This is a genomic window from Streptomyces sp. NPDC048496, assembly GCF_043200055.1.
Classification (GTDB): domain Bacteria; phylum Actinomycetota; class Actinomycetes; order Streptomycetales; family Streptomycetaceae; genus Streptomyces.
In genome coordinates this window covers 1-55854 of record NZ_JBICXB010000017.1, presented here as the reverse complement: position 1 = coordinate 55854, position 55854 = coordinate 1, and the positions used below count along the sequence as shown (strand labels likewise).

The 55854-nt window shown below is 71.2% G+C and carries 55 protein-coding genes and 2 pseudogenes (1 of these 57 only partly in view); 36 read left to right on the top strand and 21 right to left on the bottom strand.

Translation table 11 applies throughout. The features are described 5' to 3' along the window. The 10 genes from hisD to ACGFSA_RS17925 form a co-directional block, all read left to right on the top strand. Positions 1-1158, top strand: partial view of a histidinol dehydrogenase gene (hisD, locus tag ACGFSA_RS17970; protein WP_393305228.1) — the 3' portion only. Its footprint begins 219 nt before the window's first position; the window shows 1158 of its 1377 coding nt (coding positions 220-1377); its start codon lies off the left edge, out of view; its stop codon occupies positions 1156-1158. After that, positions 1155-2276 carry a histidinol-phosphate transaminase gene (locus tag ACGFSA_RS17965; RefSeq protein ID WP_393305226.1) on the top strand — a complete coding sequence of 374 codons (1122 nt, stop codon included), beginning with the start codon at positions 1155-1157 and terminating at the stop codon, positions 2274-2276. Before hisD ends, ACGFSA_RS17965 begins: the two co-directional genes overlap by 4 nt. Next, positions 2273-2869, top strand: coding sequence for an imidazoleglycerol-phosphate dehydratase HisB (gene hisB / locus ACGFSA_RS17960; RefSeq protein ID WP_277325685.1), 597 nt, complete (start codon positions 2273-2275; stop codon positions 2867-2869). Before ACGFSA_RS17965 ends, hisB begins: the two co-directional genes overlap by 4 nt. Next, the gene (locus tag ACGFSA_RS17955; RefSeq protein ID WP_358857998.1) at positions 2866-3033 is read left to right on the top strand and encodes a hypothetical protein; all 168 of its coding nucleotides are present in this window, start codon (positions 2866-2868) and stop codon (positions 3031-3033) included. The genes hisB and ACGFSA_RS17955 overlap by 4 nt, the downstream gene beginning before the upstream one ends. A gap of 11 nt (positions 3034-3044) precedes the next feature. Then, a complete protein-coding gene (gene hisH / locus ACGFSA_RS17950; RefSeq protein ID WP_393305223.1) occupies positions 3045-3686 on the top strand; it encodes an imidazole glycerol phosphate synthase subunit HisH in 642 nt (213 codons plus the stop codon). Further along, positions 3686-4414: a bifunctional 1-(5-phosphoribosyl)-5-((5-phosphoribosylamino)methylideneamino)imidazole-4-carboxamide isomerase/phosphoribosylanthranilate isomerase PriA gene (gene priA, locus ACGFSA_RS17945; protein ID WP_266986723.1), complete on the top strand. Its 729-nt coding sequence runs from the start codon at positions 3686-3688 to the stop codon at positions 4412-4414. Before hisH ends, priA begins: the two co-directional genes overlap by 1 nt. Then, a complete protein-coding gene (locus tag ACGFSA_RS17940) occupies positions 4411-4809 on the top strand; it encodes a RidA family protein (RefSeq protein ID WP_366690768.1) in 399 nt (132 codons plus the stop codon). Before priA ends, ACGFSA_RS17940 begins: the two co-directional genes overlap by 4 nt. Next, entirely contained in the window at positions 4806-5561 is a 756-nt protein-coding gene (gene hisF, locus ACGFSA_RS17935; protein ID WP_393305220.1) for an imidazole glycerol phosphate synthase subunit HisF, read from the top strand. The genes ACGFSA_RS17940 and hisF overlap by 4 nt, the downstream gene beginning before the upstream one ends. A 167-nt stretch (positions 5562-5728) precedes the next feature. Then, positions 5729-6316 (top strand): ArsR/SmtB family transcription factor, encoded by a 588-nt coding sequence (locus ACGFSA_RS17930; protein WP_393305218.1) that lies wholly within the window; start codon positions 5729-5731, stop codon positions 6314-6316. A gap of 26 nt (positions 6317-6342) precedes the next feature. Then, positions 6343-7587: an MFS transporter gene (locus ACGFSA_RS17925; RefSeq protein WP_393305216.1), complete on the top strand. Its 1245-nt coding sequence runs from the start codon at positions 6343-6345 to the stop codon at positions 7585-7587. Between the two features lie 52 nt (positions 7588-7639). Here the strand turns inward: ACGFSA_RS17925 and ACGFSA_RS17920 are convergent, their stop codons facing one another. Beyond that, entirely contained in the window at positions 7640-8272 is a 633-nt protein-coding gene (locus tag ACGFSA_RS17920) for a TIGR03085 family metal-binding protein (RefSeq protein ID WP_393305214.1), read from the bottom strand. 85 nt (positions 8273-8357) lie between these two features. Between ACGFSA_RS17920 and hisI the strand changes: the two genes are divergently transcribed. From hisI to lgt, 11 genes are all read left to right on the top strand, one after another. After that, entirely contained in the window at positions 8358-8738 is a 381-nt protein-coding gene (gene hisI / locus ACGFSA_RS17915) for a phosphoribosyl-AMP cyclohydrolase (protein ID WP_266986735.1), read from the top strand. An 11-nt stretch (positions 8739-8749) separates the two neighbouring features. Beyond that, positions 8750-10237: an anthranilate synthase component I gene (locus ACGFSA_RS17910; protein WP_393305211.1), complete on the top strand. Its 1488-nt coding sequence runs from the start codon at positions 8750-8752 to the stop codon at positions 10235-10237. A 208-nt stretch (positions 10238-10445) separates the two neighbouring features. Continuing rightward, positions 10446-11099: a TIGR02234 family membrane protein gene (locus ACGFSA_RS17905; protein WP_393305209.1), complete on the top strand. Its 654-nt coding sequence runs from the start codon at positions 10446-10448 to the stop codon at positions 11097-11099. Between the two features lie 180 nt (positions 11100-11279). Further along, positions 11280-11531, top strand: a complete 252-nt coding sequence (locus ACGFSA_RS17900; RefSeq protein ID WP_393305207.1) for an HGxxPAAW family protein — start codon at positions 11280-11282, stop codon at positions 11529-11531. A gap of 75 nt (positions 11532-11606) precedes the next feature. Then, on the top strand, positions 11607-12122 hold the full coding sequence (locus ACGFSA_RS17895) for a DUF2752 domain-containing protein (protein WP_393305205.1): 516 nt from the start codon (positions 11607-11609) through the stop codon (positions 12120-12122). A gap of 115 nt (positions 12123-12237) precedes the next feature. After that, complete coding sequence (gene trpC / locus ACGFSA_RS17890) at positions 12238-13047, top strand: indole-3-glycerol phosphate synthase TrpC (RefSeq protein WP_393305203.1); 810 nt, start codon at positions 12238-12240, stop codon at positions 13045-13047. An 8-nt stretch (positions 13048-13055) separates the two neighbouring features. After that, on the top strand, positions 13056-13274 hold the full coding sequence (trpM, locus tag ACGFSA_RS17885; RefSeq protein WP_266986747.1) for a tryptophan biosynthesis modulator TrpM: 219 nt from the start codon (positions 13056-13058) through the stop codon (positions 13272-13274). A 135-nt stretch (positions 13275-13409) separates the two neighbouring features. Further along, on the top strand, positions 13410-14696 hold the full coding sequence (gene trpB, locus ACGFSA_RS17880) for a tryptophan synthase subunit beta (RefSeq protein WP_393305200.1): 1287 nt from the start codon (positions 13410-13412) through the stop codon (positions 14694-14696). Further along, positions 14693-15505, top strand: coding sequence for a tryptophan synthase subunit alpha (trpA, locus tag ACGFSA_RS17875; protein WP_393305198.1), 813 nt, complete (start codon positions 14693-14695; stop codon positions 15503-15505). The genes trpB and trpA overlap by 4 nt, the downstream gene beginning before the upstream one ends. Positions 15506-15581: 76 nt before the next feature. Continuing rightward, positions 15582-16409, top strand: a complete 828-nt coding sequence (locus ACGFSA_RS17870; protein ID WP_393305196.1) for a thioredoxin domain-containing protein — start codon at positions 15582-15584, stop codon at positions 16407-16409. 120 nt (positions 16410-16529) lie between these two features. After that, on the top strand, positions 16530-17540 hold the full coding sequence (gene lgt / locus ACGFSA_RS17865) for a prolipoprotein diacylglyceryl transferase (RefSeq protein WP_393305194.1): 1011 nt from the start codon (positions 16530-16532) through the stop codon (positions 17538-17540). 123 nt (positions 17541-17663) lie between these two features. Here lgt and ACGFSA_RS17860 read toward each other — a convergent pair whose 3' ends face one another. From ACGFSA_RS17860 to ACGFSA_RS17830, 7 genes are read right to left on the bottom strand one after another with little or no spacing between them, the layout of a single operon-like run. After that, positions 17664-18479, bottom strand: a complete 816-nt coding sequence (locus ACGFSA_RS17860) for an HpcH/HpaI aldolase/citrate lyase family protein (RefSeq protein ID WP_393305318.1) — start codon at positions 18477-18479, stop codon at positions 17664-17666. A 2-nt stretch (positions 18480-18481) separates the two neighbouring features. Next, positions 18482-19681: a CaiB/BaiF CoA transferase family protein gene (locus tag ACGFSA_RS17855; RefSeq protein WP_393305192.1), complete on the bottom strand. Its 1200-nt coding sequence runs from the start codon at positions 19679-19681 to the stop codon at positions 18482-18484. Beyond that, positions 19678-20097 carry a PfkB family carbohydrate kinase gene (locus ACGFSA_RS17850; protein WP_393305190.1) on the bottom strand — a complete coding sequence of 140 codons (420 nt, stop codon included), beginning with the start codon at positions 20095-20097 and terminating at the stop codon, positions 19678-19680. Before ACGFSA_RS17850 ends, ACGFSA_RS17855 begins: the two co-directional genes overlap by 4 nt. Beyond that, entirely contained in the window at positions 20094-21470 is a 1377-nt protein-coding gene (locus ACGFSA_RS17845) for an ADP-ribosylglycohydrolase family protein (RefSeq protein ID WP_393305188.1), read from the bottom strand. The genes ACGFSA_RS17850 and ACGFSA_RS17845 overlap by 4 nt, the downstream gene beginning before the upstream one ends. Beyond that, positions 21467-22660 (bottom strand): ADP-ribosylglycohydrolase family protein, encoded by a 1194-nt coding sequence (locus ACGFSA_RS17840; RefSeq protein WP_393305186.1) that lies wholly within the window; start codon positions 22658-22660, stop codon positions 21467-21469. The genes ACGFSA_RS17845 and ACGFSA_RS17840 overlap by 4 nt, the downstream gene beginning before the upstream one ends. Next, on the bottom strand, positions 22596-23861 hold the full coding sequence (locus ACGFSA_RS17835) for an ADP-ribosylglycohydrolase family protein (protein WP_393305184.1): 1266 nt from the start codon (positions 23859-23861) through the stop codon (positions 22596-22598). The genes ACGFSA_RS17840 and ACGFSA_RS17835 overlap by 65 nt, the downstream gene beginning before the upstream one ends. Continuing rightward, complete coding sequence (locus tag ACGFSA_RS17830) at positions 23858-25099, bottom strand: ADP-ribosylglycohydrolase family protein (protein WP_393305316.1); 1242 nt, start codon at positions 25097-25099, stop codon at positions 23858-23860. Before ACGFSA_RS17830 ends, ACGFSA_RS17835 begins: the two co-directional genes overlap by 4 nt. A gap of 261 nt (positions 25100-25360) precedes the next feature. Here ACGFSA_RS17830 and ACGFSA_RS17825 point away from each other — a divergent pair, with 261 nt between their 5' ends. The 3 genes from ACGFSA_RS17825 (at position 25361) to ACGFSA_RS17815 (ending at position 32979) form a co-directional block, all read left to right on the top strand. Continuing rightward, complete coding sequence (locus tag ACGFSA_RS17825) at positions 25361-26095, top strand: VIT1/CCC1 transporter family protein (protein WP_393305182.1); 735 nt, start codon at positions 25361-25363, stop codon at positions 26093-26095. Between the two features lie 820 nt (positions 26096-26915). Continuing rightward, entirely contained in the window at positions 26916-31526 is a 4611-nt protein-coding gene (gltB, locus tag ACGFSA_RS17820) for a glutamate synthase large subunit (protein ID WP_393305180.1), read from the top strand. Then, positions 31519-32979: a glutamate synthase subunit beta gene (locus ACGFSA_RS17815; protein WP_393305178.1), complete on the top strand. Its 1461-nt coding sequence runs from the start codon at positions 31519-31521 to the stop codon at positions 32977-32979. Before gltB ends, ACGFSA_RS17815 begins: the two co-directional genes overlap by 8 nt. A gap of 154 nt (positions 32980-33133) precedes the next feature. Here ACGFSA_RS17815 and ACGFSA_RS17810 read toward each other — a convergent pair whose 3' ends face one another. Then, a complete protein-coding gene (locus tag ACGFSA_RS17810; RefSeq protein WP_393305176.1) occupies positions 33134-34069 on the bottom strand; it encodes a rhomboid family intramembrane serine protease in 936 nt (311 codons plus the stop codon). A gap of 233 nt (positions 34070-34302) precedes the next feature. Between ACGFSA_RS17810 and ACGFSA_RS17805 the strand changes: the two are divergent. Further along, a pseudogene (locus ACGFSA_RS17805) lies at positions 34303-34623 on the top strand (VWA domain-containing protein); the annotation flags it as partial. After that, a complete protein-coding gene (locus ACGFSA_RS17800; RefSeq protein ID WP_393305174.1) occupies positions 34620-35183 on the top strand; it encodes a HutD family protein in 564 nt (187 codons plus the stop codon). The pseudogene ACGFSA_RS17805 and the gene ACGFSA_RS17800, both read left to right, overlap by 4 nt. A gap of 6 nt (positions 35184-35189) precedes the next feature. Here ACGFSA_RS17800 and ACGFSA_RS17795 read toward each other — a convergent pair whose 3' ends face one another. Then, the gene (locus ACGFSA_RS17795; RefSeq protein ID WP_393305172.1) at positions 35190-35477 is read right to left on the bottom strand and encodes a hypothetical protein; all 288 of its coding nucleotides are present in this window, start codon (positions 35475-35477) and stop codon (positions 35190-35192) included. 162 nt (positions 35478-35639) lie between these two features. Between ACGFSA_RS17795 and ACGFSA_RS17790 the strand changes: the two genes are divergently transcribed. Beyond that, positions 35640-36143: a pyridoxamine 5'-phosphate oxidase family protein gene (locus ACGFSA_RS17790; protein WP_393305170.1), complete on the top strand. Its 504-nt coding sequence runs from the start codon at positions 35640-35642 to the stop codon at positions 36141-36143. Between the two features lie 89 nt (positions 36144-36232). Here ACGFSA_RS17790 and ACGFSA_RS17785 read toward each other — a convergent pair. Further along, positions 36233-37167, bottom strand: a pseudogene (locus ACGFSA_RS17785) (acyl-CoA dehydrogenase family protein). After that, a complete protein-coding gene (locus ACGFSA_RS17780) occupies positions 37167-38348 on the bottom strand; it encodes an acyl-CoA dehydrogenase family protein (RefSeq protein WP_393305168.1) in 1182 nt (393 codons plus the stop codon). The pseudogene ACGFSA_RS17785 and the gene ACGFSA_RS17780 overlap by 1 nt, the downstream one beginning before the upstream one ends. Before the next feature lie 114 nt (positions 38349-38462). Between ACGFSA_RS17780 and ACGFSA_RS17775 the strand changes: the two genes are divergently transcribed. The 5 genes from ACGFSA_RS17775 (at position 38463) to ACGFSA_RS17755 (ending at position 43429) form a co-directional block, all read left to right on the top strand. Then, the gene (locus ACGFSA_RS17775; protein WP_393305166.1) at positions 38463-39245 is read left to right on the top strand and encodes an SDR family oxidoreductase; all 783 of its coding nucleotides are present in this window, start codon (positions 38463-38465) and stop codon (positions 39243-39245) included. Positions 39246-39300: 55 nt separating this feature from the next. Then, a complete protein-coding gene (locus ACGFSA_RS17770; RefSeq protein WP_393305164.1) occupies positions 39301-39912 on the top strand; it encodes a TetR/AcrR family transcriptional regulator in 612 nt (203 codons plus the stop codon). Positions 39913-39946: 34 nt separating this feature from the next. Then, positions 39947-41104, top strand: coding sequence for an acetyl-CoA C-acetyltransferase (locus ACGFSA_RS17765; protein WP_393305162.1), 1158 nt, complete (start codon positions 39947-39949; stop codon positions 41102-41104). Between the two features lie 249 nt (positions 41105-41353). Beyond that, positions 41354-41557 carry a cold-shock protein gene (locus ACGFSA_RS17760; RefSeq protein ID WP_003969786.1) on the top strand — a complete coding sequence of 68 codons (204 nt, stop codon included), beginning with the start codon at positions 41354-41356 and terminating at the stop codon, positions 41555-41557. Positions 41558-41782: 225 nt separating this feature from the next. After that, positions 41783-43429: a DEAD/DEAH box helicase gene (locus ACGFSA_RS17755; RefSeq protein WP_393305160.1), complete on the top strand. Its 1647-nt coding sequence runs from the start codon at positions 41783-41785 to the stop codon at positions 43427-43429. A gap of 164 nt (positions 43430-43593) precedes the next feature. Here the strand turns inward: ACGFSA_RS17755 and ACGFSA_RS17750 are convergent, their stop codons facing one another. The 5 genes from ACGFSA_RS17750 to ACGFSA_RS17730 are packed head-to-tail and all read right to left on the bottom strand — an operon-like array spanning position 43594 to position 47444. After that, entirely contained in the window at positions 43594-44640 is a 1047-nt protein-coding gene (locus ACGFSA_RS17750) for an NAD(P)H-dependent flavin oxidoreductase (RefSeq protein WP_393305314.1), read from the bottom strand. Positions 44641-44657: 17 nt separating this feature from the next. Further along, positions 44658-45410 (bottom strand): CoA-transferase subunit beta, encoded by a 753-nt coding sequence (locus ACGFSA_RS17745; protein WP_393305158.1) that lies wholly within the window; start codon positions 45408-45410, stop codon positions 44658-44660. Then, positions 45407-46276: a CoA transferase subunit A gene (locus ACGFSA_RS17740; RefSeq protein ID WP_393305156.1), complete on the bottom strand. Its 870-nt coding sequence runs from the start codon at positions 46274-46276 to the stop codon at positions 45407-45409. The genes ACGFSA_RS17745 and ACGFSA_RS17740 overlap by 4 nt, the downstream gene beginning before the upstream one ends. Continuing rightward, complete coding sequence (locus tag ACGFSA_RS17735) at positions 46273-46644, bottom strand: CoA-transferase (RefSeq protein WP_393305312.1); 372 nt, start codon at positions 46642-46644, stop codon at positions 46273-46275. The genes ACGFSA_RS17740 and ACGFSA_RS17735 overlap by 4 nt, the downstream gene beginning before the upstream one ends. A 50-nt stretch (positions 46645-46694) precedes the next feature. Then, positions 46695-47444 (bottom strand): enoyl-CoA hydratase family protein, encoded by a 750-nt coding sequence (locus ACGFSA_RS17730; protein ID WP_393305154.1) that lies wholly within the window; start codon positions 47442-47444, stop codon positions 46695-46697. Between the two features lie 84 nt (positions 47445-47528). Here ACGFSA_RS17730 and ACGFSA_RS17725 point away from each other — a divergent pair, with 84 nt between their 5' ends. Next, positions 47529-48470 (top strand): SDR family oxidoreductase, encoded by a 942-nt coding sequence (locus tag ACGFSA_RS17725; protein ID WP_393305152.1) that lies wholly within the window; start codon positions 47529-47531, stop codon positions 48468-48470. Between the two features lie 242 nt (positions 48471-48712). Here ACGFSA_RS17725 and ACGFSA_RS17720 read toward each other — a convergent pair whose 3' ends face one another. Both ACGFSA_RS17720 and ACGFSA_RS17715 read right to left on the bottom strand, forming a co-directional pair. Further along, positions 48713-50215 carry an ankyrin repeat domain-containing protein gene (locus tag ACGFSA_RS17720; protein WP_393305150.1) on the bottom strand — a complete coding sequence of 501 codons (1503 nt, stop codon included), beginning with the start codon at positions 50213-50215 and terminating at the stop codon, positions 48713-48715. A 48-nt stretch (positions 50216-50263) separates the two neighbouring features. Continuing rightward, positions 50264-51184, bottom strand: a complete 921-nt coding sequence (locus ACGFSA_RS17715) for a hypothetical protein (RefSeq protein ID WP_393305148.1) — start codon at positions 51182-51184, stop codon at positions 50264-50266. On the opposite strand from ACGFSA_RS17715, the gene ACGFSA_RS17710 reads away from it, so the two are divergent. Continuing rightward, positions 51119-51562 carry a trypsin-like serine protease gene (locus ACGFSA_RS17710; RefSeq protein WP_393305146.1) on the top strand — a complete coding sequence of 148 codons (444 nt, stop codon included), beginning with the start codon at positions 51119-51121 and terminating at the stop codon, positions 51560-51562. The two genes, ACGFSA_RS17715 and ACGFSA_RS17710, sit on opposite strands and share 66 nt — an antisense overlap. On the opposite strand, the gene ACGFSA_RS17705 is transcribed toward ACGFSA_RS17710, so the two are convergent. Next, a complete protein-coding gene (locus tag ACGFSA_RS17705) occupies positions 51456-53270 on the bottom strand; it encodes a beta-galactosidase family protein (RefSeq protein ID WP_393305144.1) in 1815 nt (604 codons plus the stop codon). The two genes, ACGFSA_RS17710 and ACGFSA_RS17705, sit on opposite strands and share 107 nt — an antisense overlap. Before the next feature lie 253 nt (positions 53271-53523). Between ACGFSA_RS17705 and ACGFSA_RS17700 the strand changes: the two genes are divergently transcribed. Both ACGFSA_RS17700 and ACGFSA_RS17695 read left to right on the top strand, forming a co-directional pair. Next, positions 53524-54423 carry a helix-turn-helix domain-containing protein gene (locus ACGFSA_RS17700; RefSeq protein WP_393305142.1) on the top strand — a complete coding sequence of 300 codons (900 nt, stop codon included), beginning with the start codon at positions 53524-53526 and terminating at the stop codon, positions 54421-54423. Between the two features lie 62 nt (positions 54424-54485). Beyond that, positions 54486-54821 (top strand): chorismate mutase, encoded by a 336-nt coding sequence (locus ACGFSA_RS17695; RefSeq protein WP_376664642.1) that lies wholly within the window; start codon positions 54486-54488, stop codon positions 54819-54821. Positions 54822-54895: 74 nt separating this feature from the next. On the opposite strand, the gene ACGFSA_RS17690 is transcribed toward ACGFSA_RS17695, so the two are convergent. After that, positions 54896-55615 (bottom strand): hypothetical protein, encoded by a 720-nt coding sequence (locus ACGFSA_RS17690; protein ID WP_393305140.1) that lies wholly within the window; start codon positions 55613-55615, stop codon positions 54896-54898. Positions 55616-55854: the final 239 nt, after the last annotated feature.

Here is a 55854-nt window from a genome sequence, read left to right as displayed (position 1 = left end):
TCCGAGGCGCTGGACCGGCTCGACCCCGCCGTACGGGCCGCCCTGGAGGAGTCGGTCCGCCGCGCCCGTCTCGTTCACCACGAGCAGCGCCGCACCACGCACACCACGCAGGTCGTCCCCGGCGGCACCGTCACCGAGAAGTGGGTGCCCGTCGAGCGCGTCGGGCTGTATGTGCCGGGCGGGCGCTCCGTCTACCCGTCCTCCGTGGTCATGAACGTCGTACCGGCGCAGGAGGCGGGTGTTGAGGGCATCGCCGTCGCCTCCCCGCCGCAGAAGGGGTTCGGCGGCCTGCCGCACCCCACCATCCTCGCCGCCTGTGCCCTGCTCGGCGTCGACGAGGTGTACGCCGCCGGTGGCGCCCAGGCCGTCGCGATGTTTGCGTACGGAACGGCCGAATGTCTCCCGGCGAACCTCGTCACCGGTCCCGGCAACATCTATGTCGCCGCCGCCAAGCGCCTCCTCAAGGGCCGCATCGGCATCGACTCCGAGGCCGGACCGACCGAGATCGCGATCCTCGCCGACTCCACCGCCGACCCGGTGCACGTCGCCGCCGACCTGATCAGCCAGGCCGAGCACGACCCGATGGCCGCCGCCGTCCTCGTCACCGACTCCGAGGAGCTGGCCGCCGCCACCGAGGCCGAGCTGAAGCCGCAGATCGCCGCGACCAAGCACATCACCGACCGGATCGAGCCCGCACTGGCCGGCCGTCAGTCCGCAATCGTCCTGGTCGACGATCTGGAGGACGGCCTCAGGGTCGTCGACGCGTACGCCGCCGAGCACCTGGAGATCCAGACCGCCGACGCCGCCGCCGTCGCCGACCGGGTCCGCAACGCCGGAGCGATCTTCGTCGGCCCGTGGGCCCCGGTCTCGCTCGGCGACTACTGCGCCGGCTCCAACCACGTCCTGCCCACCGGCGGCTGCGCCTGCCACTCCTCGGGCCTGTCCGTGCAGTCCTTCCTGCGCGGTATCCACATCGTCGACTACACGCGCGACGCGCTCGCCGAGGTCGCACACCACGTGGTGACCCTCGCCGAGGCGGAGGACCTCCCTGCCCACGGCGCAGCGGTCAAGGCCCGTTTTGCCGGAGGCGAACTGGACGAGCACAGTGCCGGAGGCGAACTGGACGAGCACAGTGGCTGGAAGGTTCCGCAGCAGTGACGAACAGCAACACCACCCGTATCGACGACCTGCCGATCCGGGACGAGCTCCGTGGTCAGTCCCCGTACGGTGCGCCCCAGCTCGACGTCGCCGTACGGCTGAACACCAACGAGAACCCGTACCCGCTCCCCGATGCGCTCGTCGACCGCATCGCCGAGCGCGTCCGCGAGGCCGCCCGAGACCTCAACCGCTACCCCGACCGGGACGCCGTCGAACTCCGTACCGAACTGGCCCGCTACCTCACCCGCACCGCCGGGCACGAGGTCGGTCTCGCCAATGTCTGGGCGGCCAACGGCTCCAACGAGGTGCTGCAGCAGCTGCTGCAGACCTTCGGCGGACCCGGACGCACCGCGATCGGCTTCGAGCCCTCGTACTCGATGCACGCCCTCATCGCGCGCGGCACCGGCACCGGCTGGATCTCCGGGCCGCGCAAGGACGACTTCACGATCGATGTCGACGCGGCCTGCGAGGCCATCGCCGAGCAGCGGCCGGACGTCGTCTTCATCACCTCGCCCAACAACCCCACGGGCACCGCCGTCGACGCCGGCACCGTCCTCGCGCTGTATGACGCCGCCCAGGCCGCCAGGCCCTCGATGGTCGTCGTCGACGAGGCGTACGGCGAATTCAGCCACCACCCCTCGCTGCTCCCGCTGATCGAGGGCCGGCCCAACCTGGTGCTCTCGCGCACCATGTCGAAGGCGTTCGGCGCCGCCGGTCTGCGGCTCGGCTACCTCGCCGCCGACCCGGCAGTCGTGGACGCCGTCCAGCTGGTGCGGCTGCCGTACCACCTGTCCTCCGTCACCCAGGCCACGGCGCTCGCCGCCCTGGAGCACACCGACACGCTCCTCGGATACGTCGCGCAGCTCAAGGGCGAGCGCGACCGGATCGTCACCGAACTGCGCGCCCTCGGCTTCGACGTGACGGACTCGGACGCCAACTTCGTCCAGTTCGGCCGCTTCGCCGACAGCCACACCGCCTGGCAGCAGATCCTCGACCGGGGCGTCCTGGTCCGGGACAACGGCGTACCGGGATGGCTGCGGGTCTCCGCAGGAACCCCGGCAGAGAACGACGCGTTCCTCGATGCGGTGCGCGAACTCAAGAAGGAGCACGACGGATGAGCCCCCGCGTAGGCCGCGTGGAACGCACCACCAAGGAAACGTCCGTGCTCGTCGAGGTCAACCTCGACGGCACCGGAAAGGTCGACGTGTCGACCGGGGTCGGCTTCTACGACCACATGCTCGACCAGCTCGGCCGCCACGGCCTCTTCGACCTCACGGTCAAGACCGACGGCGACCTGCACATCGACACGCACCACACGATCGAGGACACCGCCCTCGCCCTCGGTGCCGCCTTCAAGCAGGCGCTCGGCGACAAGGTCGGCATCTACCGCTTCGGCAACTGCACCGTCCCGCTGGACGAGTCGCTCGCCCAGGTCACCGTCGACCTCTCCGGCCGCCCCTACCTGGTGCACACCGAGCCGGAGAACATCGCGCCGATGATCGGCTCGTACGACACCACGATGACCCGGCACATCCTGGAGTCGTTCGTCGCCCAGGCGCAGATCGCCCTGCACGTCCACGTCCCGTACGGCCGCAACGCCCATCACATCGTGGAGTGCCAGTTCAAGGCGCTCGCCCGCGCCCTGCGGTACGCCTGCGAGCACGACCCGCGTGCCGCCGGAATTCTTCCCTCCACGAAGGGTGCGCTGTGACCGGCCTCAACACCATTCTGATCGTCCTCGGCCTCTTCCTGGCCGGTGGCGTCTACTCCTTCTCGAAGCAGAAGATGCCCAAGGGCGTCATCGTGCTGCTCGGGATCGCATCCGTGATGAGCCTGGCCGCAGGTGTCATGCGGATCCAGGGACTCTGGGACTGAGGGAGCGACCTGTGAGCGAGAAGAAGAAGGTCGTCGTCTTCGACTACGGCTTCGGCAACGTCCGTTCCGCCGAGCGCGCCCTCGCCCGCGTCGGCGCGGACGTCGAGATCACCCGTGACTTCGACCGGGCGATGAACGCCGACGGGCTGCTGGTGCCCGGCGTCGGCGCGTTCTCCGCCTGCATGGACGGGCTGAAGAAGGCCCGCGGCGAATGGATCATCGGCCGCAGGCTCTCCGGCGGCCGCCCCGTGATGGGCATCTGTGTCGGCATGCAGATCCTCTTCGAGCGCGGCATCGAGCACGGCGTGGAGACGGAGGGCCTCGACGAGTGGCCCGGCACCGTCGCCCCGCTGAAGGCCCCGGTCGTCCCGCACATGGGCTGGAACACCGTGCGCTCCCCCGAGGACTCCGAGCTCTTCGCCGGTCTCGACCCCGAGGCGCGGTTCTACTTCGTGCACTCGTACGCGGTGCACGACTGGAGCCTCGAAGTCACGAACGCCCGGATCCGCGCCCCCCGGGTCACCTGGGCCACCCACGGTGAGCCGTTCGTCGCCGCGGTGGAGAACGGCGCTCTGTGGGCCACCCAGTTCCACCCCGAGAAGTCCGGCGATGCCGGCGCCCAGCTGCTGACCAACTGGATCGGAACACTCTGATGTCCACCACGCTTGAGCTTCTCCCCGCCGTCGACGTCCGCGACGGCCAGGCCGTCCGTCTCGTGCACGGCGAGTCCGGCTCCGAGACCTCGTACGGAGACCCCCTGCAGGCCGCCCTCGCCTGGCAGAAGGCGGGCGCCGAGTGGCTGCATCTCGTCGACCTGGACGCCGCGTTCGGCACCGGTGACAACCGGGCGCAGATCGCCGAGGTCGCCCGCTCCATGGACATCAAGGTCGAGCTGTCCGGCGGCATCCGTGACGACGCCTCGCTCGCCGCCGCCCTTGCCACCGGCTGCACCCGGGTCAACCTCGGCACCGCCGCGCTGGAGACCCCCGAGTGGGTCGCCAAGGTCATCGCCGAGCACGGCGACAAGATCGCCGTCGGCCTCGACGTCCGCGGTACGACGCTCCGCGGCCGCGGCTGGACCCGCGACGGCGGCGACCTCTACGAGACGCTCGCCCGCCTCGACTCCGAGGGCTGTGCCCGCTATGTCGTCACCGACATCGCCAAGGACGGCACGCTCCAGGGCCCCAACCTGGAGCTCCTGAAGAACGTCTGCGCCGCCACCGACAAGCCCGTCGTCGCCTCCGGCGGCGTGTCCTCGCTGGACGACCTGCGGGCGATCGCCTCGCTCGTGCCGGACGGTGTCGAGGGCGCGATCGTCGGCAAGGCGCTGTACGCGAAGGCGTTCACCCTCGAAGAGGCGCTGCAGGTGGTCTCCGGATGACCGACTCCGTCAACCGCATCTCCTCCGGCGCCCCCTGGGAGGACAAGTTCGGCTACTCCCGCGCGGTGCAGCTGCCGAACGGGCTGGTCCTGGTCGCCGGCTGCACGTCGATCGTCAACGGACAGATCTCCGCGGGCGGCCCGTACGAGCAGGCCGTCGCCTCCTTCAAGGTCGCCTTCGACGCGCTGAAGCAGGTGGGGCTGGGCCGCGAGGACGTCGTCCGTACCCGGATGTACATCACGCACGCCCGGGACGTGGACGAGGTCGGCCGCGCCCACAAGGAGCTGTTCGATGACGTCCGCCCCGCCGCTTCCATGATCATCGTCTCCGGTTTCGTCGATCCCAGCCTGGTCGTCGAAGTCGAGATCGAGGCCTACCGGGAAGGTGCGCAATGAGTCTCGCGGTACGTGTCATCCCGTGCCTGGACGTCGACAACGGCCGGGTCGTCAAGGGTGTCAACTTCCAGAACCTGCGCGACGCGGGTGACCCCGTCGAGATGGCCAAGCTGTACGACGCCGAGGGCGCCGACGAGCTGACCTTCCTCGACATCACCGCGTCCAGCGGCGACCGGGAGACGACCTACGACGTGGTGCGCCGCACCGCGGAGCAGGTCTTCATCCCGCTCACGGTCGGCGGCGGTGTCCGTACCGCCGACGACGTCGACAAACTGCTGCGGGCCGGCGCCGACAAGGTCGGCGTCAACACCGCGGCGATCGCCCGCCCGGACCTCATCCGGGAGATCGCCGAGCGGTTCGGCCGGCAGGTCCTCGTGCTGTCCGTCGACGCCCGGCGTACCCCGGCGGGCACCTTCGAGGTCACCACGCACGGCGGCCGCAAGGGCACCGGCATCGACGCCGTCGAGTGGGCGCACCGGGCCGCCGAGCTGGGCGCGGGCGAGATCCTGCTCAACTCGATGGACGCCGACGGCACGAAGGACGGCTACGACACCGAGATGATCGCGGCGGTCCGCACACACGTCACCGTCCCCGTCATCGCCTCCGGCGGCGCGGGGCGGCTCGCGGACTTCGCGCCGGCCATCGCGGCGGGCGCCGACGCGGTGCTCGCCGCGTCCGTCTTCCACTTCGGCGATCTGCGGATCTCCGAGGTCAAGGAGGCGCTGCGGGAGGCCGGGCACCCGGTCCGCTGACCGCAGCACTCATCGATCGCCGGACGAGCCGATTGTGGCTCGTCCGGCGATCGGCGTTTTGAGGGCCGTCTCGCCCCCCTTCGCGGCAACAGGGCCGCCCGAGATCCCGCAACTTCTATTGCGCAATAAAGATTGCGCAAGTTTCATTTCCTATCTACGGTGAAGGCATGGCAAGCAATGAACCGCGCCGGATCTCGGATCTGGAGACCCTGAAGGCGTTCGCGCACCCCCTGCGGATGAAGCTCTACCGGGCGCTCTACATCTCCCGTCAGGCCACCGCCTCCCAGCTCGCCGAGCAGGTCGACGAGGCGGTCTCGCTGGTCAGCTACCACCTGCGCAAGCTCGCCGACCACGGTCTGATCGAGGAGGCCGAGCAGCAGGGCAGGGACGGTCGCGAGCGCTGGTGGCAGCCCGCCTCGAAGGGACTGAACTTCCACGACGAGGACTTCAGCGACGCGCCCGAGAAGGTCGCCACGCACGCCGCCGTCGGCCGGCTCTCGTTCGACCAGCACATCGAGCTGTACCGCCGCTACCTCGACTCGGCCCAGAGCTGGTCGCTGGAGTGGCGCAGCGCCGCCTCCAGCTCCGAGTACCTGGCCCGGCTCACCGTCGAGGAGCTCTCCGCGCTCAGCCGCGAGGTGCACGAGCTGATCGACCGGTACGAGGAACTCGGCCGCACCCGCGATGAGGCCGGGGACACGGAAGGGCGCGAGAACGTCGCCATGCACCTGTACGCATTCCCGTTCCGCACCTGAGCAGCCGCCCCGGGAGGACGACCCTCATGACCGTCACCGTCACAGCCAAGAAAGCTCCGGAACGCCCCGCCCACCGCGACGGAAACGTCCTGCGCTGGCTGGGCGCGTACGCGGCCTCGATGATCGGCGACAGCGTCTACTACATGGCACTCGCCTGGGCCGCCGCCCGTGCCGGCAGCGCCACTCAGACCGGACTCGTCCTCGCCGTCGGCTCCATACCCAGGGCCCTGCTGATGCTCGGCGGGGGAGTGCTCGCCGACCGGATCGGACCGCGCCGCGTCGTCATCGGTAGCGACGCCGCCCGCTGCCTGGTCGTCCTGGGTCTGGCGGGTGCGCTGCTGGTCACCTCGCCCGCCGTGTGGATGCTGATCGCCATCGCGCTCGTCTTCGGCGTGGTCGACGCCCTCTTCCTGCCCGCCGTGGGCGCCCTGCCGCCCCGGATCACCGCCGCCGGACAGCTGGCCCGCGTCCAGGGGCTGCGCGGACTCGCCTCGCGCGGCGCCAATGTCGTCGGAGCGCCGCTCGGTGGCGTCGCGGTGGCCGTAGGCGGGCCGAGGCTCGCGTTCGCCGCGGCCGGGGTGCTCTTCGCCGTATCGCTGCCGCTGCTCCTGTCCCTGCGGATCAGCCCACTGCCCGCCAGGGAATCCGCCGAACCGTCCGGCACCGCCTGGCACGACCTGGCCGACGGGCTGCGCCACATCCGCCGTCATCCGGTGCTCGGACCGCTGATGCTCACCGTCGCCCTCAGCGAACTGGGCTTCGCGGGGCCGGCCAACCTCGGGCTGATCCTGCTCGCCCGCGAGCGCGGCTGGGGCGCGTCCGGCATGGGCTGGATCGTCGCCGCGTTCGGCATCGGAGCCGGTGCGTCGGCCCTGCTGCTCGCCGTGCGCGGCCGGGTGCCACGGGCCGGGCTGATGATGTGCCTGACCGTGATCGTGGGTGCGGTCGCCATAGCGGCCCTGGCCTACGCCCCCTCGGTGGGCTTCGCCGCCGCCGTCGCCGTCTGCGTCGGGCTCTTCGGGGGCCTCGGGGGTGCGCTGTGCGGCGCCCTGACCCAGACCGCCGCCGACCCCGCCTACCTCGGCCGGGTCACCTCGGTCTCGACGCTCTTCACCCACGCGATCGCGCCGCTCAGCTACCCGGTCACGGGAGTCGCCGTCGCCGCCTGGGGGACGGGCCCGGTCTTCGTCACCAGCGCCGCCGTCAGCGCGGCGGGAGCGACAGCCGGTCTGGTCTTCACCCGGCTGCGCCGCGCGGAACTCCCCCGCTGACCCGGACCCGTACGTCTTGGGGTCTGTCCGACCCTGATCCGCCGGACAGGCCCTACATCCCCAGCTCCGCCGTCCGCAGCCGGGCCACCGCCTCCTTGTCACCCTCGACCTCCACCCGGGCCGCGTCCTGCCGCCCGGACGCGAACAGCAGCAGTTCGCCCGGCTCGCCGGTGACCGTCACCACCGGAGTGCCCTTGTGCGCCACCGCGGTCTGCCCGTCCGGGCGGCGCAGCACAAGACCCACCGGCGCCTTGCGTCCGAACAGCCGCGCCGCCTTCTCCATACGCGACCAGAGCGCATCGGCGAAGACCGGGTCCAGCTCCCGCTGCGACCAGTCGGGCTGCGCCCGGCGCACATCCTCGGCGTGGATGTAGAACTCCACCGTGTTGGCCGCCTCGTCCAGCTGCTTCAGCCCGAACGGCGACATCCGGGGCGGCCCCGTACGGATCAGCTGGATGAGTTCCTCGTACGGCTTCTCGGCGAACTCGGCCTGTACCCGTTCGAGCCGGTTCTTCAGCGGGCCCAGCAGCACCCCGGCCGCCGCGTCCGGTCGGCGCTCGCGCACCACGACATGGGCCGCCAGGTCCCGGGCCGTCCAGCCGTGGCACAGGGTGGCGGCTTCGGGGCCCGCCGCCTCCAACAGGTCGGCAAGCAGAAGTCGTTCGCGCTTCGCATGAGTCGACATGACCGCCAGCGTACGACCGGGTCCCGCGGTCCGCCCAGTGGACGCCTCACGGAACCGCCCTCGCGACCACGGCAGAATGGGGTCCATGACCAGCATGCCCGCGCCCAGCACCCCGCCCGCCAGCAGCCTGGACCCCGCCATCGCCGCCCGCCTCAAGCGCGGCGCCGACGGACTGGTCCCGGCCATCGCCCAGCAGTACGACACCGGCGAGGTGCTCATGCTCGGCTGGATGGACGACGAGGCCCTGCACCGCACCCTCACCACCGGCCGCTGCACCTACTGGTCCCGCAGCCGCCAGGAGTACTGGGTCAAGGGCGACACCTCGGGCCACATCCAGGTGGTCAAGTCCGTCGCCCTGGACTGCGACGCGGACACCGTCCTCGTCAAGGTCGACCAGACGGGTGCCGCCTGCCACACCGGCGACCGCACCTGCTTCGACGCCGACGTCCTCCCGCTCGGGCAGTAGGGTCGGGCGCCATGGATCTCGAAACCTTCCGCAAGCTCGCCGTCGACCGACGCGTCATCCCCGTCAGCCGCCGGCTCCTCGCGGACGGCGACACCCCGGTCGGCCTCTACCGCAAACTCGCGGGTGAGCGCACCGGCACCTTCCTCCTCGAATCCGCGGAGAACGGCCGCGCCTGGTCGCGCTACTCCTTCATCGGCGTCCGCAGCGCCGCCACCCTCACCGTCCGCGACGGGCAGGCGCACTGGCTCGGCACCCCGCCCGTCGGCGTCCCCGTCGACGGGGATCCGCTGGACGCCCTGCGAGCCACCGTCGAGGCCCTGCACACCCCGCGCGACCTGCACTCCGGCATGCCGCCGTTCACCAGCGGCATGGTCGGCTATCTCGGTTACGACATCGTGCGCCGACTGGAGCGGATCGGCGAGCACGGAGGCGACGACCTGCAGCTCCCCGAGCTGACGATGCTCCTCACCTCGGACCTCGCCGTCCTCGACCACTGGGACGGCAGCGTCCTGCTGATCGCCAACGCGATCAACCACAACGACCTCGCGACCGGCGTCGACGAGGCGTACGCCGACGCCGTCGCCCGGCTCGACGCCATGGAGGCGGACCTCTCCCGCCCCGTCGAGAACGCTCCCGCCACCCTCCCGCCGTCCGAGCTCCCGCCGCACACCGCGCTCTGGGGCGGCCAGGCCTTCCAGGACGCCGTCCTCGACGTGAAGGAGCGCATCAGGGCCGGCGAGGCGTTCCAGGTCGTCCCGTCCCAGCGCTTCGAAACCCCGTGCACGGCAAGTGCGTTGGACGTCTACCGGGTGCTGCGCGCGACCAACCCGTCGCCGTACATGTACCTCTTCCGGTTCGACGGCTTCGATGTCGCGGGTTCCAGCCCCGAAGCCCTCGTCAAGGTCGAGGACGGGCGGGCGATGGTCCACCCGATCGCCGGGACCAGGCACCGCGGCGCCACCCCGCAGGAGGACCAGGCGCTCGCCGACGAGCTCCTCGCCGACCCGAAGGAACGCGCCGAGCACCTGATGCTCGTCGACCTCGGCCGCAACGACCTGGGACGGGTCTGCGTGCCCGGCAGCGTCGAGGTCGTCGACTTCATGTCGATCGAGCGGTACTCGCACGTGATGCACATCGTCTCCACGGTCACCGGCCGCGTCGCCGAAGGCCGTACCGCCTTCGACGTCCTGACCGCGTGCTTCCCGGCCGGGACGCTCTCCGGTGCCCCCAAGCCGCGGGCCATGCAGATCATCGAGGAGCTCGAACCCACCCGCCGCGGACTGTACGGAGGCTGCGTCGGCTACCTCGACTTCGCCGGGGACTCCGACACCGCGATCGCGATCCGTACGGCTCTGCTGCGCGACGGCACCGCGTACGTCCAGGCCGGAGCGGGAATCGTCGCCGACTCGGACCCGGTCGCCGAGGACACCGAATGCCGCAACAAGGCTGCCGCGGTCCTGCGTGCCGTGCATACGGCGAACCGCCTCCACGAACGGTGAAGCCCGACCGGCACATGGGGGGCGGCGTCGCGTGCCCCGGTGCGCACATCTGCGGCGTTGTCGTCAGTCACCGACTCCCCCATAGCCCTCAAGGCATAGGGGGACCCCCTTCGCGTCTACTCCTTCCTCCGCCTTGCAGTTGCACGCACCGGACCCCGCTCCTTCACCCACCCCCCATGTGCCGCTCGGGCTGAACCCGTAGGGGATAGTGGGGTACGTGAGTGCTGTCCCCGTACCCCAGCCCCGTGCCCAGGCCGCCACCGCGCCCGACGCCCCGGGAAGCCGCCGCAGCCTGGCCGCCGGCCTGCTTCTCGGGGCGGTCGGTGCCACCGTCGTCCTCCTCGCCTCCGGCCAGACCTGGGCCGAGGGCAAGGCCGCCGTCGGCGGCGGCACCCTGCCTCTGAGCGCCGACGGCCAGGACGTCACCGGACTCCCGGCGGCCCTCGCCATCGTCGGTCTGGCCGCCCTCGTCGCCGTCTTCGCCGTCCGCAGCGCCGGCCGGCTGCTCGTCGCCGGGCTGCTCGCCCTCAGCGGCCTCGGTGCCGGACTGAGCGCCTACCTCGGCGCCTCCGACAGCGCCGCCCTCGACGAGAAGGCGGCGCAGACCACCGGCGACACCTCCGCCACCATCGACGCCCTCAGCCACACCGCCTGGCCGTACGTCACCGCCGCCGGCGGACTGCTGATCCTCATCGCAGGGCTGCTCGCCCTGCGGTACGGGAAGCTCTGGCCGACCATGTCGGGGCGGTACGAACGCGACGGCACCCCGCGCCCCCGCAAGGCCCCCCGCACCGCCCCGGACCCGGACCGGCCCGAGGACCTGTGGAAGGCACTGGACCGCGGCGAGGACCCGACGCACTGAAGGACCTCCCGGCGCGAGCGGGGCGTGACCGGGGGGACACGTCCCGGGTGCGACCCCCAGCACACGTCGTACCCGTCCGTACGGGACAATGGTTCTGACGCTTTCTGCACAGCGGCAGCACAGCGCCACCAGCTTTGCGTACAGCGATACCCACAGCGCAACACCAACGAGGAGCAACTCATGGCGGGCAGCAGCCACGGACACACCCCGGCCGCCTGGACCGGTGTCATCATCTCGTTCATCGGCTTCTGCGTCGCAGGCGTCTTCATGGTCGCGGCCAACCCGCTCGGCTTCTGGGCCGGTATGGCGATCATCCTCATCGGCGGAATCGTCGGTCTCGCGATGAAGGCCGCCGGCCTCGGCATGCCGAAGGAGTCGCCCGAGATGGCCGCCGCCCGGGCGCGAGCCGGGCAGGCCCAGACGTCTTCCTGACGCCGGCCGGAACATCGTGAAAGGCGCAGCCCGGGCCGGGCTGCGCCTTTCCGCGTGAGAGGGGACAATCACCGGGTGGACGCCTCGCCTTCTCCCGCAGCCGCACCGGGCCCGTCCGGTCGACAGCCCGCGCCGGACTTCGTGCCGGCACCCGGTCAGCCGGCGCCGGCCTTCCCGCCGGCGCCCGTGCCCGCGTCACCCTTCCGACAGCTCGCCACCCCGGTGGCGGTCATGGCGGCCGTCATCGCGGCCTTCGGCTACGTCGGCGCCGTCGACCCCAACCAGCCGGGCCACTACCCGGTCTGCCCGATGCTGCAGGTCACCGGCCTGTTCTGCCCCGGCTGCGGCGGGCTGCGCAGCGCCCACGCCGTTGCCCACGGCGATATCGCCGCCGCCTTCGGCTTCAATGCCCTCGCCGTCGTCGGCTACGCGATCTTCGCCGCCGTCTGGGTGGTCTGGATCGTCCGCGCGAGCAGAGGAATGCCCGTACGGATCAACCTCGCACCGGCCTACTGGTGGGGGATCGGCGCCGTGCTGCTGATCTTCACCGTCGTCCGGAATCTGCCGTTCGGATCAGTACTGGCGCCGTGAATGCCCAGCTTGTGGGACATTCGGCGGCCGGATGTGGGCCCTCGGCCCTCCTGCGGATACCATCGAGATGGCTGATCCTGTTCCCTCATCACCGTCCCGGAAGGGGGCCGCTCGCGTGAGTGTGCTCGACGAGATCATCGACGGCGTCCGCGCCGACCTCGCAGAGCGGCAGGCGCGTGTCAGCCTCGACGAACTCAAGGAACGCGCGGCGCGCGCTCCGGCGGCCAAGGACGGAGTCGCCGCCCTGCGCGGCGAGGGCGTGACCGTCATCTGCGAGGTCAAGCGCTCCAGTCCCTCCAAGGGGGCCCTGGCCGCGATCGCCGACCCGGCCGCGCTCGCCGCGGACTACGAGGCCGGTGGCGCGTCCGTCATCTCCGTCCTCACCGAGGAGCGCCGCTTCGGCGGTTCGCTCGCCGACCTGGAAGCCGTCCGCGCCAAGGTCGACATCCCGATCCTGCGCAAGGACTTCATCGTCACCTCGTACCAGCTCTGGGAGGCCCGCGCCTACGGCGCCGACCTCGCTCTGCTGATCGTCGCCGCCCTCGACCAGGAGGCCCTCGTCTCCCTGATCGAGCGCGCCGAGTCCATCGGCCTCACGCCGCTGGTCGAGGCGCACGACGAGGAGGAGGCAGAGCGTGCCGTCGACGCCGGAGCGAAGATCATCGGTGTCAACGCGCGCAATCTGAAGGACCTCAAGGTCGACCGCTCCACCTTCGAGCGTGTCGCCCCCGAGATCCCGGCGGGCATCGTCAAGGTCGCCGAGTCCGGCGTCCGCGGCCCGCACGACCTCATCGCCTACGCCAACGCCGGCGCCGACGCCGTACTCGTCGGCGAGTCCCTGGTCACCGGCCGCGACCCGCGGGCCGCTGTCGCCGACCTGGTCGCCGCGGGCGCCCACCCGGCCCTGCGGCACGGACGGGACTGACCCGCACCATGTCCGCCGACCGTCCCCTGCCCCGCACCCGGCCGCGCCTGCGCCTGGCCATGGTGACGGCTGCCCGGGACCCGCACGCGCCGCTGGCGCGCGGCTGCCGCCCCCGCGGCTGCCGCGCCCCCGCGCGCCGCGTGCACGGCCGGCGGGTGCGGTACGTGATCGGCGACGAGCCCGGCCAGGTCAACGGCATGCGATGGCGCACGGGGACCGCGCTGTAGCGAGCCCCGGCCGACGTACTCGCACCACCCTCTCGTACGTACGACCGCACCGTCCGACCGTTCCCGGTCGCGGCGGCGCTCTGCTCACGGCGCATACGGTGAACCCACCCGTTGCCATGACGAGGAGCACGTCGGATGTCATCTGACTTCTTCATTCCGGACCCCGAGGGTCTGATCCCCAGCGCCGAGGGCTACTTCGGCGCGTTCGGCGGCAAGTTCATCCCGGAGGCGCTCGTCGCCGCCGTGGACGAGGTCGCCGTCGAGTACGACAAGGCCAAACACGACCCGGCCTTCGCCGCCGAGCTCAATGAGCTCATGGTCAATTACACCGGCCGGCCGAGCGCCCTGACCGAGATTCCGCGCTTCGCCGAGCACGCGGGCGGCGCCCGGATCTTCCTCAAGCGCGAGGACCTGAACCACACCGGCTCGCACAAGATCAACAACGTGCTGGGTCAGGCGCTGCTCACCAAGCGCATGGGCAAGACCCGGGTCATCGCCGAGACCGGCGCCGGCCAGCACGGCGTCGCCACCGCGACCGCGTGCGCCCTCTTCGGCCTCGAATGCACCATCTACATGGGTGAGATCGACACCGAGCGGCAGGCGCTGAACGTGGCGCGGATGCGGATGCTCGGCGCCGAGGTCGTCGCCGTGAAATCCGGCTCCCGCACGCTCAAGGACGCCATCAACGAGGCGTTCCGCGACTGGGTCGCCAATGTGGACCGCACCCACTACCTCTTCGGTACGGTCGCGGGCCCGCACCCCTTCCCCGCGATGGTCCGAGACTTCCACCGCGTCATCGGCGTCGAGGCCCGACGGCAGGTCCTGGAACGGACCGGCCGGCTGCCGGACGCCGCGATCGCCTGTGTCGGCGGCGGCTCCAACGCCATCGGCCTGTTCCACGCCTTCATCCCGGACGCGCACGTCCGGCTGATCGGCTGCGAGCCCGCCGGACACGGCGTGGAGACCGGCGAGCACGCGGCGACCCTGACCGCGGGCGAGCCCGGCATCCTGCACGGCTCGCGCAGTTACGTCCTCCAGGACGACGAGGGCCAGATCACCGAGCCGTACTCCATCTCGGCCGGTCTGGACTACCCGGGCATCGGCCCCGAGCACGCGTACCTCAAGGACATCGGCCGCGGCGAGTACCGCGCGGTCACCGACGGCGCCGCCATGCAGGCGCTGCTGCTGCTCTCCCGCACCGAAGGGATCATCCCGGCCATCGAGAGCGCCCACGCGCTGGCCGGAGCCCTGGAGGTCGGCAAGGAGCTCGGCAAGGACGGGCTGCTCGTGGTCAACCTGTCCGGCCGCGGCGACAAGGACATGGACACGGCGGCCCGCTACTTCGGGCTGTACGACGTGGACGCGACCGTCGAGGCGGACGCGGGGAACGGCGACGCCGAGATCGAGGAGGACGCCAAGTGAGTGGCAACATCGAGCTGTTGAGCGCCGTCCTCGCCGCCGCCAAGGCGGAGGACCGTGCCGCGCTCATCGCCTACCTGCCGGCCGGGTTCCCGACGGTCGACGGCGGCATCGAGGCCGTCAAGGCCGTTGTCGCCGGTGGCGCCGATGTCGTCGAGGTGGGCCTGCCGCACAGCGACCCCGTGCTCGACGGGCCGGTCATCCAGACCGCCGACGACATCGCTCTGCGCGGCGGCGTGAAGATCGCCGACGTGATGCGTACGGTCCGCGAGGCGTACGAGGCGACCGGCGCCCCGATCCTTGTCATGACGTACTGGAACCCCATCGACCGGTACGGCATCGAGCGGTTCACCGCCGAGCTCGCCGAGGCGGGCGGCGCCGGGTGCATCCTGCCCGACCTGCCGGTCCAGGAGTCCTCGGTGTGGCGCGAGCACGCCGACAAGCACGGTCTCGCGACCGTCTTCGTCGTCGCACCGAGCAGCAAGGACGAGCGCCTCACCACCATCACCGCGGCCGGCTCCGGCTTCGTCTACGCGGCCTCGCTGATGGGGGTCACCGGCACCCGCGAATCGGTCGGCGAGCAGGCCCAGGACCTGGTCCGGCGCACCCGCGCCACCACCGAGCTCCCGGTCTGCGTCGGCCTCGGCGTCTCCAACGCCCAGCAGGCCGCCGAGGTCGCCGTCTTCGCCGACGGGGTGATCGTGGGCTCCGCCTTCGTCAAGCGGATCCTGGACGCCCCCGACGAGGCGTCCGGTCTCGCCGCGGTCCGCTCATTGGCGGGCGAATTGGCCGAAGGCGTTCGAAAGCGCTGACATCGGGTGTAATCCATCCGGGTGGACCTGGGGCCGGGGAGGCACGCACGTGCCTCCCCGGTTCGTTGCTGCGGGTGTGAGCGAGAAGAACCAAGAGGGAAAAAGGGCCGCGCGCGACCGGCTCGTCCAGCAGCGCGAGCAGGCGAAGGCGCGCGAGCGCCGCCGGCGCACGCTGATCGTCTCGGCCGCCGTGGTGGGTGTGCTGGCGCTGGCCGCCGTCATCGGCGTGATCGCCGCGAATTCGGGGGGCAAGGGCAACAAGGCGAGCAAGTCGGGGCCCGCGGTAGCACCGTCGGGGGCGACCGGCAAGGACAGCCTGGTCATCCAGGTGGGTGCGGACGACGCCCCGTCCACGCTCACGGTCTGGGAGGACTTCCGCTGCCCGGTCTGTGCCCAGTTCGAGAATGCGTTCCGGGAAACGATCCACGAGCTGGAAAACACCGGACAGATCAAGGTCCAGTACCACCTGGCCACGCTCATCGACGGCAACCTCGGTGGCACCGGTTCCCTGGACGCGGCCAATGCGGCCGCCTGCGCACAGGACGTCGGGAAATTCTCCGCGTACCACGACGTCCTCTACCGCAATCAGCCGCCGGAGACCGACGACGCTTTCGGCAAGAGCAGCAAGCTGATCGATCTGGCGGGCAAGGTCCCGGGCCTCGACACGCCCGCCTTCCGCAGTTGTGTGGAGGACGGCACGCACAACACCTGGGTCCAGAAGTCCAACACCGCGTTCCAGAACGGTGGATTCACGGGCACACCGACCGCGCTCCTCAACGGTGAATCGATCTTCCCGAAGAAGGGGAACGAACCGATCACCGTGGCGAACCTGAAGAAGTGGGTCGCCGAGGCGAACAAGGGCAAGCAGCCGGCGAAGGTCACCCCGTCGCCGTCCGTTTCCTGAGCCACTCCGCGGACGTGGGCTCCGGGTCGGCCGGGTGGGGACAGATGACCGGCTCGTTACCCAGAAGTTGTCGGGCGGGTTGCCGCACCTCCCGCCCGGCAAGGTAGCGTCGACCCTGCCATGGACCTTGCCTACATTCCCAGCCCGTCGACCGGCGTGATCAATCTCGGCCCGATCCCGCTTCGCGGCTACGCGTTCTGCATCATCATCGGTGTGTTTGTCGCCGTCTGGCTCGGCAACAAGCGCTGGACCGCCCGGGGCGGCAGAGCCGGCACGGTGGCCGACATCGCCGTCTGGGCCGTGCCCTTCGGTCTCGTCGGCGGCCGGCTCTACCACGTCATCACCGACTACCAGATGTACTTCAGCGACGGCGAGGACTGGGTCAACGCCTTCAAGATCTGGCAGGGAGGCCTCGGTATCTGGGGCGCGATCGCGCTCGGCGCGGTCGGCGCCTGGATCGGCTGCCGCCGTCGAGGGATCCCGCTGCCCGCCTGGGCCGACGCGCTCGCCCCCTGCATCGCCATCGCCCAGGCGTTCGGCCGCTGGGGCAACTGGTTCAACCAGGAGCTGTACGGCAAGCCGACGGATCTGCCGTGGGCACTGAAGATCAGCGAAGGTCCCAACCGGGTCGCCGGCACGTACCACCCGACGTTCCTGTACGAGTCGCTGTGGTGCGTGGGCGTCGCCCTGCTGGTGATCTGGGCGGACCGCCGCTTCAAGCTCGGACACGGGCGGGTGTTCGCGCTGTACGTCGCGGCGTACTGCGCGGGTCGCGCCTGGATCGAGTACATGCGGGTCGACGAGGCGCACCACATCCTGGGCCTGCGCCTGAACGTGTGGACCGCACTCATCGTGTTCGTGCTGGCGGTGACGTACTTCGTGATCTCGGCGAAGGTACGGCCGGGGCGCGAGGAGATCGTCGAGCCGGGAGCGGCCGAGGACACCGAGGGCGTCGAGGACGCGGCGCCCGACGCGGACGCCGCCGGTGACGCGGACCGTGACGGCGACGGCGTCGGCGATGCGAAGGCGCTCGATGCGGAGGCGCTCGATGCCGAGGTGCCGGATGCGGAGGCGCCCGATGCCGAGGCGCCGGAGAAGAACGGCACCGCAGAGACAGTGAAGAAAGCCTGACGCCACCCATCTGTACGAAAGGCCCCGAACCAAACGGCTCGGGGCCTTTCGCTGTTCCCCCACCGGGGTCCGTGCGCCCGGACCCCCGCTCCTCGATCGCCGGAGGGGCTGGATCTTCCGCCGTCACCCCACCCGTTCCGCCAGCGCCAGCGTCCGGCGGGCCGAGGCCACCACCGCCGCGTCCACGAAGCGGCCGTCCGGCAGCGCCAGCGCACCCGCGTCCGTCAGTGCCGCCGCCACGATCTCCTGCGCCGCCTCGATCTCCTCCGCCGTCGGCCGGAATGCCCGTTCGATGACCGGCAGCTGCCGGGGGTGGATCGCCGCCCGGCCGACGAACCCCAGCGCCCTCCCGTGCACGCAGGACTGCCACAGCCCGTCCAGGTCCAGGACGTCCGGGAACACCGACTGGGTCGGCGGGGCGAGCCCCGCCGCGCGGGCGGCAACCACCACCCGGCTGCGCGACCAGTCCAGACCCATGTCGTCCCGTACGCCCAGATCGGCCCGGAGATCGATCTCGCCGATGGCGATGGAGCGGACCTGGGGGTGGGACGCCGCGATCGTGTACGCGTGCTCGATGCCGAGCGCCGACTCCAGCAGCGGACAGAGCGCGACGCCGGGGGCCAGAGCCGCGATGTGATGGACGGTCGCGGCATGCGTGATCTTGGGCAGCCGCAGTCCGGCCAGGCCGGGCAGTCCGGCCAGGGCCAGGATGTCGGTTTCGGTGTGGACCCGGACGTGCATCGGCACACCGTCCGTGCCGGCGAGCGGTTCGGCGAGGAGTTCGGCAGTGGCGGACCGTGCATACGCCTTGCGGTCCGGCGCGACCGCGTCCTCCAGGTCGACGATCACCACGTCCGCGCCCGAGTCGCGCGCCTTGCGCACCACGTCCGGCCGGTCCCCGGGGACGTACAGCCAGGTCAGAGGCACCGCTGCCGCCACCGTCACAGCACGCTCCCCGCTCGCAGTGCGGCGATCTCCGGATCGGTCAGACCGAGCCCGGCGAGGATCTCGTCGGTGTCCGCGCCGTGCGGCCGGCCCGCCCAGCGGATCGCCCCCGGGGTCCCGGACAGCCGGAAGAGGACGTTCTGCATGCGCAGCGGGCCCAGCTCCGGGTCGGGGACCTCGGTGATGGAGTCCAGGGCCCGGTACTGCGGGTCATCCATCACGTCCCGGATGCCATGGATCGGCGCGATGGCTGCCTCCGCCTTCTCGAACGCGGAGATCGCGTCGTCGCGGGTGTGCCGGGCGATCCAGTTGCCGACCGCCTCGTCGAGTTCGTCGGAGTGGTCGGCGCGGGTGGCGCCGGACGCGAACCACGGCTCGTCGATCAGTTCCGCGCGGCCGACCAGATGCATCACCCGTTCGGCGATCGACTGGGCGGACGTGGACACGGCGACCCACAGACCGTCGGACGTGCGGTACGTATTGCGTGGGGCGTTGTTGCGCGAGCGGTTACCGGTGCGTTCCTGGACGTATCCGAGCTGGTCGTACCAGATCGGCTGCGGGCCGAGCACGGTCAGGATCGGCTCGATGATCGCCATGTCGACGACCTGCCCCTCCCCGGTGCGGTCCCGCCCGGCCAGCGCCGCCATCACGGCGTACGCGGTGGCGAGTGCCGCGATCGAGTCGGCGAGCCCGAAGGGCGGCAGGGTCGGCGGCCCGTCCGGCTCCCCGGTGATCGCGGCGAACCCGCTCATGGCCTCGGCGAGAGTGCCGAAGCCGGCGCGGTGCGCGTACGGGCCGAACTGGCCGAAGCCGGTGACCCGGGTGAGCACCAGCCGCGGGTTGACGGCGTGCAGTTCCTCCCAGCCGACGCCCCACCGTTCCAGCGTCCCCGGCCGGAAGTTCTCGATGATCACATCGGTGGACGCGGCCAGCCGCAGCAGGACGTCGCGCCCGCCGGGGGCGGAGAGGTCGAGGGTCAGATTGCGTTTGTTGCGGCCGAGCAGCTTCCACCACAGGCCGATGCCGTCCTTCGCCGGGCCGTGCCCGCGCGACGGATCGGGTCTGCGCGGATGCTCGACCTTGATCACCTCGGCGCCGAAGTCACCGAGCATGGTGGCCGCGAGGGGGCCTGCGAAGAGCGTGGCGAGGTCGAGGACCCGCAGACCGGTGAGGGGCGCTTCCCCGGGCGCGGTCATGCGGCGTCGATCTCGCTGCGGTACGGCATGGAGGTCGAGGCACCCGGCTTCTGCACACGGAGCGCGGCGGCGGACGACGCCCAGGCCAGTGCCTCCGGCGCGGAACGCCCCTCGCCGAGCGCCACGGCGAGCATGCCGACGAAGGTGTCCCCGGCGCCGGTGGTGTCCACGGTGGTGTCCACGCCCGCGTGCTCCAGTCCGGACCGCAGCTGCGCCCCGTACGCGTCGTCACCGACCGTGCCGATCATCATCAGGTCGCCGCCCGCGCGGGCGGCGGCGACGGCCTGGTTCGCGCCCTTGCCGCCGGGGACGGTGCGGAACTCCCGTCCGGTGACGGTTTCTCCGCGCTGCGGAGCCCGTGCGACGTAGGCGACAAGGTCCATATGGGTACTGCCGAGCACCGCGATGCCGGTCATGGGCGGCGTGCCTCCTCGTGGATGAGCCGGTGGGTCATTTCGGCGAGTGCGTCGAAGCCGATGGAGTCGAATCCGGGAACGGATGTGGTGAGCCGGTTCCCCAGCGGGGTGGTCCATCGGTCGGGCAGTGCCCCGGGCCGGCCGGCCAGCAGACCGGTCAGTGAGCCGGCGGTCGCACCGTTCGAGTCGGTGTCCCAACCACCTTCCACCGCACGGCAGATGGAGTCGGAGAAGTCGCCGTCGGCGTGGGTGAGGGCGGCGGCGAGCAGCGCGGCGTTGGGCAGTACATGGACCCAGTGGTACGCGCCGAACTCGGCGTGCAGCCGGTCGACGACCTCGTCGAAGTCCGCCTCACCGCGGGCCGCGTCGATCCCGGTGCGGACCGCGTGCGCAAACCGCGAGCGGGGCGGCACGACGCGCAGACCGGCCGCCAGACAGCCGTGCACATCCGCGTCGCCACCGGCCGCCTCGGCGAGCGCCGCGGCGGTGAACATCGCCCCGTACACACCGTTGCCGGTGTGTGTGAGGACCGCGTCCCGGTGTGCCTGCTCGGCGGCGGCCGCCGGGTCGCCGGGGTGGGTCCAGCCGTGCACGTCGGCGCGGATCTGGGCGCCGATCCACTCCCGGAACGGGTTGCGGTGCCGGGCGGTGTCCGGCGGTTCGATGCCGTCGAGCAGATTGCGGTACGCGACCCGTTCGGCGGTGAACGTACGGCCCGCGGGGAGTTCGTCGAGCCAGAGCCGGGCGAGATCGGCGGTACCGAAGGAAGGCCCGTGCCGCTGGATCAACAGCAGGGTCAGGAGCGGGTGGTTGAGGTCGTCGTCCTCCGGCATCCCGTCGATGTTCTCGGCGAGCGAGGTGGGTGCGGAGCGACGGTTCCAGGGGTGGGCGGCTGCCAGTCCGGCGGGCAGGCCCTTCGCGGTGAACCAGGCGGCGAGCGGCCAGTTCCCGGTGGCCCGGGCCAGCGCACGGATCCCCGCGAGGGGCAGCTTCTCGACGGGTTTGCCGAGCAGGCAGCCGGCCGCACGCCCCAGCCACGCCGCCTCCAGCGGGGCCGTACCGGCCGGTGGAGGCGGCGTGCGGGGCTCCGGCCAGTACGGGCAGGCCGCTCGGATCGCGGCGAGATCCGTCGGCTCGTCGACATGCAGCGGCGAGGTGAGCCCGGCGAGTTCGTCGAGCAGACGCTCGGCGAGCGCGCGCAGGGCGGGTGGCGCGGGGGATTTCGATGCGCCCGCGCGCTCCGGGGCGGGTGCGCCGCCCGCCGCGTACCACCGGCGCTCGATGTGCCGCGCGTCCCGGCCGTCCTCGGCCGCCTGGCGCAGTTCGTGCCCGATCAGGTCCTCGGGCTGCACCCAGGTGACCCGCACGGTCATGGTGTGCCTGCCAGTGTCGCGAACGCCGCCTCGTGCGCACGCCGCCGGGCGGTGTCCCGCACGAACACCTCGCGGGCGACATCCGTCAGCGTCCGCGCCGGTGCGTGCAGATCGAGGCGGCTGGCCTCCGCCACCGTTTTCACCCAGGTGGCGGGGATTGCCGCTTCGCCGTGCAGCGCGCCCGCGAGCGCGCCGCTCATCGTGGCGATCGAGTCGCAGTCGCGGCCGTAGTTCACCGATCCGAGCACCGCGTGCCGGTAGTCGCCGTCCGCGACGAGCAGCATCCCGAGGGCGATCGGGAGCTCCTCGACGGCGTGCAGCCGGGACGGTCGGCGGGCGCCGAGGGACGGGGAGCGGTAGTCGGGTCCGACGGTGTCGAAGGGGGCCACCGCGGCACGCAGCGGTGCCAGCGCCGTCTCGAAGTCCTGGTGCTGGACGGCCACTTCGCACACGGCCTCGATGGCGGCCCGGGTCCCGTCCTTGGCGAGCGACAGACAGGTGTCGACGACGGTGGCGGGCGTCGCGTCCGGGGCGCAGGCGGCGGCGACGGCCGCCGCGAAGACCCCGGCCGCCTCCCTCCCGTACGACGACTGATGGGCGCCCGTGAGGTCCAGCGCCTCGGCGTACGCGGCCCGCGGATGCGCGGCGTTGACCAGGCCCACCGGCGCCATGTACATCGCCGCACCACAGTTCACGATGTTTCCGGAGCCCGCCTCGCGCGGATCGACATGGCCGTAGTGGAGCCGGGCGACGATCCACTTCTCGGCGAGGAAGACCCGTTGCAGTGGCAGCGCCTCGGCCTGCAGCTCCGGAATCCAGCGGGGGTTCGCGATCAGCTCCGGTACGAGGTGGTCGGCCACGGAGTACGCGTCGAGATGGTCCCGTACGGCGCCGTACACCCGTACCAGCGCATGGGTCATCAAGGTGTCGTCGGTGACGTGCCCGTCGCCCTTGCAGTACGGGGCGATGGGGCGGGCGGTGCGCCAGTCGTCGCCGTCCCACGGGCCGACGATGCCGGTGACCCGGCCGCCGTGGCGTTCGACGATCTGCTCGGCGGACCGGCCCTCGACCGGGCCGCCGAGCGCGTCGCCGACGGCGGCGCCGACGAGGGCGCCGCCGATCCGTTCATCGAGGGCGAGCGCGGTGGGCTGTTTGTTTCCTGTGGGCGACATGAGCTTCATGGGCGTCATGCCCGAATTGTCCACCTGGAGGGGCTGGTTCCGTGTCTGTCAGCAGCCCGGCGAGTTCGATGAGATCCGTGCCCGCGAGTCGGGGCAGCGCACACCCGGCGAGCGTGCGGCAGGCCTCGCGCCAGCCGTCCGGGACGGCGGCGATACCGCCGAGCGCGCCGGTCAGCGCACCGGCCAGGGCGGGCGCCGAGTCCGCGACCCGCGACAGACAGGCCGCCGCCGGAATAGCCTGGGCGATCTCGCCCCGGGCGGCGGTGGCGAGGGCGAGCGCGACCGGCACGGTCTCGGCGGCGGCGATCCCGTAGCTGTACACATGATCGACGATCTGATGCTCCAGCACCGGTACGAGCGCGAAGGCGCCCGCCGCCTCGCCGACGAAGTCCCGGGCGATCCGGACGGCGTGGGCGGCATTGCGGGCGATCTCGGTGCCGTCGGGGAGCTGGGCGAGTGCGGCGTTCACCACGGCGTCGACATCGGCCCCGCCCAGCGCCTCGGCGATCGCGGCAGCCATCGCACGGGCACCGTGCACACCGTCGCCGTCCTGGGTGTACCGGGCATCGAACTCGGCGAGTTCGGCGGCGGGTCCGGGCTCGCCGGGGTGGACGACCGCCAGCACGGCGGCCCGGACACAGGCCGCGTCGTCGAAATAGTGCGGGTTGTCGTGGCCGGTGGCGGGCGGCCGCAGCCCGGCGGCGAGATTGCCGAGCCCGGCCCGGACCGAGATCCGGGCGCGCAGGGGGAGGACCGCCGACTCGACCTCCGGCGCCTGCGCGGCAGCTGCGGCGACCTCGGCGGCCAGTGCGTTCCAGGAGAGGTCGATGGCGGCCTGCATCCGGCGCTCGGGGGAGAGGTGGTGCAGCGACCCCGCCTCCGAGGCGAGCACGGTCCCGGCGGCGAACGCGGCCCATTCGGCATCGTCCGACGGCCCGAGCCGCAGCGGCTCGGGCGGCTGGTTGAGGGCGATCGGCACGGGCAGGGTGGTGGTGGCGTTCTGCTCGGCGAAGGTGTCGAGCTCCCGGGTGAGGCGCCGGGTCCACTCCGGCATCCGGGCCGCCCGGTGGCGCGCGGCGGGCCACCCCGCGGCATCCCCCGAGGCGAGCCCGAGGAGCAGTCCCTCGATCCGGGCGCGGCGCCCGGGCAGGGGCCGGGCAGGGAGGGGGGCGGGGTCGCCGGTGCGGCGAGTGTCGCGTGCAGTGGTCATGACACCACCACCGCCGGTTCGCCTGTGCCGCCGACTGCCCCGGCCACCGGTTCCGTGCCGCCGACTGCCCAGCCCGCCTTGCCGGTCCCGCCCATCGGGTCCGCCTCGTCCGGCGTGAGCAGCTCCGCGATGTCCAGGACGTGGTAGCCCCGCATCGACGGCAGACAGCTGCCCCGGACCGGTCCGATCGCCTCGCCCCAGATCCGCGGGATCGCGGACACCCCGTGCAGTGCCCCGGCCAGCGCTCCCGCCACGGCCGCCGTCGTGTCCGCGTCGCGGCCCATGTTGACCGCGGTCAGCACCGCCGTACGGAAATCGCCGCGCGCCGCCGCGAACGCGCCGAACGCCAGGCCGACCGCCTCCGGAGCCAGATCCGTCCATGGATATCCGCCGACCACCACCGCGGAGCGCACGGCCCGCTCCGTGGTGAGGCGGTCGGGATACGCGCGCTGGGCGGCCGCCACCGCGCGGCGCAGCGAGCGCGCCGTCCAGGAGTCCATCGGTACGACGGACAGCGCGGCCGCGATCACGGACGCGACCCCCGCACCGACCATCGCGGCGGCCACTCCGGCCGCCACCGCCTGGCCGCCGTAGATGCCCTCGCCGTCGTGGCTGACCCGACCGTCGACCGCGACCAGGCGCGCGGCCTCCGCGGGCCGGCCCGCCGCGAACACACCGAACGGCGCCGCCCGCATCGCGAGTCCGTCGCTCCAGGCGTGCCGGTGCTGGGCGGAGATCGGGGCGGCGAGACCCCGGCGCAGGTTCTCCAGCGTGCCGCGCTCGCTGAACCCGGCGCCGCGGAACGGCCCCTCGTCCAGGTCGGCGATCCACAGGTGCCAGGCCCGCTCGACATGGGTGACGGTCAGCGCCGAACCGTGCCGGGCGAGCAGCAGCCCGGAGAAGATCGCGTACTCCGTGTCATCGGTGCCTGCCGGGTCGTCGCTGACGAAGCCCTCGATCCGGCCCCAGCGGCGGCGGATCTCGGACGGCCGCAGGTTCTCCGCCGGTGCACCCAGGGCGTCACCCACGGCGAGTCCCAGGAGCGCGCCGCGGGCCCGGTCGGCCCGGTCGAGGCGCTCGGCATCGTCCGCGTGGTCCGCATGGGCTGATCGGCCCGTGCCGGGTGTGTCCGCGTCGTACGGTGCGGCCTCCGCCGCACCGCCTGCGCCCGCACCTGTTCCGCCCGCGCTCGTACGGCCCGTCCGCCGCTCCGCCGGATTACCCGCAATCGACTCCATCGCGTCGACCCTTCGCTCGTACCGAGCCAGTTCTCGTACCTGTCCGATCTGTGCCACACGGAGACCCGACAAAGGCCGATAAGCGTGACAAAAGGGCCAGTCGGATGACGGGATCCCTCTCCTGAGGCAGGCCGTACTTACCTGGTCAGAGGGCAGGTAAGTACGGCCTGGCTTGCTGGCGGGGGGCTCTTTTCGTGCGTACTTTCGATGGTGTTGAGGGGGCGGGGCGAGTGAATCCCGCTGCCGGAGAAGGGGAGAGCTGTGTCCATCATCGAGACCGACGCCGTCCTGCACGAGGCGCACCGTGACAACCACACCCACCGTGATGTGAACGGCGGCTGGCTGCGCCCGGCGGTCTTCGGCGCGATGGACGGGCTCGTCTCCAACCTCGCGCTGATGACCGGCGTCGCGGGCGGCTCGGTGTCCCAGCAGACGCTCGTGATCACCGGTCTGGCGGGCCTGGCCGCCGGCGCGTTCTCCATGGCGGCCGGCGAGTACACCTCCGTCGCTTCGCAACGAGAGCTCGTCGAGGCCGAACTCGATGTCGAGCGCCGCGAATTGCGCAAGCATCCGGTGGACGAGATGGAAGAGCTCGCCGCGCTGTACGAGTCCCGCGGCGTCGAGCCCGGACTCGCCCGCGAGGTCGCCCGGCAGCTGTCCCGCGATCCGGAGCAGGCCCTGGAAATACACGCCCGCGAGGAACTCGGCATCGACCCGAGCGATCTGCCGTCGCCGCTCGTCGCCGCTGTGTCGTCGTTCGGTGCGTTCGCACTGGGTGCGCTGCTGCCCGTACTGCCGTATCTGCTCGGAGCGCACACCCTGTGGCCCGCGGTGCTGCTGGCGCTCATCGGGCTCTTCGGCTGCGGCGCGGTGGTGGCCAGGGTGACGGCGCGCAGCTGGTGGTTCAGCGGGCTACGGCAGCTGGTGCTCGGTGGTGCGGCTGCGGCGGTCACGTACGGGCTGGGCATGGTGTTCGGCGTGGCCGTCGGGCACTAGTGCCCCTCCCGGCAAGCTTTGCCCCGTCGCGCCGCCCAGCACGCCCGCTCGCCGCGTTGGCCAAAAGCCCTGGTAGCTCCTTCCCCAAGCTCTCAACTCCTTTCGAGCAGGGGGAGACCCCATCCAAGGACGCCCCTCCGCCTTGCGATGCGCCGCATCCGGCGCCGCGCGCCGATCCGTCAGGGATTGCGGGACAACCCTTGAGGTCGCTCGTTCGGATCAGGCCGGGCTCGCGGGGTGCGGCACACACATATGCGGCACTGCCGTCGGTCTTCCCCGAACTCTCGGCTTCGCTCGAGCAGGGGAGACCCATTCGCTCCGCATGGGAGCGTGACCGGGCCTGCGGTCGTCGTTTTGTTCGCAATATGCCCTCGCAAGCCGGACGGACTCGGTTGTGGCGCCTGTCCGGCATTGCGCGTGGACGGTCCGGGGTGTGCGCGGGGTCATGCCCGTGACCTGGGCGCCATCCGTGTGACGTACGTCTTGGCCGGCGTCTCTGGGCGGAACCCCTCCGCGGACGTAAAATGAGTCCCTATACAGGGCTCCACATAAGTAGCCGTTACTCGGCGGTTTCGATTCCTTTTCCGCCGGGCATGAGCCGTAGACACCGCAGGCAACGACGCCTGCTCTCTGCGGTCCCCCGGGCGCCGATCCTCCGACTGCGACCCAAACCCCCGCCGCTCCGCGAGCGGCGTCCGCATGTTGGAACGGACTTTCCGCCTCTTGAGAAGCGCCCCATTATGTAACCTGCATGAAATTTCGCAGAGGGCCAACGTCGTCCCTCGGCACTGCATATGCCACGACGACGACGGGAGAGCCGATGCGTTCCGACGCCTGGTCGCCCATGGACGGTCGCCCCGCCCAGCAGGGGATGTACGACCCCCGTAATGAGCACGACGCCTGTGGCGTCGGGTTCGTGGCCACTCTGACCGGTGTGGCCAGCCATGAGCTGGTCGAGCAGGCGCTTACCGTACTGCGCAACCTCGAACACCGCGGCGCCACCGGATCCGAGCCCGACTCGGGTGACGGCGCCGGAATCCTGCTCCAGGTGCCCGACACCTTCCTCCGCGAAGAGGTCCCCTTCGACCTCCCGGAGGCCGGTGCCTACGCCGTCGGCATCGCCTTCCTGCCCGCGGACGACTCCACCGAGGCCGTCCAGAAGCTGGAGAAGATCGCCGCAGAGGAGGGCCTCAAGGTCCTCGGCTGGCGCGAGGTTCCGGTCACCCCCGATTTCCTCGGCAACGGCGCCCGCGCCACCATGCCCGAGTTCCGGCAGCTCTTCGTTGCCGACGGTACGAGCGCCGGCATCGCGCTCGACCGCAAGGCCTTCGTGCTGCGCAAGCGCGCCGAGCGTGAGGCCGGGGTGTACTTCCCCTCGCTCTCCGCCCGCACGATCGTCTACAAGGGCATGCTCACCACCGGGCAGCTGGAGCCGTTCTTCCCGGACCTCTCCGACCGCCGCTTCGCCACCATGGTCGCGCTGGTCCACTCGCGTTTCTCCACGAACACCTTCCCGAGCTGGCCGCTCGCCCACCCGTACCGCTTCGTCGCGCACAACGGCGAGATCAACACGGTCAAGGGCAACCGCAACTGGATGAAGGCCCGCGAGTCCCAGCTGGCGTCGAGCGCGTTCGGCTCTGCCGGCCATGGGCACAGCGGCAGCGAGCAGCTCGACCGGATCTTCCCCGTCTGCACCCCGGACGCCTCCGACTCCGCCTCCTTCGACGAGGTCCTGGAGCTGCTCCACCTCGGCGGCCGCTCGCTGCCGCACTCGGTGCTGATGATGGTCCCCGAGGCGTGGGAGAACCACGACTCCATGGACCCGGCCCGCCGCGCCTTCTACCAGTACCACTCCACGATGATGGAGCCCTGGGACGGCCCGGCCTGCGTCACCTTCACCGACGGCACCCAGGTCGGCGCGGTCCTCGACCGCAATGGTCTGCGCCCGGGCCGGTACTGGGTCACCGACGACGGCCTCGTCGTCCTCTCCTCCGAGGTCGGGGTCCTGGACATCGACCCCGCGAAGGTGGTCCGGAAGGGCCGCCTGCAGCCCGGCAAGATGTTCCTCGTCGACACCGCCGAGGGCCGCATCATCGAGGACGACGAGATCAAGGCGGGCCTCGCCGCCGAGCAGCCGTACCAGGAGTGGCTGGAGGCCGGCGAGATCGAGCTCGAGGATCTTCCCGGGCGCGAGCACATCGTGCACACGCACGCCTCCGTCACCCGCCGCCAGCAGACCTTCGGCTACACCGAGGAAGAGCTCCGCGTCATCCTCGCGCCGATGGCCCGCACCGCCGGCGAGCCGCTCGGCTCCATGGGTACGGACTCGCCGATCGCCGCCCTGTCCGAGCGCCCCCGCCTGCTCTTCGACTACTTCACCCAGCTGTTCGCGCAGGTCACCAACCCGCCGCTGGACGCCATCCGCGAGGAGCTCGTCACCTCGCTGCGCTCCACGCTCGGCCCGCAGGGCAACCTGCTGGAGCCGACCGCCGCGTCGTGCCGCAGCGTCGCGCTGCCGTTCCCGGTGATCGACAACGACGAGCTGGCCAAGCTGATACACATCAATGCCGACGGCGACATGCCGGGCATGAAGGCCGCCACGCTCTCCGGTCTCTACCGGGTCAGCGGCAGCGGTGAGGCGCTCGCCGCCCGGATCGAGCAGATCTGTACCGAGGTCGACGCCGCCATGGAGAACGGCGCCCGCCTGATCGTCCTGTCCGACCGGCACTCCGACGCCGAGCACGCGCCGATCCCGTCGCTGCTGCTCACCTCGGCCGTCCACCACCACCTCATCCGTACCAAGCAGCGCACCCAGGTGGGTCTGCTGGTCGAGGCCGGGGACGTCCGCGAGGTCCACCACGTCGCGCTGCTGATCGGTTACGGCGCCGCCGCGGTCAACCCGTACCTGGCGATGGAGTCCGTCGAGGACCTGGTCCGGGCCGGCACGTTCATCGAGGGCATCGAGCCCGAGAAGGCCATCCGGAACCTGATCCACGCGCTCGGCAAGGGCGTCCTGAAGGTCATGTCCAAGATGGGCATCTCCACCGTCGCCTCCTACCGTGGCGCCCAGGTCTTCGAGGCCGTCGGCCTGGACGAGGCCTTCGTCGCGAAGTACTTCAACGGCACCGCCACCAAGATCGGCGGCGCCGGACTCGACGTCGTCGCCCAGGAGGTCGCCGCCCGGCACGCCAAGGCGTACCCCGCCTCCGGCATCTCCGCCTCGCACCGCGCGCTGGAGATCGGCGGTGAGTACCAGTGGCGCCGCGAGGGTGAGCCGCACCTCTTCGACCCGGAGACGGTCTTCCGCCTCCAGCACGCCACGCGCAACAAGCGGTACGACATCTTCAAGAAGTACACGGACCGGGTGAACGAGCAGTCCGAGCGCCTCATGACGCTCCGTGGTCTGTTCGCCCTAAAGACAAATGAGAACGGCAAGAGCGACCGCGAGGCGATCTCCATCGACGAGGTCGAGTCCGTCTCCGACATCGTCAAGCGGTTCTCGACCGGAGCCATGTCGTACGGCTCGATCTCCCGCGAGGCGCACGAGACCCTCGCCATCGCCATGAACCAGCTGGGCGGCAAGTCCAACACCGGTGAGGGCGGCGAGGACGCCGACCGGCTGTACGACCCGGCGCGCCGCTCGTCCATCAAGCAGGTCGCCTCCGGCCGGTTCGGTGTGACCAGCGAGTACCTGGTCAACGCGGACGACATCCAGATCAAGATGGCGCAGGGTGCCAAGCCCGGCGAGGGCGGTCAGCTGCCCGGCCACAAGGTCTACCCGTGGGTCGCCAGGACCCGGCACTCCACCCCGGGTGTCGGTCTGATCTCCCCGCCGCCGCACCACGACATCTACTCCATCGAGGACCTCGCTCAGCTGATCCACGACCTCAAGAACGCCAACCCGGCGGCCCGCATCCACGTGAAGCTGGTCTCCGAGGTCGGCGTCGGCACGGTCGCCGCGGGTGTCTCCAAGGCGCACGCGGACGTCGTCCTGATCTCCGGCCACGACGGCGGAACGGGCGCCTCCCCGCTCACCTCGCTGAAGCACGCGGGCGGCCCCTGGGAGCTCGGCCTCGCCGAGACGCAGCAGACCCTGCTGCTCAACGGCCTGCGCGACCGCATCGTCGTGCAGACCGACGGCCAGCTGAAGACCGGCCGCGACGTCATCATCGCCGCGCTGCTGGGCGCCGAGGAGTTCGGTTTCGCGACCGCGCCGCTCGTCGTCTCCGGCTGCGTCATGATGCGCGTCTGCCACCTCGACACCTGCCCGGTCGGCATCGCCACCCAGAACCCGGTCCTGCGGAGTCGGTTCTCCGGCAAGGCCGAGTACGTCGTCAACTTCTTCGAGTTCATCGCCCAGGAAGTCCGCGAGCTCCTCGCCGAGCTCGGCTTCCGTACGATCGAAGAGGCCGTCGGCCACGCCGAGCTGCTGGACACCGACCGTGCGATCACGCACTGGAAGGCGCAGGGCCTCGACCTCGAGCCCCTGTTCTACGTCCCGGAGCTGCCCGAGGGTGCGGTCCGCCACCAGCTGATCGAGCAGGACCACGGTCTCGACAAGGCCCTCGACAACGAGCTGATCAAGCTCGCCGCCGACGCCCTGAACGCGGACAGTGCCGAGGCCGCCCAGCCGGTCCGGGCCCAGATCGCGATCCGGAACATCAACCGGACCGTCGGTACGATGCTCGGCCACGAGGTGACGAAGAAGTTCGGCGGCGCGGGTCTGCCGCGGGACACCATCGACATCACCTTCACCGGCTCCGCCGGCCAGTCGTTCGGCGCGTTCGTGCCGAGCGGTGTGACGCTGCGGCTGGAGGGCGACGCCAACGACTACGTGGGCAAGGGCCTCTCCGGCGGCCGCGTCATCGTCCGCCCGGACCGCGGCGCCGAGCATCTCGCCGAGTACTCCACCATCGCGGGCAACACCATCGCCTACGGCGCGACCGGCGGCGAGCTGTTCCTGCGCGGCCGCACCGGTGAGCGGTTCTGCGTCCGCAACTCCGGCGCGACGGTCGTCTCCGAAGGCGTGGGCGACCACGGCTGCGAGTACATGACCGGCGGTCACGCCGTCGTCCTCGGCGAGACCGGACGCAACTTCGCGGCCGGTATGTCGGGTGGTGTCGCGTACGTCATCGACCTGGACCGCGACAACGTCAACGTCGGCAACCTCGGCGCGATCGAGGCGCTCTCCGACAGCGACAAGCAGTGGCTGCACGACGTCGTGCGCCGCCACCAGGAGGAGACCGGGTCCACGGTCGCCGAGAAGCTGCTTGCCGAGTGGGACAGCGCCGACGGCGGTGTCTCCCGCTTCAGCAAGATCATCCCGTCCACCTACAAGGCAGTGCTCGCCGCCAAGGAAGCCGCTGAGCTCGCCGGTCTCTCCGAGCAGGAGACCACCGAGAAGATGATGGAGGCGGCGACCAATGGCTGACCCCAAGGGCTTCCTGACCACCGGGCGCGAGGTCGCCAGGACCCGCCCCGCAGGCGAGCGCGTCAAGGACTGGAACGAGGTCTACGTTCCGGGCTCGCTGCTCCCGATCATCAGCAAGCAGGCCGGCCGCTGCATGGACTGCGGTATCCCGTTCTGCCACAACGGCTGCCCGCTGGGGAACCTCATTCCCGAGTGGAACGACTACGCCTACCGCGAGGACTGGACGGCCGCGTCCGAGCGCCTGCACGCCACGAACAACTTCCCGGAGTTCACCGGGCGGCTGTGCCCGGCTCCCTGTGAGTCGGCGTGCGTGCTCGGCATCAACCAGCCGGCCGTCACCATCAAGAACGTCGAAGTCTCGATCATCGACAAGGCATGGGACAGCGGCGACGTCACCCCGCAGCCGCCCGAGCGTCTTTCCGGCAAGACGGTCGCGGTCGTCGGCTCGGGTCCGGCGGGTCTCGCCGCCGCCCAGCAGCTGACCCGGGCCGGCCACACGGTCGCCGTCTACGAGCGCGCGGACCGCATCGGAGGCCTTCTCCGGTACGGCATCCCCGAGTTCAAGATGGAGAAGTCGCACATCAACCGCCGCATCGAGCAGATGCGCGCGGAAGGCACCAAGTTCCGTACGGAGGTGGAGATCGGCAAGGACATCGACGCAGCCAAGCTCCGCCGCCGCTACGACGCGGTCGTCATCGCCGCCGGCGCCACCGTCTCCCGCGACCTGCCCGTCCCGGGCCGCGAGCTGAACGGCGTGCACTTCGCGATGGAGTACCTGCCGCTCGCCAACAAGGTGCAGGAGGGCGACCTGACGGTCTCCCCGATCAGCGCCGAGGGCAAGCACGTCGTCGTCATCGGCGGCGGCGACACCGGCGCCGACTGCGTCGGCACCGCCCACCGGCAGGGCGCGGCCTCCGTCACCCAGCTGGAGATCATGCCGAAGCCGGGCGAGGAGCGGCACGCCAACCAACCCTGGCCGACCTTCCCGATGCTGTACAAGGTCACCTCGGCGCACGAGGAGGGCGGCGAGCGGGTCTACTCCGTCTCCACCACCCACTTCGAGGGCGACGAGGACGGCAACGTCCTGGCGCTGCACCTCGTCGAGGTGGAGTTCAAGGACGGTAAGCTGGAGCAGAAGCCCGGCACCGAGCGGCGGATCCCCGCGCAGCTGGTCACCCTGGCCATGGGCTTCACCGGCACCGACCAGGCCAACGGTCTGGTCCAGCAGTTCGGCTTGGAGCTCGACGGACGCGGCAACGTCGCGCGCGACGGCGACTACGCCACCAATGTCGACGGTGTGTTCGTCGCCGGTGACGCGGGCCGCGGCCAGTCCCTCATCGTGTGGGCCATCGCCGAGGGCCGCTCCGCGGCGCGTGGCGTGGACCGCTTCCTGACCGGGGCCAGCGCACTGCCGGCCCCGATCCGCCCGACAGACCGTTCCCTGATGGTCTGAGCACCACCAGCAGTACGCATCACCACAACAGACGTCCCGTACAAAGGCGTACGGAACTGAACGCGGCGCCTGCCCGTCCCCGACCGGACGATTCGGCAGGCGCCGTGGCGCGTCCGGGCCTGGTCCGCCGGCCAGGACGGGGCAGGTGGAACGCTCACGCCACGGCGCCGCCGGTCAGCTGCGAGGTCTTCAGAACGACCAGGGCGACCAGTACCACGAAGACCACCCCGCACGCGGCGATCTGCACGGCGGTACGGTGCTTCGCCGGGGCGTACGCGAGCGCGGCCATGACGATGCCGCCCGTCAGCAGCCCGCCCAGGTGTCCCTGCCACGAGGTGAACCCCGCGGAGATCACCATCCAGATCAGGAATCCGGCCAGGAACCGGTTGACCGCCTGCATGTCCCGGCCGAGGCGCCGGTTGATGACGTAGAACGCCGCCGCCAGGCCGAAGATCGCCCCCGAGGCGCCCACCGTGAGGGCGTCCGGCGCGACCAGGTACACCAGCACCGAGCCGCCCAGCGCGGACAGCAGGTACAGCGCGAGATACCGGCCCCGGCCGAGCTGCTCCTCGACGACCCGGCCCAGGTTCCACAGCCCGTACATGTTGAAGAGGATGTGCAGCACCCCGAACGGCAGCGCGCCGAAGGACGCCTCGCCCGGCGGAAGATGAAGGAACGCCCCGGTCAGCAGTCGGTACCACTCGCCGTCCACCACCCCGACCGCGTGGAACCCGTGGAAGTCCCCGCTCTCGTACATGTACTGGCCGCCGTGGGGCCCGACCAGACCCGCGCCGAGCATCCCGAACCGGTCGACGATCCCGGGGCGCACCAACTCGCCCAGATACGCCACTATGTTCAGGCCCATCAGTACGTACGTCACCACGGGCACCGCCGTCCTCGGCACCGCACCGCCGAAGACCGTGCGCGCCTGCCGGATCGACCGCTGCCCCTCCTTCACGCACTCCACGCAGTGGTGGCCGACCGCGGCCTCACGCATGCAGTCCGGGCAGATGTAGCGGTCGCAGCGGGTGCAGCGCACATAGGTCTCGTACGACGGATGGCGGTAGCAGGTGGTGACAGCGGCCTCCATGGCCGGCTCCTTCACGGGGGGACATTGGCGGGCGGCCGGTGGGGATCGGCGGCGATCAACATAGCGAACGAGGGCCGCGCGGACGCGGCCGGGTGCGGGCACGGACCAGGGCGGGAACGGCCGGGGTCGTCCACTAGGCCGCAGCCGGTCCGCCACGGTGGCGTAACCTCGTAACTCCCTTCTCAGGAACGGAGCTCCGTATGGTCGGCATCAGTCTCCGCAAGGTCGAGGAGACCGCGCCCGCGCTCGTCGTTTTCCAGACCGACGGCGGCCCGATCAACAAGCTCGCGGCGGAGCGCTATCTCTGCAAGGCGGCGAAGCTGCCTCTGCTCTGGCAGTTCATCGGCTTCGGCAACAAGCGAAGCTCGCAGATCAACTTCCTGCACAAGCTCGACGAACTGGCCGTGCCCGCACAGCGCCCCGTCGACAACGCCGGTTTCTTCCACGCCGGACTCGATCCGCGGGAGGTTCCGGACTCCGAGCTGTACGACCGGCTCGTCGCCGAATTCCCCAGCTGGCTGACCGCGGCCCGGGCGCAGGGGATCGTCACGTGATGCCACGGGTGCTGAGGGCGGCCGACCGCACGGCCGTGCCCTGGAAGAACGGCGGGGGAGTCACCCGGGAGATCGCCGCTTCCCCCGAGGGTGCACCGCTGGACGACTTCGACTGGCGGGTCAGTCTCGCCGATGTGTCTGCGGACGGGCCGTTCTCCTCGTTCCCGGGCGTCGACCGCACGCTGACCGTGGTCGAGGGCGCCGGGATGGATCTGATGGTGGGCGGTGAACACCACATCGTCGACGAGCAGTACTGGCCGCACGACTTCCCCGGAGACCTGGAGACGGACGGTCGGCTGCTCGGCGGCCCGGTCGTGAACCTCAATGTGATGTACCGCAGAGAACGTACGACGGCGGAGGTCGCGGTCGTACGCGGCACCCTCCGGCTGCTGGCGCCGCAGAGCGGTACGGTCCTGGCCGTCGCGCTGGAGGACGGTGCGGTGCTCGACGGCCACGACATCGAACTCGACTGCTACGACGCGGTGGTGGTCGACAGTGCATCGCCCGCAGTGCTACGGACCCAGGGCTGGGCGCTCCTGGTCACGCTGTCCGTCAGGTAGCTGCGGTCACGTGCCGGGAACCCGGTAGCGGTGCGCCTTCGACATCTTCGGCGGTCCGGACGTCACGGGCAGGCCCAGCTTCTCGGCGACCGGCAGCATCACGCTGCCGAACTTCTCCGCGGCCTCCGGGGACTCCCACAGGTCGAAGAGCTCCACGCCCGAATCGGTCACTGTGCAGACCTGCGACAGGCAGCCGGCGAAGGGGTCTCCGGGCAGTGCCCGCAGTTCCCTCTGGAGAGCGTCGTACTGGTCGGCCGTGACGCCCGACAGAGTGGCGTGCACCAAGATCGCCATCGTCAATCACCTCGGGTTCACGGGATCAGCCCCTCCCCGCCGCCACGCTGACGGCCATGTGCCTCGTCCAGCAGAACACGATCGACCCAGCACGGCATCCGATCGGGTGGCCGCCCGGAAAACCGGACAGAAGATGTCGGGATTCAAGGGTTCGATGGAGTCATGACATCGACTTCCTGGGCAGCGTTCCAGTCGGCGGAGCCGGACTTCGCCGAGACCGTTCAGGCCCGCTTCGGGCTGTACAAGCACCACGTCCTGGCCACCGTCCGCAAGGACGGCTCGCCGCGTGTGACCGGACTGGAGGTGGACTTCCGCTTCGGTGAGCTGTGGCTCGGCATGATGCCGAACTCGCGCAAGGCACTGGACCTGCGGCGCGATCCCCGGTTCGCGGTGCAGGCCAACCCGGGACCGGACGACACGATGGCCGACGCCGACGTCCGGATCTCCGGCCGCGCGGTGGAGGAGACCGACCCCGACGTCCTGGCCCGCTTCATCGAGGAGGCAAAGCCACCGGAGCCGTTCCACCTGTTCCGCACGGAACTGACGGAGGTGGTCCGCACGGGCTTGAAGGGCGAGGAACTGATCGTCCAGACCTGGCGCCCGGGCACCCCACTGCGCACGTTCCACCGCGGAAATGACGACAGCACCCCGCGCGAGGCAATCTGAAGCGACCTGCCCGGGCCACGTCAAGTCCGCTGAGCGGGAGCATCAAGCCCGCCGAGGGGGTCCCATGCCCTTCGGGCCATGGCGGGACATCAAGGGCAGAGCGGCCACCGGGTGCCACCGCTCACCAGCCGCCCCCGGCAATCCCCCCGCACCCCCCAGGCATCCCGCAACGGCCCCGCCTTCCGTACCCACACCGACAGATCCAGCTCCTCCGTATACCCCACCGCCCCATGCAGCTGCAGCGCCGCCCGCGCCGCCGCGTATGCCGCTTCGCCCGCCACGACCTTCGCCGCCGCCACATCGGCTCCCGCGCGCGGCGCCCCTTCGGCGAGCGCCGCCGCAGCCCCGTACAGCAGCGGGCGGGCGAACTCCAGGCCGATCAGCGTGTCCGCCAACCGATGCTTGACCGCCTGGAACGATCCGATCGCCACCCCGAACTGGGTGCGCTGCTTCACGTACGCGACCGTGGCCCGCAGCAGCGCCTCGCCCGTCCCGAGCGCCTGCGCCGCCGTGGCGAACGCCGCCCAGTCCGCCGCCGCGCCGGATCGGACGAAGCGCGGAGCGGGCCGTGTCCGGACGCGAGCCGCAGCTCGTCCCCCGACACCGCGAACACCGCGTCCACGGCGTCCGCGTCCAGCGCGAACGCCCCGTCGTCGAGCAGGAGCGTCGCCGACACCGCCCCCGACGCCATCCGGGGCAGCCACTCCTTCGCCACCGGACCGCCCACCCCGCTCAGCAGTACCCCCGCCGCCACCGTCTCCACCACCGGCCCCGGCACCGCGTGCCGCCCCAGCTCCAGGAAGGCCACCGCGACTTCCACCGGAAGCGGTCCGACACCCTCGTACGCCTCCGGTATCGCGAGCGCGAACACCCCCGCCTCCGCGAGCCGCGCCCACAGGGCCCGCCCCGGTCCGTGGTCCCCGGCGCCCCACGCCCGGACGGCCGCGGGCGTCTTGGCGGCCGACAGCATCGCGTCCAGCGAACCGGCGAAATCCCGCTGCTCGTCGTCGAGGAGGAATCGCATCAGCGCCGTCCCTTCGGCAGGCCGAGCAGCCGCTCGGCGATGATGTCCCGCTGGATCTCGTTCGTGCCGGCGTAGATGGGGCCCGCGAGGGAGAAGACGTATCCCTGCGCCCATTCGCCCTCCGCGAGTTCGCCGTCCGGGCCGAGCAGATCGAGCGCCGTCTCGTGCAGTGCGATGTCGTACTCCGACCAGAACACCTTGTTCAGACTCGACTCGGCGCCGGTGTCCCCTGCTTTCAGCTTCGTTCGAGCGGGGGGACCCCCTTCGCCCGCCGCGAAGCGCGACGCATGGGCGTACGTGAACAGCTGGTACGCGCGCGCCCCGATCACCGCGTCCGCGACCCGCTCCCGCATCGCCGTGTCCGACGGGTCGCCGTGGGTACGCCACAGCTCGGCCAGCCGGTCCGCGGCGGCCAGGAAGCGGCCGGGGGAGCGCAGCGCCAGCCCACGCTCGTTGCCCGTGGCCGACATGGCGATGAGCCAGCCCTGGCCCGGCACGCCGATGACGTCCTCGTCCGGTACGAACACCTCGTCCAGGAAGAGTTCGGCGAAGGCCGACTTGCCGTCGAGCCGCCCGATCGGGTGGACGGAGACCCCCGGCGCCGACAGGTCGAACATCAGATACGTCAGCCCGTGGTGCGGCTTCGCGGCCTCGGGGTCCGTACGGAAGATCCCGAACGCCCGGTCCGCGAACGCGGCCCGTGACGACCAGGTCTTCTGCCCCGACAGCAGCCAGCCGCCGTCCGTGCGCACCGCGCGCGACCGCAGCGACGCCAGGTCCGAGCCCGACTCCGGCTCGGACCAGGCCTGCGCCCAGATCACCTCGCCACTGGCCATCGGCGGCAGGACCCGGGCCCGCTGCTCGTCCGTCGCGTGGTCGAAGAGAGTCGGGGCGAGCAGGTTGATGCCGTTCTGCGAGACCCGGCCGGGGCCGCCCGCCGCGTAGTACTCCTCCTCGAAGATCAGCCACTTGAAGATGTCGGCGCCCCGGCCGCCGTACGCAGACGGCCAGGAGACGACCGACCAGCGGTCCGCGTACAGCCGTGCCTCCCACTCCCGGTGCGCGGCGAAACCTTCCGCGGTCTCCAGGGAGGGCAGCGGTCCGGCGGGTACATGGGCTCGGAGCCACTGCCGGGCCTCGGCTCGGAACGCGTCCTGATCGGGGGTGAAGGTCAGATCCATTGGACGCCCGCCCTCTCTGTCGTCATCGGGCCCCATCTTCCCTAACAAGTGTTTGGTAGATTAACGTACGGGCACGAGGCCGTCGAGGAGCCGGGATCCCGAGGAGGCAGGGGCGTGAGCGCACCGCAGTACATACCGGGACACGGGCTGCTGACCGGCCGCACCGCGGTCATCACCGCGGCCGCCGGCGCCGGGATCGGCGGCGCCACCGCACGTAAATTCCTGGAGGAAGGCGCCCGCGTCACCCTCGGCGACGCCCATGCCCGCCGCCTGGGGGAGACCGAACAGACACTCGTCGACGAGTTCGGCGCCGAACGCGTCACCTCACTGCCCTGCGATGTCACCGACGAGACCCAGGTCCAGGCCCTCTTCGCCCACGCCGAACAGGCCCACGGCGGCCTCGACATCGTCGTCAACAACGCCGGGCTCGGCGGTACCGCCGAGCTCACCGAGATGACCGACGCACAGTGGTCCACGGTCCTCGACGTCACCCTGAACGGCACCTTCCGCTGCACCCGCGCCGCCCTGCGCTCCCTCAGGGCCGCGGGCCGCGGCGGCGTCGTCGTCAACAACGCCTCCGTCGTCGGCTGGCGCGCCCAGAGCGGCCAGGCCCACTACGCCGCGGCGAAGGCGGGCGTCATGGCGCTCACCCGGTGCGCCGCCGTGGAGGCCGCCGGGTACGGCGTACGGGTCAACGCCGTCGCCCCCAGCCTCGCCATGCACCCGCACCTGGTGAAGGTCACCTCCGCCGAACTCCTCGACGAACTGACCCGCAAGGAGGCGTTCGGCCGGTACGCCGAACCCTGGGAGGTCGCCAACGTCATCGTCTTCCTGGCCAGCGGCTACTCCTCGTACATGACGGGCGAAGTCGTCCCGGTCGGCAGCCAACATGCCTGACCGGGCCCCCGCCGACGCGTCCGCGGGGGGCATCGCACAGGCGGAGAATGGGCGGGTGCCTACCAAGAAGAAGCCCCAGGTGACCCCCGCGCCCGAGCGGCGCCGCGAACTCCTCGACACCGCCGCCGAGGTCTTTGCCACGCAGGGATACAACGCCACCACCGTCCGCAAGATCGCGGACGAGGCCGGGATGCTCGCGGGCAGCCTCTACTACCACTTCGATTCCAAGGAATCGATGGTCGACGAGATCCTCTCCACCTTCCTCACCGAACTCTGGGAGGGGTACGACGCGGTGCTCGCCGCCGGACTCGGCCCCCGCGAGACCATCGAGGCGCTCGTCACCGAGTCCTTCCGGGAGATCGACCGGCACCGCGCCGCCGTCGCCATCTACCAGAAGGAGTCCAGACACCTCGCCACCCAGCCGCGCTTCGCCTATCTCGTCGACTCCCAGCAGAAGTTCGAGAAGGCCTGGCTCGGCACGCTGGAACGCGGCGTCGCCGCCAGGGTCTTCCGCGCCGACCTCGACATCCGGCTCACCTACCGGTTCGTCCGCGACACCGTCTGGGTAGCGGCCTCCTGGTACCGGCCGGGCGGACAGCACAGCCCCGAGGAAATCGCCCGCCAGTACCTCTCGATGGTGCTGGACGGCCTCGCTCTGCGTACGTAACCCGCACTCACGGACCCCTCAAGGAGCGGCAGTCATGGCCGAGGCCTACATCGTCGAAGCGGTACGCACCCCGGTCGGCCGACGCGGGGGAGGCCTCGGGGCCGTCCACCCCGCCGACCTCGGCGCCCACGTGCTGAGGGCCCTCGTCGAGCGCACCGGCATCGACCCGGCGGCCGTCGAGGACGTCGTCTTCGGCTGCCTCGACACCGTCGGACCGCAGGCCGGCGACATCGCCCGGACCTGCTGGCTCGCGGCGGGACTGCCCCAGGAGGTCCCCGGCGTCACCGTCGACCGGCAGTGCGGCTCCTCGCAGCAGGCCGTCCACTTCGCCGCCCAGGGCGTCCTCTCCGGCACCCAGGACCTGGTCGTCGCGGGCGGCACCCAGAACATGACGCAGATCCCGATCGCCTTCGCCTCCCGCCGGGCCGCCGAACCCCTCGGCCTCACCGAAGGCCCGTACGCGGGCAGCGAGGGCTGGCGCTCCCGGTACGGCGACCAGCCGGTCGACCAGTTCCACGGCGCCCAGCTGATCGCCGAGAGGTGGGGCATCAGCCGCCGCGACATGGAGGAGTTCGCGCTCCGCTCCCACCGGAGGGCGATCCGCGCCATCGACGAGGGGCGCTTCGCCCGCGAGACCGTCGCGTACGGGGACGTCACCGTAGACGAGGGGCCACGCCGCGACACCACGCTGGAGAAGATGGCCGCGCTGAAGCCGGTCGTGGACAGCGGCACGATCACCGCCGCCTGCTCCTCCCAGGTCTCCGACGGGGCTGCCGCGATGCTCATCGCCTCCGAACGTGCCGTGGCCGGACACGGCCTCACCCCGCGCGCCCGCATCCACCACCTCTCGGTGCGCGGCGAGGACCCGATCCGGATGCTGTCGGCGCCCATCCCGGCCACCGCGTACGCACTGAAGAAGGCCGGCATGGCCATCGACGACATCGACCTGGTCGAGATCAACGAGGCGTTCGCGCCGGTCGTGCTGGCCTGGCTGAAGGAGACCGGTGCCGACCCGGACCGGGTCAACGTCAACGGCGGAGCGATCGCGCTCGGGCACCCGCTCGGCGCCACCGGCACCAGGCTGACGACGACGCTGCTGCACGAACTGGAGCGCACGGGCGGCCGCTACGGCCTGCAGACCATGTGCGAGGGCGGCGGCCAGGCGAACGTGACGATCATCGAACGGCTGTGAACCGGTTGCAGTCAAGGCTTCCGCGGGAGTCCGCCGACCGGCGGCGTGGCAAGATCCACCGCTGGTCGGCGGAACGTGCTACGGTGTCCCAGTTGCAGTTTTGGTACCCATGAACTTTATGTGCGCCTGACGGGAATGCTTCCTCAGGCGCATTATTGTTTTCCGGCTTTCTCCGGATGGGGCTCAATGCGGCGACTTGGAATTCGTAAAGTGCGGATTTCCGGCACTGCACCTCTTGAGGAGAATGACATGGCTACTGGAACCGTGAAGTGGTTCAACTCGGAAAAGGGCTTCGGCTTCATCGAGCAGGACGGCGGCGGCGCCGACGTCTTCGCCCACTACTCCAACATCGCCACCTCGGGCTTCCGTGAGCTCCAGGAGGGCCAGAAGGTCTCCTTCGACGTCACGCAGGGCCAGAAGGGCCCGCAGGCGGAGAACATCGTCCCGGCCTAATTGCCGCGACGCGTACCTCGCAGCCGGGGCCCGCACCGTGAAGGTGCGGGTCCCGGCTTGTGCTGTCCCGGGGAAGTGCGCCGAGAGTCCCATATGTACGCACATACGACCGGAATTCGAACATTCACTGAGAATTCGCGAGCCGGTACGCGCGCTCCGTAGAGTCCCCGACAGTCCCCAGCAGTCCCAAGTAGTTCCCAGGAATCCCCAGGAGGGCAATTCCGTATGACCCGCTCCGAACGCCAGGACCGACCCGCCCGCACCCGCCCGTCGAGGGGGCGCGGCACGGCCCCGGCACAGGCAACCGCTAAGGGTTCCGGCAAGGGATCCGGCAAGGCGTCGCCCCGTCGCAGGGCCACGCCGCCGCAGGGCGAATTCGCCCTGCCCGAAACCATGACCCCCGCACTGCCCGCCGTCGAGGCGTTCGCCGAGCTGGACATGCCCGCCGCCCTGCTGAAAACCCTTGCCGCGCAGGGCGTCACCGATCCGTTCCCGATCCAGGGCGCCACTCTGCCGAACTCGCTCGCAGGCCGGGACATCCTCGGCCGCGGCCGCACCGGCTCCGGCAAGACCCTGGCCTTCGGCCTCGCGCTTCTCGCCCGCACCGCCGGACGCCGCTCCGAGCCGCGCGCCCCGCTGGCACTCGTCCTCGTCCCGACCCGCGAGCTCGCCCAGCAGGTCACCGACGCGCTCACGCCGTACGCGACATCCGTGAACCTGCGGCTCGCCACCGTCGTCGGCGGCATGTCGATCAGCAAGCAGGCCGGCACGCTGCGCCGCGGCGCCGAGGTGCTCGTCGCCACGCCGGGCCGACTGAAGGACCTCATCGAGCGCGGCGACGCCCGACTCGACCAGGTGTCCATCACCGTTCTCGACGAGGCCGACCAGATGGCCGACATGGGCTTCATGCCCCAGGTCGTCGGACTGCTCAAGCAGGTCGAGCCGGACGGTCAGCGGATGCTGTTCTCCGCGACCCTGGACAAGAACATCGACCGGCTGGTCAAGATGTTCCTGACCGACCCGGTCGTGCACTCGGTCGACCCCTCCGCGGGCGCCGTCACCACCATGGAGCACCACGTGCTGCATGTGGCCGACGAGACCGACAAGAAGGTGATCGCCACCAGGATCGCGGCCCGCGACGGCCGCGTGATCATGTTCGTGGACACCAAGCGTGCCGCCGACCGCTTCGCCAAGCGGCTGCTGGCCAGCGGTGTCCGGGCTGCCGCACTGCACGGCGGGCGCTCCCAGCCGCAGCGCAACCGGACGCTCGACCAGTTCAAGAACGGTCAGGTCACCGCACTCGTCGCGACGAACGTGGCCGCCCGAGGCATCCACGTCGACGACCTCGACCTGGTCGTGAACGTGGACCCGCCGACAGACCACAAGGACTACCTCCACCGCGGCGGTCGCACGGCGCGCGCCGGGGAATCGGGCAGCGTCGTCACGCTGGTGCTGCCGGAGGAGAAGCGGGAGATGACCCGGCTGATGGCCGACGCGGGCATCGCGCCGCGAACCACCCGGATCAAGTCCAGCGACGAGGAACTCAGCCGGATCACCGGGGCGCGCGAGCCGTCCGGCATCGCGGTCGTCATCGAGGTCCCCCAGCCGACCCAGCCGAAGCCGCGCACACGGTCGGGCGGGGCCGGTGGGACCGGAGGCGGTGCGCCGTTCCGTTCCGGCACCCGGGGCCGGGGCCGACGCGGTGGGTCGGGCGCCGGAAGCGGGGCCGGGGCCGGGGCCACGCAGGGGGGCGGCGCGGCACGGACCGGCGGCGCGGGCCGTGGCAACGGTTCGGGCGCGGCTTCGGGGCGCGCGGGAGGCTCCGGGCGAAGCAATGGCAGCGCGGCCGCGCGGGGTCGCAGGGCGGCGTAGCCACGTACGAGGTGCGGTGACCGGTCGACCGGTCACCGCACCGGGGCTCCGCCCCGGACCCCGGTCCGGGGTCGCCGGACAGGCTGGATCCATCCGCCTGTCCGGCTCTTTCGTTCCGCACCATGGAGCGGCCCCGGACGGACCTGGGTACCCCGCCCCCGCCCCTACACCCGAGGCAGCCCCTTCAGTACTTCCCGCGCCTCCTCCATCACCCGTTCCACCAGCTCCGCGGAGCTCGGCAGGTCTTCGATCAGGCCCGCCACCTGACCCGACGCCATCACACCCAGATCCGTCCGGCCGTCGACCATCGACGCCTTCAGCAGCATCGGTGTGTTCGCCGCCAGCAGCACCTGGCTCCACGACAGGTCCCTGCCGTGCTTCAGCGCCATGCCGTCGCGCACCATCCGGGACCAGCTCAGCCCCGAGATCCGTCTGAAGCCCGCGGCCCGGCGCACCGCCTGGGCCAGCGCCCTGGTGCGGCCCGCGTTCTCCAGCCCGGCGACCATCTCCGTACGCAGCATCCGGTGCGGCAGCCCGTCCACCGCCGTCGTGACCGTGACGTCCTTGACGCCCGCCGCCAGATAGCGTGCCTTCACCGCGTCCGGGACCGTCGAGTCGGACGTCAGCAGGAACCGCGTACCCATCGCGATGCCCGCCGCCCCGTACGCCAGCGCCGCGACCAGACCGCGGCCGTCATGGAAGCCGCCCGCCGCGATCACCGGGATGTCCACCGCGTCCACCACCTGCGGCAGCAGCACCGTCGTCGCCACGTCGCCCGTGTGCCCGCCGCCCTCGCCGCCCTGCACGATCACCGCGTCCGCACCCCACGCCGCGACCTTCTCGGCGTGGCGCCGGGCACCGACCGACGGGACGACGACCACCCCCGCGTCCTTCAGCTCCGCGATCAGCTCCTTCGACGGGGCCAGCGCGAACGACGCGACCTTCACACCCTCGTCGATGATGATCCGTACCCGGTCGCGCGCATCACCGGCGTCGGCCCGCAGATTGACTCCGAACGGCGCCCGCGTACGGGACTTGACCTCCCGTACCGCTGCGCGCAGCTGCTCCGCGGTCATCGTCGCCGAGGCGAGAATGCCGAGCGCACCCGCCTCGGCGGTGGCGGAGACCAAGCGGGGACCGGCGACCCAGCCCATGCCGGTCTGCACGATCGGGTGGCGCACGCCGACGAGCTCGGTGAGCGGGGTGCGCATCGGATCCGTCGCGTCCATCAGCTGCCGACCTCGCGGTCGCGTGTGCCCATCGGGTCGATGACCTCGCGGATCAGCCGGAGTTCGCCGGCGGTCGGCTCGCGGGTGCACGGGACGTCGTCGGCCATCGTCAGCGCGAAGCCGGTCGCCGCGCGCACCGTGCCGACGGTGACGCCGGGGTGCAGCGAGGCGAGGCGCATCGAGCGGTCCGGGGTCGCGAAGTCGAGGACACCGAGGTCGGTGACGACGCGTGGGATGCGGTGGTAGCGGGTCGCCGACGGTCCGGCGGCCGCCGCACTGTCGTAGCCGACCCCGCTGATCATGTCGACGCGCTCGACGAACACCCGGGGGGAGTGCTTGGGAACCCAGTAACTGACTGGATTGTTGAGGGTGTTGACGGGAGCGCCGCGGACGCCCAGCAGCTGACGGGCCGGTTGTTCCCAGTCGCCGATGCAGGAGATGTTCTGATTGCCGAACCGGTCGATCTGGCCGGCGCCCATCATCACGTGCCGCTTGCCGCCGGTGACCATGGCGAGGTGCCGGCGGTACGGCAGCCATCCCTCGGGCGTGCCGTCGAGGTCGACGATCATCGCTTCACCATCGGTGAGCAGCAGATCGGGCGAGAAGGTGCGCTTGGCGAGGCGGGCGCCGAGGGACGGGATCAGGCCCATCGGGCTGGCGAGGACCTCGCCGTTGTCGCGCCAGGCGTCCGCGCAGGCGATCACGCAGTACTCGGCCCGGGTGATGGCCCGGGGCCCGGGGGTCGTCGTCACTTCTGCTCCTCGTGCCAGGTCCGGACGGCCAGTTGGTAGCTCTTCTCGTCACCGTCCGCCGGCAGGAACCGGCCGGTGAACGCCGCCCAGGCGTCCGGGTCCGCCGCCGCGGTGGCGTACGCCCTCTGGAACGCCTCGTCGCGCGGGTGGTCGGGGGCGCAGGAGGTGAAGTGCGCGCCGTTCGGGGTCTCGACGACGCCGGTGACCGAGTGCCGCTTGACGAGCAGGGTCTGCGGGGCGGCCTCCGCGGTCAGTTCGGTGGTCTCCACGAGCCGTTCGCAGGAGACGTACGCGGTGTCGGCGGCCTCGCAGAACAGGTCGTCGAAGTACGGGTCCGGCCCGAGGTACTGGCCGTTTCCGGACCGGTCGGCGCGGTTCAGGTGGACCAGCGCCGCGTCCATCCGCAGGGCCGGCATCGCGACGAACTCCTCGCCGTCCTCGTACGGTGAACGCACCGTACGCAGACCGGGGTTGACCCGCATGACATCCGAGCCGATGCCCGCCCGGACCGGCAGGAACGGCAGCCGGTTCGCGGCGGCGTGCAGTCCCCACATGAACATCGCCTCGTCGATCTCCCTCAGCTCGAAGGCGCCGCGCTGGCGGGCCGCCCTGAAGTGCGGTTCGAGCGGGATCGAGTCGAGCGTGGCGAAGGCCGCGACCAGCGTGCGGATCTTTCCGGCGGCGGCGAGCAGGCCGACGTCGGGGCCACCGTACGAGATCACGGTGAGATCGGTGATCCCGGACCGGAGCAGTGCCCGTACCAGGGCCATCGGCTTGCGGCGCGAGCCCCAGCCCCCGATGCCGATCGTCATGCCGCTGCTGAGCCGGGAGACGACCTCCTCGGCCGTCATGGTCTTGCCGGTCACGGTCGTGCCTCCTTGCCGAAGGTGTCACGGACGCGGCCGGCGATGCCGCTGAGGTTGGCCTCGAAGGTGAAGCCCTGCTCGAAGCGGTAGCTGCGGCGTACGTCCACCGGGTCGATGCCGTTGATGGCGGCCTTGGCGAGCCGGATCAGATGCCCGTCCTTACGGGCGATCTCCCCAGCCAACTCCATCGCGCTGTGCATGAGTTCGGTGCGCGGGACGACCTTCCAGACGGAGCCGTGGGCGTGCAGGCCGACGTCGGGGCCACCGTACGAGATCACGGTGAGATCGGTGATCCCGGACCGGAGCAGTGCCCGTACCAGGGCCATCGGCTTGCGGCGCGAGCCCCAGCCCCCGATGCCGATCGTCATGCCGCTGCTGAGCCGGGAGACGACCTCCTCGGCCGTCATGGTCTTGCCGGTCACGGTCGTGCCTCCTTGCCGAAGGTGTCACGGACGCGGCCGGCGATGCCGCTGAGGTTGGCCTCGAAGGTGAAGCCCTGCTCGAAGCGGTAGCTGCGGCGTACGTCCACCGGGTCGATGCCGTTGATGGCGGCCTTGGCGAGCCGGATCAGATGCCCGTCCTTACGGGCGATCTCCCCAGCCAACTCCATCGCGCTGTGCATGAGTTCGGTGCGCGGGACGACCTTCCAGACGGAGCCGTGGGCGTGCAGCTCGGCGGCCGTGGCGGTGCGCGAGGTGTAGTACAGCGCGCGCATCAGGTGCTGGGGGACGAGCCGGGCGAGATGGGTCGCGGCGCCGAGCGCACCCCGGTCCAGTTCCGGCAGACCGAACGTCGCGTCGTCGCTCGCCACGATCGCGTCGGCGTTCCCGACGAGACCGATGCCACCGCCGAGGCAGAAGCCGTTCACCGCGGCGACGACCGGCACCTCGCACTCGTACACCGCGGCGAAGGCCTCGAAGCAGCCGCGGTTGGCGCCGATCAGGGCGTCGTGCCCGGCGTCGCGCTGCATCTCCTTGATGTCGACACCCGCGTTGAAGCCGCGCCCGGCGGCGGCCAGGACGACGCACCGGACCTCGGGATCGCGGCCCGCGGCGCGGAGTGCGTCGGCGAGGTCGTACCAGCCCTGAACGGGCAGTGCGTTGACGGGCGGACAGTCGACGGTGACGACGGAAATGCCTGTGGCGGGGCTGGAGGTGGAGACACCCATGAGCGGATCAGCTACCTTTCCACCAAACATTTGTTAGGTGGAAGGTAGCAGCCTTCCCCCGCATCGCCAACAAGGAGATGTGAGATGACCGCAAGCAGCGACGCACACGACACCCGGATCTGCGCCGGACGCGTCGTCATCGTGACGGGCGCCGGGCGCGGGCTCGGCCGGGCCCACGCGCTGGCATTCGCCGCCGAGGGAGCGAAGGTCGTGGTCAACGACCTGGGCGTCGGACCCGACGGCGACGGAGGGTCCGCCGGACCGGCCCGGGACGTCGTCGACGAGATCATCGCCACAGGCGGCGAGGCGGTGGCCCACGGAGGAGACATCGCGACGCCGGAGGGCGCGTCCTCGCTGATCGCGACCGCACTGGACGCGTTCGGGCGGCTGGACACACTCGTCAACAACGCGGGATTCCTGCGCGACCGCATGCTCGTCAACCTGGACGCGGACGACTGGGACGCGGTGCTGCGAGTCCATCTGAGAGGCCACTTCCTGACCCTCAAACACGCGGCGGCACACTGGCGGGCCGAGACCAAGGCGGGCCGCACCCCAGCCGCCCGGGTGATCAACACCAGCTCCGGCGCGGGCCTGCTCGGCAGCGTCGGCCAGGGCAACTACGCCGCGGCGAAAGCCGGGATCGTCGGCCTGACCCTGGTCGCCGCGGCGGAAATGGGCCGGTACGGCGTCCAGGTCAACGCCATCGCCCCGGCGGCCCGGACCCGGATGACCGAGCAGACGTTCGCGGCGACGATGGCGGCTCCGGGGGAGGGGACCGGGGCATTCGACGCGATGGCCCCGGAGAACGTGTCACCCCTGGTGGTGTGGCTGGGCTCGGACGCGAGCGACGGAGTGACCGGACGGGTCTTCGAGGCGGAGGGAGGCCGCATCACCGTGATGGAGGGCTGGCGCCCCGGACCCACCACGGACCGGGGGGCACGATGGGCGCCCGCGGAGGCGGGGGAGGCCACCCGGAAGCTGCTGGCGCAAACGGTACCGGCGGAGCCGGTGTACGGGGCGCGGTAGGGCGGGGCCGCTCCGAAAGCGGTTCCGCTCCCCGCACCGGCCTGTCCGGACCTCAGCCCCGCCCCGCCCGCCGCCGAGGGCCGGAACCCATCCCACCCCCGGAAACGGAGACCGCTGCTGCGCGAGCCGGACCTGGTCAACCGGATGGCCGCGGGCGCCGAACCCGCTCCCCGCGCATCCACCGCAACACGTGCATGCCGACCATCACTCGGGCACCCGCTGCCCACTCGTCACCGCGCCGCTCACGGCAGGCGCGGACACATCCGTTCCAGACGCTCCCTGACCGGGCCGTCCGCCACGCACGCCGCCGCGTCGACAGCCACCGCCCACGCATAACCGTCCGGCTCCGACTCCTGCAGCAACCGCTCCAACACCGGTACCGCCCGCGGGTCCTGACGCCGCGCCAGGCCCTGTGCCGCCTCCGCGACCGTGTCCGGATCCGCGTCGTCCAGCCGCTCCGCCAGCGCCGCGCGGAGCACCGGTGTGTCCGCGTCCAGCGCGGCCAGCGCCGTCGTAGCCCAGTCCCGCACCTCCGCATCGGTGTCCCGGCTCAGCCCCACCAGCGCCGCGACCCCCTCCGCATGGTCGCCGGAAACCAGGTCGAACAGCGCCAGCGTCACCGCACGGCGCACCACCCGCTCCGGATTCCCCGCATGCCGCAGCACCTCCGGCAGGGCCACCGGATCCCCATGGTGCCCCAGCCCCAGCACCGCCGACTGGATCAGCTCCGTATCCGCCGCCTCCCGCGCCAGCTTCCGCAGCAGCGGAACCGAACGGGCGGCAAAAGGCTTCGACCCGGCGCGGAAACCGAGCTGGGCCAGCACATCCGCACCGAACGCCTGCCGCAACGGCTCACCGTCGCCCGCGCACCACGCGGCGCCCGCCTGGAACGTCTCCTCGTCGCCCCGCCGCCACAGCACCTCGACCGCCTCGTGCCAGTTGTCCAGCTCCGGGTTCCCGCCGCGCAGCGCCCGCGCCGCCAGCTCCGCGTACGGCGTCCGCAGACCCAGCTCCCCCTCCAGGACCGTGGCGATCGCACCGTGCCCCGTCTGCTGCTCCTGCCCCGCGAACGGCACCCCGTCCCGCACCAGTTCGACGGCCACCGTCTCCCCGCCGTCCACCGGCGTACGGCGCACCACCACCCCCGGCCCGTCCCCGTACATCTCCCGAAGCGCGCGCCGCATCTCCTGCTCCACATCCAGCGCAAGCATCCGGCGCGCCTCCCGCAACGCCTCCTCCAGCGCCCCGGCCCGCGCACCCGCCCCGTACCGCAGCAGCGCCCGCACGGTCTCCAGCGACCCGCGCCGCACCGCGAACACCAGCGGCGGTTCATACCCCGGCCCCGGTCCCGGCAGACCGGGGTCCGCCCCATGGGCGAGCAGCACTTCCGTGGTCCGCGCATGACCCAGACCCACCGCCCACCGCAGCGCCGTGAACCCGAACTGCTCCCGCAGATCCGGCTGCGCCCCGGCCGCCAGCAGCGCCTCGACCACCTCCGTGTGCCCGCCGCACGCCGCCCCGCAGATCGGCAGATCGCCCGCCTCGGGCCCGCACGCCCGGTCCGGATCGGCGCCCGCCGCCAGCAGCAGCCGCACCACACCCGGCCGGTCCGACACCGCCGCCAGATAGAGCGCCGTCGCACCGTTCTCGTCGACCGACTCGGCAGGCACCCCCGCGCGCAGCAGCCGCACGACGGCGTCCTCACCCTCGTACAGGGCCTCGAACAGGTTCTGCGTGTCCGTCATCGGATCTTCTGCCACCCATCGACTCTACGACCGAGGGCCCCGACGGGCTCAGGTATTGCAGTCCAGCACCGTGCGGCACAACCCGCACCGCGCCCGCACCCGGCCGCGGACCGGTACCCGGATGCGCTGGTGGCAGGTCGGGCAGGTGAACGAGACCCGCCAACCCCCCGGACCCTCCTCGAACCGGTACGGGACCCCCGGGGTCGCGGCGGCCCCCGCATGGTCCTGGGCGTACCGCCGGTCCTTCGCGTAACGGTGCCGGCCGGCCCAGCCCGCCGCCGCCAGCGGAGGCTGCTGCCCGTCCCGCAGCGCCAGCGCCCGCCCCCTCACGTACGCCGTATACGCCTGCGGACTCGTGAACCACGGCGACGGATCCTCGTCGAACACCAACGCCCGCTTGGCCAGCACATACCCGAACTCCTCCGGAGTGAGATAGCCGAGCTTCTGACTGGAGGCGGCGTCCTCCCGGAACGCGTCGAGCAGCAGCCAGCCTGCCCCCAGATACGCCGCCGCCGTGTCCGTCAGGATCTCGTTGTCCCGCGTACCGGAGAACTCCAGACCCAGCCGGTGCAACAGCACATGCATCACCTCGTGCGACAGCGCCGCACCGATGTCCCTGCGATGAGTGCGAAAACGGTCGTTGAGCTCGACGAAATACTCGGGCCCCGCCGCGAGTTCGACACTTCCCGCATGCTCCATCGCCCGGAACCCGACGATCATGCGGGCATCCGGCAGATGCAGATGCCGGACCATCGCCCGCGCCACGCGCTGCGCCCCCAGATGCAGATCGTCCTGGTCGGAGAAGGCCGCGTCGGCAGGCAACAGGCTCGGAGCGTACCTGCGCACACCGTCGTACGACAGCCTCCGGTACAGCGCGGTGATCGCGGACCGGACGATGTCCAGATGAGGGAAGCCATGCACCACCGGGCCGCCGTCCGCCACGTTCGCACCCCCATCCGTGACGCTCAACCGGCTTCCACTGTAACGGCCTGCCCCGTGACAGGGAGTGGGCTTTCGAGGCCCTGCGACACCGGTGGCGCCGACACCCGCCAGGGCGAGTCCGGCGGCCCCACGTTCCGCAAGGACGGTGCCGGAGCCTGGATCCAGGCCGGCATCGTCAGCCGGGGCCGGGGCTGCGCCGAACCCGGCCACCCCGGGGTGTACAGAGAGGTGTCGGCCTTCGCCGCGACCATCGCCTCCGCGGCAGCCACACCCGGACGCCCCGACCGGCCCCACCGCATCAGCCCTGAGCACCCCCGGGTGTGCCCGTCCGGACGGGCACACCCGGACCCAGCTCCACCCACGGATCCCCGGCGCACTCCACCTCCAGCACCCACACCTCGTTGACGCCCTCCCGCAGAACCGGACCCGGCACATACAGCGTCCGCTGCGGACCCGCCGACCAGTACCGGCCCAGACAGAAACCGTTCACCCAGACGAACCCGCGCGTCCAGCCCGGCAGTTCGATCCCCGCATGATCCGGAAGACCCGCGCGCCCCGGAACCGCCGACTCGAACGAACCCCGGTACAGCCCGGCGCGACCCCTCCCGGCGACAGCCCCGAAGGGCACCGCGTCCACCGCACCCGGCTCCTCGAAAGCGGCCAGCCGCAGCGCCCGCGCCCGCACCCCGTGCAGATACTGCCGCTCGTGCCGGACGCCGCCCGTGATGCCCTTCGGCTCAGCCAGCCGCGGCCCGTAATTGACCCGGCCCAGCGACTCCACCCACAGCTCGACCGACGCGGGCCCGGCCACCGGCTCGTCGAGGGTGGCGCTCTCGCCGGTCAGCACGCCTTCCCGGACCCCGTTCACATACACCACCGCCCGGTCCCGGAGCCCGGTCACACCCAGCGCATACGGGCGTCGCAAACCCGGAACGGCGACCTCGTACCGCACCAGGCCCCGGTCCACGCCCAGCTCCTCGAACGTCGGCGGAACACCGGACTCCGCCCGTTCCGGGTCGCCCAGCACGTCCAGCACCACAGACAGCGGCGCCCACCCGGTCAGCTCCGCCCGCACCGGCGCCGGGGGCCCGGCCGGCTCCGGCGGCAGCTCCGGGAGCGGACCGTCCGCGAACTCCGCCAGGACCTTCCGGAACAGCCAGAACTTCTCCGTCGGCCGCCCGTACTCGTCGATCGGCGCATCGTAGTCGTACGACGTCACCGTCGGCAGAAAATCCTGGTCCTGCAGCGGACCCGAGCGGTTCGCCCCCGCCCAGCCCGCAAAATTCGTCCCCCCGTGCGCCATGTAGATATTCACCGATGCCCCGCACTCCAGAATCTCCCGCAGCGCCTGGGCGGCCTCCGCCGGATCCCGGACCACCCGCGCCGCACCCCAGTGCTCGAACCAGCCGCACCAGAACTCCATACACATCAGCGGACCCTCCGGCTGATGCCGGCGCAGCACCTCGAACGCCTCACGCGCCCCCGAGCCGAAATTCGCCGTCGCCAGCAACCCCGGCACGGAACCACCCGTCAGCATGTGGTCCTCCGGCCCGTCCGAGGTGAACAGCGGCACGCTCACCCCGTGCCCGCGCAGCACCTCCGCCAGCCGCCCCAGATAGACCTGATCGGTGCCGTAGCTCCCGTACTCGTTCTCCACCTGAACCATGACCACCGGGCCGCCGCGGTCGATCTGCCGCACCACCACCTGCGGCAACAACTCGGCGAACCACCGCTCGACCGCCTCCAGATACCCGGCATCACGCGTCCGCACCCGCCGCCCGAACCGGCCCGTCACCCACGCGGGCAACCCGCCGTTCTCCCACTCGGCACAGATGTACGGACCCGGGCGCACGATCGCCCACAGCCCAGCCCGGTGCGCCGCATCCAGGAACCGGCCGAGAGCCGCCACATCCCGGCACACCCCGGGCTCCGGCTCATGCAGATTCCACGGAACGTACGTCTCCACACAGTTCAGGCCCATCGCCCGCAGCATCGACAGCCGGTGATCCCACTGCGCCTCGTGCACCCGGAAATAGTGCAGCGCCCCCGACAGCAGGCGTACAGGCTTCCCGTCGAGCCGGAAGTGGTCGTCCCCCACGGTGAAATCAGCCATCGTGCTCGTACTCTCCTGTTGCACCGGTCCCACCCCCGGGCCCGCACACCCCGGGGCCGCACAACGGCACGCACCACGGAGCGGGCGAACCCGGGAGGAATGTCCCATCCACCCTCGCCCCCTGGCGTACAGCCGGTCCATGGACAAAGATCACTGCTGTTTGGACACAATGCGCAGGTCACCGCAGCCGACCGAGCCGAAGCGAACCCGGCGGAGTCGAGCCCGGCCGAGCCGAGCGGAGGAAGGAAAGCCGATGTCGACGTACCACACCTGGATGCGATTCTTCACGCCCAGCCCGCTCCATCACCGCCTCGGCCTCGCCTGCCTGGGCGTCGGCCTGCAACACGGCGCCCTGCCCACCGTCGGCCCCCGCACCCTCGACCACCACGTCGCCGTCGTCATCAACTCCGGCAGCGGCTGGTTCAGCGGCCCCGACGGCCGCCGCATACCCGTCACCGCCCCCAGCCTCATCTGGCTCACCCCCGGCACCCCGCACCACTACGGCGCCGACCCCGGCACCGGCTGGGACGAAGCCTTCGTCGACTTCACCGGCCCCGCCACCACCACCTACACCGAACTCGGCTACATCGAACCCGACCGCCCCCTCGTCCCCCTCGCCGACACCGCAGGACCACGCGCCGCCGTCAGCCGCATGGTCCGCGCCGCCAGACGCGGCAATCCCCTCCTCGAAGTCGAGACCGGCGCCGCCGTCCACGAACTCCTCGTCGCCCTGCGCCGCGCCCGCGCCGACGTCAGCCCCGACGGCGACCCCGTCCTCCAGGCCCTCGCCCGCGACGCATTCCAGCCCCTCTCCGTCGCCGAACACGCGGCCCGCCACAGCATGACCCCCGCCGAACTGCGCACCGCCGTACGCCGCGGCGCCGGCTGCAGCCCCAAGGACTACCTCCTCGGTATCCGCCTCGGCCGAGCGAAAGAACTCCTCGCCGCAACCGACCTGCCCGTCGCCGCGGTCGCCCGCCGCGTCGGCTACGACGACCCCGCCTACTTCTCCCGCCTCTTCGCCCGCCGCGTCGGCACCGCCCCCGTCCGCTTCCGCGAACAACAGGGCCGCGCCGTTCCCGGCGGCTGGAGCGACCAGGTCCCCGACCCCGAACACCCACCGACGATCACCGCGTGGACCCCGGGCGTCTGACAGCCTCCTCCGCGACGGGGAGACCACTCCCTGTCGCGGCGGAGGCCGTAAGCTCGACGACCATGACCCCGAGCGACATCGACGAGTCCGTACGCGCGGAACTGAACCGGCTCCGCGAAAGCATCGACAACATCGACGCTGCTGTTGTCCACATGCTCGCCGAGCGCTTCAAGTGCACCCAGCAGGTCGGGCATCTCAAGGCGAACCACAAACTGCCCCCGGCCGACCCGACCCGCGAAACCGAACAGATCGCGCGCCTGCGCCGCCTCGCCGAGAACGCGAAACTCGACCCCGCTTTCGCCGAGAAGCTCCTGAACTTCATCATCGCCGAAGTGATCCGGCACCATGAGCGGATTGCCGGTGACCCCCCGACCGGCGACGCAGCCTCCGAGAACTGATCCTCCGCACCCTGCGCCGTACGGCGGGCCGAGTGCACGCCCCGAGCCCGGCGGGCTCGGGGGGACTTGGCGCTTCAGCTACGTTGGTACCTGGCCGCCATCGTGTGGAATACCTTCTTCGGTTCCCAGCGGGTCTCGTCGAGCATCCGGACGACGCCGTAGGAGCCAAGGTCTTGCTCCCCGGACCTGCTGTAACCGGCGAAGGTGAACCAGAGCGCGGTGTCCACGCCTTCCTCCTCGAAGATGTCCAGCAGCTCGTTGAAGTAGCGCACCTGCTCTTCCTCGTCCGGTGCCGCGCCGTGCGGCACCTGCCAGGCCATGCCGCCGCGCTCTCCCGCGTCCTGGTATGCGCAGGTTCCGTACTCGGTCACCGCGACGGGCTTGCCGTGGGCGAGGTGCCCACGCAGCTCGTCCCGGAAGCTGTCGGCGTTGTAGGCGGCCCGGTAGGCATCGATACCGACGAGGTCGAACGGATGCCAGTCGACGAACTCCCAGGGAGCGGAAGCGTACGTGACCCGCCCGCCGAAGTGCGTGCGGACGGTCGCGGCGACTTGGGCAAGGAAGTCGTTGAGGCGCTCCTGCACCGGCCCGAGGGAGGACCACCACTCCATGTCGGCGGCGGCCATGGCCCGCAGGCGGTCGCCGTAGGTATCGCCCGGGATGAAGCCGTCGCAGAACGCGCTGATCTCGCAGCCGGCAACGAACACCACATCGGCGCCAGCCTCCCGTACGGCTTCGGCCCGACGGGCGCAGTCGCCGAAGAACGAGAGCAACTGGTCGGGGGGAAGGTCCACGGGAAAGGGGGCGAACCAGACCTCAAGGCCAGCGTCTGCAGCGTGTCGGGCAGCGATGCTCAGCCGTTCAGGCTCTCGCCCGGAGATACGAACGGCGTCACAGTGGAGCTGCCGGGAGATCACCGCCATGTCGTGCTGGACCGTCTCAGAGCCTGTCGGGTGGCCGGTCATGCGTGAAGCGTGACGGTCGCGATCTGCCTTCCGGGCATGGCGACGGCCCCGGAATGATCACGTGGTGT

Excerpts from the sequence above, each read along its gene's own strand:
- hisB (WP_277325685.1), top strand. The coding sequence starts at position 2,273 with ATGAGCCCCCGCGTAGGCCGCGTGGAACGCACCACCAAGGAAACGTCC.
- priA (WP_266986723.1), top strand. The coding sequence starts at position 3,686 with ATGTCCACCACGCTTGAGCTTCTCCCCGCCGTCGACGTCCGCGACGGC.
- ACGFSA_RS17940 (WP_366690768.1), top strand. The coding sequence starts at position 4,411 with ATGACCGACTCCGTCAACCGCATCTCCTCCGGCGCCCCCTGGGAGGAC.
- hisF (WP_393305220.1), top strand. The coding sequence starts at position 4,806 with ATGAGTCTCGCGGTACGTGTCATCCCGTGCCTGGACGTCGACAACGGC.
- ACGFSA_RS17930 (WP_393305218.1), top strand. The coding sequence starts at position 5,729 with ATGGCAAGCAATGAACCGCGCCGGATCTCGGATCTGGAGACCCTGAAG.
- ACGFSA_RS17925 (WP_393305216.1), top strand. The coding sequence starts at position 6,343 with ATGACCGTCACCGTCACAGCCAAGAAAGCTCCGGAACGCCCCGCCCAC.
- ACGFSA_RS17920 (WP_393305214.1), bottom strand. The coding sequence starts at position 8,272 with ATGTCGACTCATGCGAAGCGCGAACGACTTCTGCTTGCCGACCTGTTG.
- hisI (WP_266986735.1), top strand. The coding sequence starts at position 8,358 with ATGACCAGCATGCCCGCGCCCAGCACCCCGCCCGCCAGCAGCCTGGAC.
- ACGFSA_RS17910 (WP_393305211.1), top strand. The coding sequence starts at position 8,750 with ATGGATCTCGAAACCTTCCGCAAGCTCGCCGTCGACCGACGCGTCATC.
- ACGFSA_RS17900 (WP_393305207.1), top strand. The coding sequence starts at position 11,280 with ATGGCGGGCAGCAGCCACGGACACACCCCGGCCGCCTGGACCGGTGTC.
- trpM (WP_266986747.1), top strand. The coding sequence starts at position 13,056 with ATGTCCGCCGACCGTCCCCTGCCCCGCACCCGGCCGCGCCTGCGCCTG.
- trpB (WP_393305200.1), top strand. The coding sequence starts at position 13,410 with ATGTCATCTGACTTCTTCATTCCGGACCCCGAGGGTCTGATCCCCAGC.
- lgt (WP_393305194.1), top strand. The coding sequence starts at position 16,530 with ATGGACCTTGCCTACATTCCCAGCCCGTCGACCGGCGTGATCAATCTC.
- ACGFSA_RS17855 (WP_393305192.1), bottom strand. The coding sequence starts at position 19,681 with ATGACCGCGCCCGGGGAAGCGCCCCTCACCGGTCTGCGGGTCCTCGAC.
- ACGFSA_RS17850 (WP_393305190.1), bottom strand. The coding sequence starts at position 20,097 with ATGACCGGCATCGCGGTGCTCGGCAGTACCCATATGGACCTTGTCGCC.
- ACGFSA_RS17845 (WP_393305188.1), bottom strand. The coding sequence starts at position 21,470 with ATGACCGTGCGGGTCACCTGGGTGCAGCCCGAGGACCTGATCGGGCAC.
- ACGFSA_RS17840 (WP_393305186.1), bottom strand. The coding sequence starts at position 22,660 with ATGACGCCCATGAAGCTCATGTCGCCCACAGGAAACAAACAGCCCACC.
- ACGFSA_RS17835 (WP_393305184.1), bottom strand. The coding sequence starts at position 23,861 with ATGACCACTGCACGCGACACTCGCCGCACCGGCGACCCCGCCCCCCTC.
- ACGFSA_RS17830 (WP_393305316.1), bottom strand. The coding sequence starts at position 25,099 with ATGGAGTCGATTGCGGGTAATCCGGCGGAGCGGCGGACGGGCCGTACG.
- gltB (WP_393305180.1), top strand. The coding sequence starts at position 26,916 with ATGCGTTCCGACGCCTGGTCGCCCATGGACGGTCGCCCCGCCCAGCAG.
- ACGFSA_RS17815 (WP_393305178.1), top strand. The coding sequence starts at position 31,519 with ATGGCTGACCCCAAGGGCTTCCTGACCACCGGGCGCGAGGTCGCCAGG.
- ACGFSA_RS17810 (WP_393305176.1), bottom strand. The coding sequence starts at position 34,069 with ATGGAGGCCGCTGTCACCACCTGCTACCGCCATCCGTCGTACGAGACC.
- ACGFSA_RS17795 (WP_393305172.1), bottom strand. The coding sequence starts at position 35,477 with ATGGCGATCTTGGTGCACGCCACTCTGTCGGGCGTCACGGCCGACCAG.
- ACGFSA_RS17790 (WP_393305170.1), top strand. The coding sequence starts at position 35,640 with ATGACATCGACTTCCTGGGCAGCGTTCCAGTCGGCGGAGCCGGACTTC.
- ACGFSA_RS17780 (WP_393305168.1), bottom strand. The coding sequence starts at position 38,348 with ATGGATCTGACCTTCACCCCCGATCAGGACGCGTTCCGAGCCGAGGCC.
- ACGFSA_RS17765 (WP_393305162.1), top strand. The coding sequence starts at position 39,947 with ATGGCCGAGGCCTACATCGTCGAAGCGGTACGCACCCCGGTCGGCCGA.
- ACGFSA_RS17760 (WP_003969786.1), top strand. The coding sequence starts at position 41,354 with ATGGCTACTGGAACCGTGAAGTGGTTCAACTCGGAAAAGGGCTTCGGC.
- ACGFSA_RS17755 (WP_393305160.1), top strand. The coding sequence starts at position 41,783 with ATGACCCGCTCCGAACGCCAGGACCGACCCGCCCGCACCCGCCCGTCG.
- ACGFSA_RS17750 (WP_393305314.1), bottom strand. The coding sequence starts at position 44,640 with ATGCGCACCCCGCTCACCGAGCTCGTCGGCGTGCGCCACCCGATCGTG.
- ACGFSA_RS17735 (WP_393305312.1), bottom strand. The coding sequence starts at position 46,644 with ATGACGATCGGCATCGGGGGCTGGGGCTCGCGCCGCAAGCCGATGGCC.
- ACGFSA_RS17730 (WP_393305154.1), bottom strand. The coding sequence starts at position 47,444 with ATGGGTGTCTCCACCTCCAGCCCCGCCACAGGCATTTCCGTCGTCACC.
- ACGFSA_RS17725 (WP_393305152.1), top strand. The coding sequence starts at position 47,529 with ATGACCGCAAGCAGCGACGCACACGACACCCGGATCTGCGCCGGACGC.
- ACGFSA_RS17720 (WP_393305150.1), bottom strand. The coding sequence starts at position 50,215 with ATGACGGACACGCAGAACCTGTTCGAGGCCCTGTACGAGGGTGAGGAC.
- ACGFSA_RS17710 (WP_393305146.1), top strand. The coding sequence starts at position 51,119 with ATGAGGGAAGCCATGCACCACCGGGCCGCCGTCCGCCACGTTCGCACC.
- ACGFSA_RS17705 (WP_393305144.1), bottom strand. The coding sequence starts at position 53,270 with ATGGCTGATTTCACCGTGGGGGACGACCACTTCCGGCTCGACGGGAAG.
- ACGFSA_RS17700 (WP_393305142.1), top strand. The coding sequence starts at position 53,524 with ATGTCGACGTACCACACCTGGATGCGATTCTTCACGCCCAGCCCGCTC.
- ACGFSA_RS17695 (WP_376664642.1), top strand. The coding sequence starts at position 54,486 with ATGACCCCGAGCGACATCGACGAGTCCGTACGCGCGGAACTGAACCGG.